We start from the raw sequence: 55,611 nt of genomic DNA, 5'->3' as shown, positions 1-55,611 counted from the left end.
ACCCGCACCTCCTCGACGCCGTCGGCGGCCGGCGCCGCGACGGCAGGGGCCGCGACGGGGGACGGCGCGGCGGCGGCCGGCGCCGCCCGCGCGCCGAGCAGCACCGCGTCGAGGTCCGCGTGCCGGATGCGGCCGTCGGGATCGGACGGCGCGACGACCGACAGGTCGAGGCCGAGCGCGGCGGCGCGGGCGCGCACGGCGGGCGCGGCCAGCACCTTGTCCGGCCGCGTCGCCGTCCCCCCCGGCCCGGGCGCTCTCGGATCGGCCGGCGCCGCCCGGCCGGGGCGGACCGGCGTCGTCGGCGGGTCCGGCGCCGCGGGCGGCGGGGCCTTCGCGCCGCCCTCCGACGCCGCCGCCTCGCCGGCCTCCGTCTCGATCACCACCAGCTCCGTGCCGATCGCCGCCTTCGCCCCGGTCTCGCCCCGGCGCGACAGGATGCGGCCGGCCACCGGCGCGCCGATCTCGACGGTCGCCTTGTCGGTCATGACGTCGACCAGCGGCTGGTCCTCGCCGACCATGTCGCCGACCTCGGCGTGCCAGGCGACGATCTCGGCCTCGGCGACACCCTCGCCCACGTCCGGCAGCCTGAAGACGTAACGGCCCATCGCAGCCTCCCGCTCCGCCCCGTTCACCCCGCCATCACCTGGCGGATCCCGTCGGCGACCCGCGCCGGGCCGGGGAAATAATGCCACTCGAAGGTGTGTGGATAGGGCGTGTCCCAGCCGGTGACGCGCAGGATCGGCGCCTCCAGGTGATGGAAGCAGCGCTCCTGCACCAGGGCCGAGAGCTCGGCGCCGTAGCCGCCGGTCCGCGTCGCCTCGTGGACGATCAGGCAGCGGCCGGTGCGCCTGACCGAGGCCTCGATCGCCGCGATGTCGACCGGCAGCAGCGTCCTGAGGTCGATGATGTCGGCGTCGACGCCGGTCTCGGCCGCCGCGGTCACCGCCACATGCACCATGGTGCCGTAGGCGAGGATGGTCAGGTCCTCGCCGGCGCGCACCGTCGCGGCCTTGCCGAGCGGCACGGTGTAGTGGCCGATCGGCACCTCGGCGGCCGGGTGGCCGGCCCAGGCCTGCACCGGCCGGTCGTGATGGCCGTCGAACGGGCCGGAATAGAGGCGCTTGGGCTCGAAGAACAGCACGGGGTCGTCGTCCTCGATGGCGGCGATCAGCAGGCCCTTGGCGTCGTAGGGGGTGGAGGGGATGACGGTCTTGACGCCGCAGACATGGGTGAACAGCCCCTCCGGGCTCTGGCTGTGGGTCTGGCCGCCGAAGATGCCGCCGCCATAGGGGGCGCGGATGGTGATCGGCGCGGAGAACTCGCCGGCCGAGCGGTAGCGCAGCCGCGCCGCCTCCGAGACGATCTGGTCGAAGCCGGGATAGATGTAGTCGGCGAACTGGCACTCGACCACCGGGCGCAGGCCATAGGCGCCCATGCCGATCGCCACGCCCATCAGGCCGCCCTCGGCGATCGGCGCGTCGAACACCCGCGTGTCGCCGTAGCGCTGCTGCAGTCCCTCGGTGGCGCGGAAGACGCCGCCGAAGAAGCCGACATCCTCGCCGAAGACCAGCACGTCGGGGTCGCGGGCCAGCATCACGTCCATGGCCGAGTTGAGCGCCTGCACCATGCTCATGGTCGCCATCACGCCCCCTCCCCCCCGGACACCGGATTGAGCCGCGCCAGCTCGGCCTGCTGCTCGGCGAGATGCCAGGGCATCTCCTTGTAGATGTCCTCGAACATGCTGCTCGCCGGGTGGTGCGGCCCGTCGCCGAGGATGCCGTAGCTCTGCGCCTGCGCATTGGCGGCACGCACCATCTCGTCCAGCTCGGCGGCGAGCGCGGCATGGCGCTCCTCGCTCCATTCGCCGAGCGCGACGAGGTGGCGCTTCAGCCGCTCGATCGGGTCGCCCAGCGGCCAGTGGTCGCCCTCGTCGCCCGGCCGGTAGCGGCCGGGGTCGTCGCTGGTCGAGTGCGGCGCCACGCGGTAGGTGAAGAATTCGATCAGCGTCGGCCCGTGATTGGTGCGCGCCCGGTCCGCCGCCCAGCGGCTGACGGCCAGCACGGCCAGGAGGTCGTTGCCATCGACACGGATGCCGGGGATGCCGAAGCCGATCGCCCGCGAGGCGAAGGTCGCCTCCTCGCCGCCGGCCACCCCCTGGCTGGAGGAGATCGCCCACTGGTTGTTGACGACGTTGAGGATCACCGGCGCGTGGTAGACCGCCGCGAAGGTCAGGCCGTGGTGAAAGTCGCCCTCGGCCGAGGCGCCCTCGCCCACCCAGGCCGAGGCGATCCTGCGGTCGCGCTTGTAGGCCGAGGCCATGGCCCAGCCCACGGCCTGGGGCACCTGCGTGGCGAGGTTGCCGGAGAGGCTGAAGAAGCCGGCCTCGCGCACGGAATAGAGGATCGGCAGCTGGCGGCCCTTCAACCGGTCGCGGCTGTTGGAATAGATCTGGCACATCAGGTCGAACACCGGCCAGTCGCGCGCCACCAGCAGCCCCTGCTGGCGATAGGTGGCGAAGCACATGTCGGCCGGCTCGAGCGCGAAGGCCTGGCCGACGGCGACCGCCTCCTCGCCGGTGCACTTGACGTAGAACGAGGTCTTGCCCTGGCGCTGGGCCCGGAACATCCGCTCGTCGAAGGCCCGGGTCAGCATCATGGCGCGCAGCGCCTTGCGGACGGTCCCGGCATCGAGGCCCGGGTTCCAGGGCCCGATGGCCTTGCCCTCCTCGTCGAGCACGCGCACCAGGCCGAAGGCGAGGTCGCGCGTCGCCGCGGCCGGCGCGTCGACCGGCGGCCGCCCGGCCACGCCGGCCTTGGGCAGGCCGAGATAGCCGAAATCCGGCTTGTCGCCCGGCCGGAACCGGGCCTCGGGAATGTGCAGGGACAGCGGCCCCTCGGTCATGCCTGTCGCTCCTCTACGCCGTCTCCCGGAACAGCTCGCGGCCGATCAGCATGCGGCGGATCTCGGAGGTGCCGGCGCCGATCTCGTAGAGCTTGGCGTCGCGCAGCAGCCGGCCGGCCGGGCCGTCATTGACGTAGCCGCTGCCGCCGAGCGCCTGGATCGCCTGCAGCGCCAGCGCCGTGGCGGTCTCGGCGGCATGGAGGATGCAGCCGGCCGCGTCCTTGCGGGTGGCCTCGCCGCGGTCGCAGGCCGCCGCCACCGCGTAGACATAGGCGCGGGCGGCGTTGGCGGCGGTGTACATGTCGGCGAGCTTGCCCTGCATCAGCTGGAAGCTGCCGATCGGGCTGCCGAACTGCGAGCGCTGGTGCAGGTAGGGCACCACCACGTCGAGGCAGGCGGCCATGATGCCGAGCGGCCCGCCGGCCAGCACCACCCGCTCATAGTCGAGGCCCGACATCAGCACCTCGACGCCGGCGCCGACCGTGCCGAGCACGTTGGCGGCCGGCACCGGGCAGGCCTCGAACACCAGCTCCGACGTCGAGGAGCCGCGCATGCCGAGCTTGTCGAGCTTCTGCGAAGCGCGGAAGCCGGCGAAGCCGCGCTCGACGAGGAAGGCGGTGATGCCGCGGGCGCCGGCGGCCGGGTCGGTCTTGGCATAGACCACCAGCACGTCGGCGTCCGGCCCGTTGGTGATCCACATCTTGGCGCCGTCGAGGACGAAGCCGTCGCCCCGCGCCGTGGCGCGCAGCGCCATCGACACCACGTCCGAGCCGGCGCCGGCCTCCGACATGGCCAGCGCCCCGACATGCTCGCCCGAGATCAGCCTCGGCAGGTAGCGCTGCTTCTGCGCCGGCGTGCCGTGGCGGGTGATCTGGTTGACGCACAGGTTCGAATGCGCCCCGTAGGACAGGCCCACCGAGGCGGAGGCGCGGCTCAGTTCCTCCATCGCCACGCAATGGGCGAGATAACCCATGCCGGCGCCGCCATGGTCGGGCTCGGCGGTGATGCCGAGCAGGCCGAGCGCGCCCAGCTCGGGCCACAGGTCGCGCGGGAAGGCGTTGTCGCGGTCGATCGCCGCCGCGCGCGGCGCCACCCTGTCGCGCGCGAAGCGGCGGACGCTGTCGCGCAGGGCCTCGATCTCCTCGCCGAGGCCGAAGCTCAGCCCGGTGTCGAACATGGCGTGTCCTCCCTGATGCCGCGTTCCCGGCGCCCGGTCCCGGCCGGACGCTGGAAACACGGCACGAAGCCGTGAACCTGCCGGTGGTCCGGAGTGACCGCTCGATACGAACCGTCACCCCGGGCCACCGGCGATGCGCGCCGCCAGCGCCTGGGCGGCGCGCGAGCGCGGCGCGATGCCGAGCGCGGCGCAGGCCAGCCGTCCGGCCTCGGCGAGGCGATCGAGGTTGACACCCGTCGCCACGCCGAGGCCGTTCAGCATGGTGACGAGATCCTCGGTGGCGAGATTGCCGCTCGCCCCCGGCGCATAGGGGCAGCCGCCCAGGCCCGCCGCAGCGGCATCGACCGTGGCGACGCCGAGATCGAGGCAGGCCAGCACATTGGCCAGCGCCTGGCCCCAGGTGTCGTGGAAATGCAGCGCGACGCGGCCGAGGCCGATCTCGGCCGCGACGGCGGCGACCATGCGCACGGCCGCGTCCGGCGTGCCGACGCCGATGGTGTCGCCGAGCGAGACCTCGGCGCAGCCCATTTCGGCCAGGGCGGCGGCGACCGAGACCACGGCCGCCACCGGCACCGCGCCCTCATAGGGGCAGCCGAGCACGCAGCTGACATAGCCGCGCACCCTCAGGCCGGCGGCGAGGGCTTCGACGACGACGGCGCGGTATTCGGCCAGGCTCTCGGCGATGCCGCGATTGATGTTGCGCCGGCTGAAAGTCTCGGAGGCGGCGGCGAAGACGGCGATGTCGCGGGCGCCGGCCGCCCGCGCCGCGGCCAGGCCCCGGGCGTTCGGCACCAGCACCGGCAGGGCGATGTCGGGGGGCAGCGCGAGACCGGCGAGGACGGCGTCGGTGCCGGCCATTTGCGGCACATGGCGCGGCGAGACGAAGCTGCCGGCCTCGATCGCCGTCAGGCCCGCTCCGGCCAGTGCCTCGATGAAGGCGATGCGCGTCGCCGCCGGCAGGGCGCGGGCCTCGTTCTGCAGGCCGTCGCGCGGCCCGACCTCGACGATGCGGATGGCGGGAGCCCTCATGGCGCAGCCTCCAGCACCACCAGCTCGGCCCCGGCCGCGACCTGGTCGCCGACCGCGACATTGACCGAGAGCACCCGGCCGGCGCGCGGCGCCGCCACGGTGTGCTCCATCTTCATTGCCTCGATCACCACCAGCGGCGCGCCGCGCTCGACCACGGCCCCGGGCGTCGCCGTCACGGCGATGACCAGCCCCGGCATGGGCGAGGCGAGATGGCCGGCCTCGGCCACGGCATCGCGTGGCGGCCGGTGCGGGTCGAGGATGGTGACGTCGATCTCGCGGCCGTCGACGAACAGGGTCAGCGCCGCGCCGACCGCGACGGCCCGGCCCTGGACCAGCCGGTCGCCGATGCGCACGGCGATGCGGCCGTCTTCCGCCAGGGTGCCGCGGACCTCGTGTCGCGTGCCGTCGATCTCCAGCTCATAGCCGCCCTCGCGCCAGGTGGCGGCGACGGCGGTCCGGTCGGCGCCGTGGGCGAGCTCGAGTCGCAGCGAGGCCCGGCCGCCGAGGCGCCAGCCCGTGGCCTCAGCCCAGGGGGAAAGGCGCTGCGCCGGCTCGGCCGGGGCGGCCGCCCGTTCCGCCAGCCGCAGCGCTGCGAAGGCGGCAAGCGCCAGCGCGGTCTGGTCCGGCGCGTCCGGCAGCCCCGGCAGCGCGGCGCGGTGCTCGGCGATGAAGCCGGTGTCGACGGCGCCGCGCGCGAAGCCGGGATGGGCCAGGATCTGGGCGAGGAAGGTCCGGTTGGTGGCAAGGCCGACGACCTCGGTCGCGGCCAGGGCGGCGGCGAGGCGCGCCAGCGCCTCCGGCCGGTCGACGCCGTGGGCGATGATCTTGGCGATGAGGGAATCGTAATGCACCGGCACCTCGTCGCCGGCCCGCACGCCGCTGTCGACGCGGATGCCGGCACGCCCCTCCGGCAAGGCGAGATGGACGAGGCGCCCGCCCCGCGGCAGGAAATCGGCAGCCGGGTCCTCGGCGCACAGGCGCACCTCGACGGCATGGCCGCTGGCGCCGATCGCATGCTGGCCGAGGGGCAGGCCTTCGCCGCGCGCCACCCGGATCTGCCATTCGACGAGGTCGAGGCCGGTGATCGCCTCCGTCACCGGATGCTCGACCTGGAGCCTCGTGTTCATCTCCATGAAGTAGAAATGGTCGCCCGCCACCAGGAATTCCACGGTGCCGGCGCCGACATAGTTCAGGCTGCCGGCGCAGAGCAGCGCCGCCCGGCGCATGCCCTCGCGCAGCGCTTCGGACAGCCCCGGCGCCGGCGCCTCCTCGACCAGCTTCTGGTGCCGGCGCTGGATCGAGCAGTCGCGCTCGAACAGGTGCACGATGCGTCCGAACCGGTCGGCGAAGATCTGCACCTCGATGTGGCGGGACGCGCCGAGATAGCGCTCGACGATCACCCGGTCGTCGCCGAAGGCCGAGGCTGCCTCGCGCCGGGCGGAGGCCAGGGCGGCGTCGAAGCCGGCCGCTGCCTCGACCACGCGCATGCCCTTGCCGCCGCCGCCGGCCGAGGGCTTGATCAGCACGGGATAGCCGATCGCCGCGGCGGCCGCCGCCAGCGCCGCCGGCGACTGGTCCGCGCCCTCGGTGCCGGGCACGATCGGGATGCCGGCCTGCTGCATCAGCGCCCGGGCCCGGCCCTTGTCGCCCATCGCCAGGATCGCCTGCGCCGGCGGACCGACGAAGACCAGGCCGGCAGCCTCGCAGGCCTCGGCGAAGCCGGCATTCTCGGCCAGGAAGCCGTAGCCGGGATGGACGGCGTCAGCGCCGGCCGCCTGCGCCGCCGCCAGGATCGCGCCGATGTCGAGATAGCTGGCGCCGGCCGCGGCCGGCCCGATCCGCACCGCCGTGTCGGCCGCCGCGACATGCGGCGCGCCGGCGTCGGCGTCGGAGAACACGGCCACGGTGCGCAGGCCCATCCGCCGCGCCGTGGCGATGATCCTGACGGCGATCTCGCCGCGATTGGCGACGAGCAGGGTCCGGATCGGCCGCATGAAGCTCAGCTTCATGGCGCCCATCCCGGCTTGCGCTTCTCCAGGAAGGCTGCGAGGCCCTCGCGGCCCTCCGCGCCGGTGCGGATCGCGGCGATGCGGCGGGCGGTGTCCTCGATCAGCGGCCAGTCGATCGGCGCGGCGATGTCGGCGACGAGCCGCTTGGCCGCGGCGATCGCCTCCGGTCCGCCCTTCAGCACGGCCTGCACCTGGCGCTCGACCGCCTGGTCGAGGGCGTCGGCGGCAACAACCTCGTGCACCAGGCCGAGGCGCTGCGCCTCGGCGGCGGAGAAGCGCTCGGCGGTGAGGACGAGGCGGCGCACGGCGCGCGGCCCCATGGCCCGCACGAGATAGGGGCCGATCACCGCCGGGATCAGGCCGAGCCGCACCTCGCTCACCGAGAACAGCGCCTCCGGCGCGGCGAGGGCGATGTCGCAGCAGGCGATCAGGCCGACGGCGCCGGCGAAGGCCGAGCCCTGCACGCGGACGAGCGTCGCCTTCGACGAGGTGTCGACCAGGCGCATCAGCAGCGCCAGCCGCCAGGCGTCGGCGAGGTTCTCCTCCGGGCTCGCCTCGGCCATCACCCGCATCCAGGTCAGATCCGCGCCGGCCGAGAACACCGGCCCCTCGGCCATGAGCAGCACGGCCCGCACCGACGGGTCCCGGTCGAAGGCCGCATAAGCCTCGGTCAGGCGCTCGACCGTCGGGCCGTCGAAGGCGTTCATCACGGCCGGCCGGTCCAGCGTCAGGACGCCGAGCGCGCCGCGCCTGTCGACCCGGACGCTCACATCCGGAACACGCCGAAGCGTGTCTCCTCGACCGGCGCATTGCGGGTGGCGGCGAGCGCCAGGGCCAGCACCATCCGCGTCTGGCCGGGATCGATGATGCCGTCGTCCCACAGCCGCGCGGTCGAATAATAGGGGCTGCCCTGCTCCTCGTACCGGCCGCGGATCGCGGCCTTGAACGCCTCCTCCTCGGCTGCGTCGGCGGCGGCGCTCCGGGAGCCGGCGTCGCGGCGGATCTGCGCCAGCACGTTGGCCGCCTGCTCGCCGCCCATCACCGAGATGCGGGCGTTCGGCCACATCCACAGGAAGCGCGGGTCGTAGGCCCGCCCGCACATGGCATAGTTGCCGGCGCCGAAGCTGTTGCCGATGATCACCGTGAACTTCGGCACCGCCGCCGCGGCCACGGCCGCCACCAGCTTGGCGCCGTCCTTGGCGATGCCGCCCGCCTCGTAGTCGCGCCCGACCATGAAGCCGGTGATGTTCTGCAGGAAGATCAGCGGAATGCGGCGCTGACAGGCGAGCGCGATGAAATGCGCGCCCTTCAAGGCCGAGTCGGAGAACAGGATGCCGTTGTTGGCGAGGATCGCGACCTCCCGGCCCCAGAGCCGGGCGAAGCCGGTGACCAGGGTCGGCCCGTAGGCGGCCTTGAACTCGGAGAACTCGGAGCCGTCGACCAGCCGGGCGATAACCTGGCGCACGTCGTAGGGCTTGCGCGGATCGGCGGAGACGATGCCGTGGATCTCCTGCGGATCGTGCAGCGGCGGGCGCGGCGGCGCGAGGCCCTCGCCGCTCGGCCGCGGCAGGTTCAGCCCGGCGACGATGTCGCGGGCGATGCCCAGGGCATGGCCGTCGGTCTCGGCGGCGTAGTCGGCGACGCCGGAGACGCGGGTATGGGTGTCGGTGCCGCCGAGATCCTCGGCGCTGACGGTCTCGCCGGTCGCCGCCTTCACCAGGGGCGGGCCGCCGAGGAAGATCGTCGCCTGGCCTCGCACCATGATCGCCTGGTCGGCCATGGCCGGCACATAGGCCCCGCCGGCGGTGGAGCTGCCCATCACCACGGCGATCTGCGGGATGCCCTCGGACGACATCAGCGCCTGGTTGAAGAAGATGCGGCCGAAATGCTCGCGGTCGGGGAAGACCTCGTCCTGGTTCGGCAGGTTGGCGCCGCCGGAATCGACGAGGTAGAGGCAGGGCAGCCGGTTCTCCCGCGCGATCGCCTGGGCGCGCAGGTGCTTCTTCACCGTCATCGGGAAATAGGTGCCGCCCTTCACCGTGGCGTCGTTGGCGAGGATCACGCACTCGCGCCCCGAGACCAGGCCGATGCCGGCGATCAGCCCGGCCGCCGGCACCTCGCCGCCATAGAGGCCCCAGGCGGCGAGTTGCGAGAGCTCGAGAAAGGGCGAGCCGACGTCGAGCAGCAGCGCCAGGCGCTCGCGCGGCAACAGCTTGCCGCGGGCGCGATGCCGCCGGCGCGACGCCTCCGGGCCTCCCGCGGCCGCCTCCGCGATGCGTCCGTTCAGGGTCTCGACCAGGGAGCCCAGCACCTCCCGGTTGCGCCGGAAGGCGTCGGACCGCCGATCGACCGTGTCCTCTATGACCGGCATGCGCTTGGCCCTGCCCCGTCCCGAGCCGCGGCTTGTGGCGGCGGCGGTTTCGCGTCATATTCGAACGTACGTTCGTTTCTATAACCCACCCGCCCCCATTCCGCAAGGGACGGACGAAGGAGGCAGGCCATGGCCCGCACGCCCGGCTCCCGCGGGGCGAGAACCGCCCAGGCGATCCGCGAAGCCGGGCTGCGGCTGATCTTCGAGCACGGCTACGAGGGCATGAGCCTGCGCGACCTCGCCGAGGCGGTCGGCCTGCAGCCGGGCTCGCTCTACAACCACATCGCCACCAAGCAGGCGCTGCTGTTCGAGCTCGTCTCCGGCCACATGCAGGCGCTGACGGCGGCGCTGGACGCAGCTCTCGCCGGCATCGAGACGCCCCGCGCCCGCCTCGAGGCCTTCATCGCCTTCCACGTGCGCTACCACCTGACGCGCCAGGCCGAGGTGTTCGTCAACAATTCCGAGCTGCGCAGCCTGGAGCCGGAGAACCGCGCCGCGATCACGGCGCTGCGCCGCGCCTATGAGCAGCGGCTCGCCGCCGTCCTGGCCGACGGCGCCCGGGACGGCAGCTTCGCCGTGCCGGACGTGCCCGTCGCCACCTTCGGCATCCTCGCCCTGCTGACCGGCGTCGCCGCCTGGTACCGCCCCGGCGGCCGGCTCGGCGAGGAGGAGATCGTGGCCATCCACCGCCGGCTGATCCTGGACGGGCTGGGCAACCGGGGCGGCTGATCCGCGACAGGGACCGGTGGCCACGGCCGTCAACGCGCGGCGCTCTTACTCACGGCCCCGCCGGCCGGCGTGCGGTGCGGCAGGCAGCCGTTCAGGACGGGATAAGCCGCGAGCCCGATCAGCACGCCCCGCCGACGCCGAGTAGCTGATGTCCGCGGCGGAGGCCAGGAAGGTGATCAGCACCGCCTGGCGAGAGGCCGGATCGACCATCGCTCCCGCAAGGCTGACGCCGATCGTGCCGAGCAGCACTAAGCCGGCGAGCGTCGTGATGAAGGTCGCAGGGTTCGGTTGTTTCTGGATGGCTCGGCGCCGATCCGTGGCGTGATGACGCGGAACCTTCGGCTGTTCCGGCAGCCCAATATCCTGTGAAAACTGCGAACTGCCAGCCATACCACGGCGCCGGGCGTTGCGTGATGGCCGGGCAGGATGTAGACGGACGGCATGAAGTCGGCACCGAGTACCCCCTGCATCGTGCTCCCGCGCGTCTGACGCGAGGAGCCCCGGGCGCGAGACCGTGAAGGTCCTCGCGATGATGCCGTTCGTCCGAATGCGGGCGGCAATCGACCACATGCAGAGAACATCTCGATGGATAACTGTTTCGAAAGCCCCTTCAGGGGCATCACGCTGGACCGGCAGATCACGCATCCCAACATCGTCGTCGGCCGCTACAGCTATTATTCCGGCTATTATCACGGCCACGGGTTCGAGGATTGCGCACGCTATCTTCTTCCCGACGCGGGCGCGGACAGACTGATCATCGGCAGCTTCTGCTCGATCGGCTCGGGGGCGGCCTTCATCATGGCGGGCAACCAGGGCCACCGGCACGAATGGATCAGCACCTTTCCCTTCTACTGGATGCACGAGGTGCCCGCCTTTGCCGGGGCGCGGAACGGATATGAACCGGCGGGCGATACGGTCGTCGGCAACGATGTCTGGATCGGCTCCGAGGCGATCGTCATGCCGGGCGTCCGGATCGGCGACGGCGCGATCATCGGGACGCGCGCGCTCGTGACGCGGAACGTGGAGCCCTATGCCGTCGTCGGCGGAAACCCTGCCAAGGCGATCCGCAGGCGCTTCGACGACCGCGAGGCGGAGCTCCTCCTCGCCATGAAGTGGTGGGACTGGCCCGACGATCGGCTGAAAGCGGCGATGCCGATCCTGACCAGCGGCGACGTGGAGGCCCTGCACCGCCATTGGCTGGAGCGCGTGCGCGCGGACGGCTGACCGCGAAACCGGCGCCATGCCCGTCCGCCGACCCGGCGGACGGGCAACCTCGTTGCCCCTACGGAGACGCGGGCGCAACTCCGGCCGTCCCGACGAGATCACATGGGCCCCCGGCGAAATCGCGTGCGATCCCGACGAGATCGCACGCGATCTCGTCGGGGAATTCGGGCCGGCATTGCCATTCCGCATTCCCCACCCCATCTCAATTGCGTTGCACCGGTTCACAAGCCAGGGAGATCACGGTGTCCGGACTGAAAGCGTTCCGCAACCGCCCCTGAAGGCCCTGCGCGGCTCTTGTTCGACGCTCCGCGCCGGCCCCCAGGGTGCCGCAGGAGTGACGACGATGTACTCGAGCATGAAAGCAGGGCTGCGGCCCGTTCTGATCACGGTGGCGATGCTGGCGGCCATGCCCGCTGCATCGGCGCAGCAGGCCATCTGCGACCAGCATCAGAAACTTGTCGACTGGCTGGCCTCGCATTTCCAGGAGAAGCGCCAATCCATGGGCCTGTCGGCTTCCGGCACGCTGGTGGAGCTGTTTTCGTCGGATGCCGGCACCTGGACGATGCTGCGGTCGGCACCGGACGGCACCACCTGCATCGCCGATGCCGGCGAGGCTTTCGCCGGCGACAGTTCGACCATAGCGGCGAACAATGGCGGGCTCTAAAGCCGTGACGCTGAGGCAACACCAAGTCTCCAACGGAACAGCCCTGGCCACCCGGCCTTGACCCGGCGGCAGGGCCATGGCATCAGCGCGCCCTCCGCTCCCGACGGGAGCCTCGAAGGCAAGGAGAGGGTCATGTCCGCTCGCTTCGCCCGCAAGGGTTTTGCTGACTGAAGCCATCGGCGCTTGCGCCCGATGATCCCCTGATGCGCGCGCCTTCCGAGGCAGCGTGCCTTCGAGACATGTCTCATGCCCAATTCCATTGCGGCGGATGCGCGCCTGCGCGTGTTCGCCTCCCCGTCCTCGTGGATCGAGGGCGCGGCCATCCGCCAGCTCGAACAGGTGCTCGACCGGCGCGGCGTCATTGCCGTCGCCGGCATGCCGGACCTGCATCCCGGCCATAAGGGACCGGTCGGCTGCGCCGTGCTGACCGATGGCGTCGTCCACCCCGACATCGTCGGCACCGACATCGGCTGCGGCATGGCCGCCTGGCTGCTGGACGGCTCCGCCCGCCGCCTCAGGCAAGAGAAGGCAGTGCAGGCCCTGGCCCGGCTCGGCGACCGGGGCGGCCTCGAGCCGGAGGCGGCGGTCGCGGCCGGCCTGCCCGCCGACATCGCCGCCGCCCATGCGCAGGCGATCGGCACGGTCGGCGGCGGCAATCACTTCGTCGAGCTGCAGGCGGTCCACGCGGTGGTGGACGAGCCGGCCTGCGCCCGGGCGGGGCTGGAGGCCGGACGCCTCCTGCTGCTGGTGCATTCCGGCTCGCGCGGGCTCGGGCCGGAAGTGCTGGCGCGCCATCCCTTCGTCCACGGTGAGGGCTTGGCGCTGGACGGGCCGGGCCGGGCCTACGTCGCCGACCACGACGTCGCCCTGGTCTTCGCCCGCCTCAACCGGGCGGGGCTGGCCGAACGCGCCGCCGGCCTCCTCGGGCTCGGCGGCCGGCCCTGGCTTGATGTGCCGCACAACCACGTTACCGTGGCGGGCGGCCAGGTCCTGCACCGCAAGGGCGCGGCGCAGGCCGATCTCGGCCTGGTGCCGGTGCCTGGCTCGCGCGGCGCCATGACCTACCTCGTCGCGCCCGATCCGGATGCGCCGGGGGCCTTGTGCTCCATCGCCCACGGCGCCGGCCGCAAGCGCGACCGCGCCTCCATGCACGGGCGGCGGCGCGACGCCGAGCGGCCCAACCCGGTCGGCAACCGCGTCATCTGCGCCGACCGCAAGCTGGCGCTGGAGGAGGCGCCCGAGGCCTACAAGGACATCGCCCGGGTCGTCGCCGACCTGGCGATGCACGGGCTCGCGCGCACCGTCGCCGTGCTGCGCCCGATCGTCACCTTCAAGACCGGGAGAGCCTGAGCATGGCCGACCTCGTTCTGATGGTGACGGCCGGCCGCGGCCCGGCGGAATGCCGCATCGTCGCCGTGCGCGTCGCCCGGCGACTGGCGGAAGAAGCGACAGCCGCCGGCCTCGGCGTAGCGCTCGGCCTGGAGCCGGGCCGCGAGGCCGCGGCCTCGGTCCTGGTCTGTCTCGGCGGCGATGGCGTCGAGGCCTTCGCCGCGGCCTGGACCGGCAGCGTGCTCTGGGTCGACGGCCGGCTGCGCGGCGGCGGGGCGCGACGCAACTGGTACGTGGCGGTGCACCGGCTTCCTCCCCCGGCAGCCCGCCCGGCGCTGTCGGACGGCGACGTCCGCTACGAGGCGATGCGGGCGGGCGGCCCGGGCGGCCAGCACCAGAACGTCACCGAGAGTGCGGTGCGCGCCGTGCATGGACCGACCGGCCTCAGCGCCATCGCCCGTGACGGCCGCTCGCAGCACCAGAACCGCAAGCTCGCCCGCGAGCGCCTCGGCGCCCTCGTCGCCGCCCTGGCCGAGCAGGCCAAGGCGGGGGCACAGCGCGCCGAGTGGCTCGACCGCATCGCGGTCGAGCGCGGCAATCCGCGGCGGACGTTCCGCGGACCGTGAGGGCAAGCCGGCGCGCCCTGCCCGCGCCGGAAGCCGCTTTGCCCACGCAGCCTGTCCGGCTTGGAGGATATCCCATCGAAGATGACATGAAACGGTGGTAGGCCGCGTCGAACGCGATCCGTCGAGTGCCCAGGGGAACCGGTTGCATGAGCGTTACTCTCGCCCAGATGAAGGCCGTCGAGGCGCTGTCGCGAACAGGCAAATTCGCCGCCGCTTTGCAACGAAGAGCACGGGACCATGAAGGACAGTTTTGATCTCGTCGTCGTCGGCGCAGGCATCGTCGGCCTCGGCACGGCGCTGGCGGCGGCGCGCAAGGGCAGGAAGGTCGCGGTCGTCGAACGCAATGCCCGGGCGGTCGGCGCCTCGATCCGCAATTTCGGCTTCGTCACCGTCTCCGGCCAGAAGGCCGGCGACCATTGGGGCCGCGCCCGCCGCTCCCGCGACGTCTGGACCGAGATCGCGCACGAGGCGGGCATCGAAATCCTGCATCGCGGCCTCGTCATGCCGGCCTATCGCCCGGAGGCGGAAGACGTTCTCGAGGCCTTCCTCGCCACGCCCATGGGCGCGGACTGCCGCCGCCTGACGGCTGCGGAAGCACGCGAGCATGTTCCGAGCATCCGCGCCGAGGGCATGCGCGGCGCGCTCTACAGCCCGCACGAACTGCGCGTGGAATCGCGGGAAGCCATCCCCAAGCTCGCCGCCTGGCTGGAGAAGAAGCACGGCGTCGCCTTCTACTGGAACACGGCCGTCGCCGGCATCGACGGCGACCGCATCGAGACGAGCCGCGGCACGCTGGCCGCCGACGCCGCTGTCGTCTGCCCCGGCGACGATTTTTCCACGCTCTTTCCCGAGCGCATCGCGCCCTACGGCCTGAAAATCTGCACGCTGCAGATGCTGCGCGTGGCGCCGGCGACGCCGGTCCGCTTCGGCGCCGCCGTGATGTCGGACCTGAGCTTCGGCCGCTACGAGGGCTTTGCCGACCTAGCCGAAGGGCGCGTGCTTTCGGCAAGGCTGGACGAGGAACGGGCCGAGATGCGCGCCGCCGGCATCCATGTCATTGCCGTGCAGTCTTCGGACGGATCGCTCGTCGTCGGCGACAGCCATGTCTATGGCGATGCGCCCCGGCCCTTCGCCGAGGAACGGGTCGACGATCTCATCCTCGCGGCCTTCGACGAGCTCTTCGACCTGCCGGGCCGGCGCGTCGCCGCGCGCTGGGTCGGCACCTATGCTTCGGCGAGCGACCGCGTCGTGCTGATCGACCGGCCGGCGGACAATGTCCGCCTCGTCATGGTCACCGGCGGCACCGGCGCCTCGACCGGCTTCGCCCTCGGCGAGCAGGTCGTTTCCGACATCTTTGCTTAGGAGAGCTCCATGAGCCGTCTCAAGGCCGTCGTCTTCGATTGGGCAGGCACGGTCATCGATTTCGGGTCCTTCGCGCCGATGGGCGTCTTCGTCGAGGCGTTCCGGCGTTTCGGCCTGAGCGTTTCCATCGCCGAAGCCCGCGAGCCGATGGGCCGCCCGAAATGGGATCACATCGAGGCCATGCTCGCCCAGCCGCGCATCAGCGCCGCCTGGGCCGAAACGCACGGCCGCGCGCCGTCGCGACAGGATATCCAGGCCGTCTACGACGTGTTCGTGCCGTTGAACGAGGAGGTCGTCGGCGACTATTGCGACCTCGTGCCCGGCACGCTCGAGACCGTCTCGGCGCTGCGCAGGCGCGGCCTGAAGATCGGCTCGACCACCGGCTATACGCGTTCGATCATGGCTCGCGTGCTGCCGGTCGCCGAAAGGCAGGGCTACGCGCCCGACAACCTCGTCTGCGCCGGCGACCTGACGCATGGCCGCCCGACGCCGATGAACATGTACAAGTGCTTCCTCGACCTCGATGTCTGGCCGGCCTCGGCCGTCGTGAAGGTGGACGACACGGGCGTCGGCATCGACGAGGGGCGCGAGGCCGGATGCTGGACCGTCGCCGTCGCGCTCTCCGGCAACGAGGCCGGCGTCACCCCAGGCGAACTCGCCGCCCTTCCGGACGCCGGGCGCACTGTGCTGCGCGAAAGGGCAAGCGTCGCACTGCGCCGCCATCGGCCGCACTATGTCATCGACACGGTCGCCGACCTCCTTCCGGTCATCGAGCAGATCGAATCGCGCATGCAAAGGGGTGAACACCCCTGAAGGCCCGCGGCCCCGGCGCCTTCGCCCCCGGCGTCAGGCGAGCAGGAAATCTGCCGCGCTCAGCTGCGCGGCGCTGGTCAGTCCCGTCAACGTGATGTCGATGTCGGTGCTGCCATCGCCGTTCGCGTCCACCAGTACATGCCTGCCGTCCACCCGCGCTCGGTGTTGCCCGTCGCCGTGAAGGCCGAGGCGCCCCGATACGCAAAGGTGCCGGCGAGCAGTCCCTGCAACACCGGCCGGTCCCCCTCGCCCGCCCCGCCGGCAAACGCCGTAAGGCCGCTGAAATCAGTGATGGTGTCCAGGCCGTTGGCCGTGCCGGCGAAGACGAACCGGTCCGCCCCGCTGCCGCCGGCCAGCGTGTCGCCGCCGCCGTTGCCGTTCAACACGACATGGGTGGTACCGCCGACGACGGTGACGGTGTCGGCGCCGTTGCCACCGTCGACGGTGTAATAGGCCCGGCCCTCATCGCTGGGCGTCAGCTTGTTGCCCGCGCCGGAGAGAGTGATCGTGCTCGTGAACACGTCGGCATTCGACAGGTCGATGGTCCCGGCCGTCGAGAGCGTGATGGCCCCGGTCTGGATGTATCCCGTGAATACATCGAATTGCACGGCGGTCAGGGTAACGCCCAGGGCTGTTCAACGCTAGGATCTTGGTGATCAGCGAGTGTGGGCTGGAGGCGAAGAAGGCTATTCCCTCGAAGCATTTTGTCCGAATCTATGGGGAGCAACCGTTTGTGAGGGTTGCTCCGATGCCGAGCGCGTTGTTGTCGTTGTTTTCCCAGATCCCCGATCCGCGTCGTGGCCAGGGTCAGATGTACCCGCAGGCGCCGATCCTGCTGTTCACGGTGCTGGCGATGCTGGCCGGCGCGCAGTCGTATCGTCAGGTCCATGCCTTCATCCGCGCCCATCTCAAGCGCCTGAACGCCGCGTTCGGGATTTCGGTCCGAAAGGCTCCGGCCTACTCGACGGTGCGCGTCATCATCCGCGGCCTGGACGCGGCCGAGGTTGAGACCGTGTTCCGCCAGCATGCAGCCGGATTGCTCACGCCCGCGGCCGAAGGCGGCGCCATCCCGGCCTGCGTGGCCATCGACGGCAAGACGCTGCGCGGCAGCTTCGACGCCTTCAACGACTGCAAGGCTGCCCATGTGCTGAACGCTTTCGCCAGCGATGGCCAGATCATCCTCGGCCACCTGGCGATCGACGACAAGAGCAACGAAATCCCCGCCGCCCAGGACTTGATCGTCACCCTCGGCCTGACCGGGCGCCTGTTCACCCTTGATGCCATGCACGCCCAAAAAAACCTTCGCGACGGCTCTGGCGACCGGTAACCATCTCCTGGTCCAGCTCAAGGAGAACCAGCCCAATCTGGACGCCGACGTCCGCGCCTTCGCCGACACCCGCCATCCCAGCGACACCGTCTCTTCGCGCGACATCGCACGATCCCGCCAGGAGCATCGCACCGTGCACGTCGTTCCCGTCGGCGACGCCCTCGCCGACAGCGAATGGCCCCCCTTCGTCAAGACCATCATCCGCGTCACCCGCCAGACCTGGCTTCGCCAAGCCGCCACCGGCCTGTGGACGCAACGCGGCGAAGTCGCGTTCTATATCTCCTCCGCCCAAGGCCTCGCCGCAGCCGTCTGGGCCGAAATCGTCCGAGGCCACTGGGGCATCGAGAACCGCAACCACTATGTCCGCGACGTCTCCTGCAACGCGGATCGCAGCCGCATCCGCCACAATCCCGGCATCATGGCTCGCGCCAGAAGCTTCGCTCTCAACATCCTGCGACACAACCGCATCGCCAACGTCGCTCAAGCCCTCTGGAACGGCACCCTCAGCCTCGATCTCATCCTCGCATACGACGCTCTGTAATCAGCGTTGAACGGCCCTGCACCACTCCCAGAGACACGATCGAAAACCATAATCAGTGGTGGCTCACTTCTCGCTGAAAAACCCGGTTCACTTCTCACCGGAAATCAACATACAAGGTTATTCTCGGCCCCAAATCAGTTGCTTGACGGCGTGGTAACGGGGAACTCGACCATGGTTTCTTCTGACCTTTATCCAATGAACTGGTGCCGTCCTCCAATCTTCATTTAGAGGGGTACAGCGTAGACGTAGCTATCATCATCACCCGGTATGGCGCGCCATTTCACCATTGGAGATTCGAACTCCGCGTGTGAAATGGAGCGAGCGACGATGTCACGGCGCCTCGACGTGGGAGAGCGTTGCCGACAGAAAGACGCCGCTATCAAACCGGCGAGTGAAGCTCTTAAGCGCCGATCGATTCCAGCAGTCAATCCACCCGTTTCACCGCTGGCAGCCGATAGCTCCCATCTAGGATCGGTGTCTGCGATCCGTACAGGCGCATGGTCAGATTGAAGCTCCCGGTCGGGGCCGGTAGCCAGTTTGAGGTGTCTTCCGGTCGTTCGTTCTGGATGAGTATCGTGATCGAGCCGTCTGGATCGGTCTTCAGGCCGCCAGTCGTGCTGCCGATGCTGTAGCGCTTGAAGTCGTTCTCGACGAAGAACTCGTGCTCGTCATACATGCTCATATTCCAGAAGACCGACACCGGCGGCGTCTGGCCCTTCTCGAAACGAAGGACATATTTATGGGCACCGGACAGGGGCTCGCTTTTGTCGTCCACACGTGTGTTTGGGTAGAGTATTTCTTCGGGGACGTTGGCTCCGGTCAGGTTCGCCGAGAAGGCGGCGCGCATGGCATAGTCAAAACCGGCCCGACCGCCGCCCATCGTATAACGCCAACCATTTACGATCTGAGCGGAGTTGGCAAAAGTGTCTTCGATGATCGCGTTTACCGCCACCGCCGCTCGCGCCAGCCCCCGCCTTGTCGGTTCGTCGAGTTCTTTCCAATCGAACCCTTTCGCAACACTCAGGCCGATCCGCTGCGCCGCCCCCACATCGGGATCGGAAAAATCGTCGCTACGCGACAGGAAGGTCTTCATCCCGAAGCCGATCTTCTCGAACAGCTGCAAGGGCTCCGGCGCGGTCGGCACGAACACGAATCGCTCGTAGTCGTATTTCGTTGGAGCGTCGAACCGCAGCCCCTGCTTCTGAAAGACCGAGAGCGGCAGCAATTGGAAGCCCTGCTGCACGGCCCTGGCGGCCGGTAGATCGGACTCGCCGTTGACGAAGATACGGTTGGCGACCACCGCCAGTCGGGTGCGGACCTTGATCTCGCGCATACCGGCCGGGATTGCGCCGTGATAGTCCGGCCCCGTCAGCAGAAACAGGCCAGGCTCGGGGCCTTTGCCCCCGCCGATGTTGTAGACGACCTGGTCGTAGTAGTCACCGATTTGCACGATCGTCCAGCGCGGCTCCGTCAGAACGGGAACGTTGACAACAAACGGCTCCCCGCTCAAGTCGGCGGCGGCATAGGCGTCAATTGAGACGTTGTTGGGAGTGTTCACAAACTTGTCCGCCGCCGTCTTCAGATCGGAAAACTTGCGGAAGTAGTTAAGGCCAACGGCTCCTGCCTTCAGTCCAGCGGACAACGTATTGACGTTGTCAACGAATGGGCGACCCCAGAGCGCGACCTGGACGCCAGCAGCATAAGCATGCTCCTCTCGCGCTTGTTCCGCCGTCAGCGGCGGGCTCTCCTGCGTCGATGCCGACTGATCAGATTGTGGCGCAGCGGGACCACAGGCGATCAACACCGAAACCACAGCGGCAGTGGCTGTACGAAGCACGGCTGTTCCTCCGGTTGGTGCCGATCGTCAAACCCAGCTAAGCTAGGAAGCCTAAAGGAACCAACAGAAGGACGTTACAGTAAAATCAATTCCCGTCTATCGGTCGATGAAAAAGACGCTGGCCGCTGCCCCTAACACTGTCACTTGGCGGGATTGCCAGTTCGCTTCCGCACATGCCGACCCCGTTGTGGAAATTACATCGCACCTACAATGACATAGCGGTGCCCCAGGTAAGAGGGGCAAAACCCCGGGCAGGTGTCGGCGAAACGGGTATTGAGAAGGCAATACGGCCAAAAAAACTCTGTGCTTTCAACGGCACGATTCTCGTTGTGACCCGATGCCTTGAGTGTGTGCCCGGGGTTTTGCCCCTCTTACTGCCCCAGTTTGGTCCCGTTCAGGGATATCACGACACGATCGAAGTCCAAATGAAACGGTCTTGGCACAAACTGCATAACGCTTTTCGAGAAAATCCCTCTACAAATCGCCTGGGCGCGCAGACTCATGCGTGCCGCAGGAGGAAGAGCCATGAAACAAGCCGGATTTGCGAAGGCTGCACTGGTGGCGTCGCCTGCCTTGGTCGCCGCCCCTTTGCCGGCGCTTCCGGCCCAGGCCCGGGCCGATGCGTCCAGCCCGCCGAACGCGCCGAGCGCACGATCCGGCGCCGCGCGGTCGAAGCTGCCATCTGAGGCATGCCCATTGTCGCCGCGGATGCCATTCGGCAGGGCCTCCTGCGCGACCTGCATGCCAACGACAATGACATCGCCTTCCATTCGAAGCCGGCCGACTGGAAATTCCAGACGACGGCGCCGAACGCCTCCACCTATTGCCGGTCGCGGCAAGCCAGCCCTCCAACCGGCTGATGCGCCTCTACTTGCCCGATCTCGACAGCGGCTGGACGCCGCCGCCGGTGAAGCGAGCCCAATAACGCCTGGGTACAACGACCGCCTTGAAACGGCTTCGGCCTTGGGAAAATCCTGATGTCCGGTCTCGATATCTTCGCCTGGATCGTCCTCCTGATCCTCGTCGCCAGCACGGTCTTCGTCATCGTCTTCATGGCGATGTGGCCGGGCATCGTCGCCAAGCGCCGCAATCATCCCTGGGCCGAGGCCGTGACCATCGGCGGCTGGGTGACACTGTTCCTCGGCTTCGTCCTGTGGCCGATCGTGCTGATCTGGGCCTATGTCGACGTGCCGCCGAGAACGCGCAACGCGGTGGCCGAAGAGGAGGCGGCCCGATGATCGTCGCCTTGCTCAACAGCTATCTCCTCCTGCTCTTCATCCTGGTGAAGCTCAAGATCGTTCGCTTCAACCTGTTCTGGAAGGCCTCGCCGGTCCTCGTCTTCCTGCTCCTGCTCATCGGCCTGTTCATCCCGATGGGATGGGGGGCGCCGCAAGGGCCGGCGCTCGTGGTGCGCCATTCGGTGGCGATCGTTCCGGATGTCGCGGGCGAGGTGATCGACGTGCCCGTCCAGCCGAACCAGCCGCTCAAGGCGGGCGATGTCCTGTTCCGGATCGATCCGGCCCCCTTCCAGGCGCAAGTCGATGCGCTCATGGCACAGCTCAAGCTTCAGGAGACGCGGCTGGCCCAGATGACCGAGTTGCAGACACATGGCACCGGCCGCAGCTTCGATGTCGAGCAGCGTCAGGCCGAGGTCGATCAGCTCCGGGCCCAGCTTGCCGGAGCGCAGTGGAATCTCGACAAGACGACGGTGCGGGCGCCCTCCGACGGCTACGTGACCAATGTCGCGCTACGCAAGGGGGCGCGTGTCGCGAGCCTGCCTCTGTCGCCGGTCATGGCTTTCATCGAAACCGCCGACACGATCGTCGGCGTCGAGATCAACCAGATCGATACGCGTTACCTGGCTCCCGGCCAACCCGTCGAACTGACCTTCAAGCGGACGCCGGGAACCGTGCAGACGGGCACGGTCACGAGCATCCTCCAGGCGGTCTCCACCGGGCAGGTCGCGACCTCGGGACAGGCGGTGACGCCGCGAGCCGTGCAGGCGGCGCCGTTCGTGGTGCAGGTCCGGCTCGACGACGAGGCCTTTGCCAGGTCACTGCCCGCCGGCAGCGCCGGGGAGGCTGCGATCTTCACGGATCACGTCACGTCGACCCACGTCATCCGAAAGGTCCTCCTGCGACAGATCGCGATTACGAATTACGTGAACCCGTTCTAGAGCAAAGCGCGTTTTGGTGGAAACGCGCTTTGCTCTAACTCCTTGTTTCGACGCGTCTTTGCGACTTGACGCGATTCCGTCAAAACGCAAAACGCTTTAGCGAAATCACTACAGCCGACTTGTGCCGGGAGAATCCGCGGCCCGAGGCCGGTTGCCACAGCGCAAGCGAGCCGCCCGGGGAGCGTCGTCCCGGCGCGGCGTCGGCCCCGTCCCTACAGGATGAAATCGCCGGCCTGGAGCGACGCCAGGGCCCCATGGAGAGCGGAAACGCGGATGGAGAAGTCGACCAGGCCGTCGCCGTTGGTGTCGCCATGGATGAACACATCGCCGGCCTGCACGGTGTAGCGCAGTTCGCCGGCATGGCCGGTGAAGCGCGCCGCGCCGATGAAGTCGAAGGCCTGGTTCCCGGCGCTGGTGACGTCCGCGTCGACCGCGGCGAGGTCGATCCTGTCGCCCTGGCTCGCGTCGAAATCCAGGATCAAGTCGCGGCCGGCGGCGGAATAGACGCTGTCGGCGTTGTCGGCGAAGACGAAGGTGTCGGCCCCGGCCCCGCCTGTCAGCCGGTCCGCGCCGGCTCCGCCGATCAGGATGTCGTCGCCGGCGCCGCCGAACAGCGTGTCATTGCCCGCGCCGCCCGAAAGGGTGTCGGCGCCGGCGCGGCCGTCGAGCCGGTCGGCACCCGCCAGGCCGGCCAGCGTGTTGGCGCCGCTATTGCCGGTCAGGCTGTTGGCGAGCCCATTGCCGGTGCCGGCGCTATCGGCGGTACCGGTCAGCACCAGGGCCTCGACGTCCCCGGTGACGTGCAGCGTATCCGACAGGTCGAAACTGACGGTCGAGTAGACCTTATCGGTGCCGGACGTCTCGACGATGCGGTCGGCAGCGTCGTCGACGTAGTAGGTGTCGTTGCCGCCGTTGCCGATCATCTGGTCGGCGCCGGTGTTACCCGCCAGCGTGTCGGCCCCGGCTCCTCCGGTCAGGACATCGTCGCCTTCGCCGCCCCGCAGGACGTCGCTGCTGGCGAGAAGACCGGCCGCGTCGTTGGCATAGAGGTGATCATTGCCGGCTCCGCCGTAGATCTGGTCGCTGCCGAGATCGCCATAGATGACATCGTCCCCGGCGTCCCCGAACAGGACGTCGCCGCCGTCGCCACCGTGAATGAGATCGGTTCCGGTACCGCCGGAGATGAAATTGCTCAAGGCGTTGCCGGTGATGATGTCGTTGCCGGCGTCGCCGAGGGCGTCCTGACCGATGTTTATGTCTATCGTGTCGTTGCCGTAGCCGCCAGTCGACAGCTCGCCAGGGTTAAGGCTGACTATCGTGTTGTCGGCGGCCAAATAAAAGCTAATCGCCGGCACTGTCCGAACGACTGCAAGAGTGTAGGATCCGATGCCGCCTGAAGAATCGGCGATCTGTATGAAATATGTCCCCGTAGTATCCGGGGTGAAATTGTTAATATAACTATCACCTCCAGCCGCAGAGACATCGCTTGATAGCAACTGATGCCCGTCTTTGTCCAAAAGCACCATTTCCGCCGATCCGCCGCTCGGTCCGGTCGTATCCATGCTGCCGAAGAAAGTGTAAGCAGTGCCTGCGGTAAGGGTCACCTTGACCCAGTCGACATCGCCCGCACTCTCGATGTCGCCGCCATATGTGGCACCGCTGGACGGGCTTCCATCGAACGCCGCGGTCGTGGTGGTGTCTGCAGGAATGTCGGCCATCGTCGCGCTCCTCGCTCTGCCGGTGGTGGCCGCTGGTCTCACCCGAGCCGTCTCGGAGCGCCCTCCGTTACCCATCATGACCGAACGGCAGGCGCGCGCAAGGCGTCTGCATTTCATTCCGCCTTCGTCGTGCCCGCGACACCTCGGCGCGCGCCGTGCCGAGCGTTACCCTGCTACGGCGTTCCTCTCCGCAGCCATCGGCAGGGTCGGCTTCCCGGCCCATGACAGACCGAGTGCGCCGCTGCCGGGATCGACGGCGCGGATGCCGGCGGACTTCTCCTGCAGCCCGCTCAGGAAAAGCCCGTCACCGCATGCGGCACATAGGGCTGCTCGAGGGCGGCGATCTCCTCGGCGGTGAGCGTCAGCGACAGCGCCGCCACCGCGTCGTCGAGGTGCTCAGGCCGGGTGGCGCCGACGATCGGCGCGGTGATGCCAGGCTTCTGCAGCACCCAGGCCAGCGCCACCCGGGCCATCGGCACGCCGCGCGCGGCGGCGACCCGCGCCACCGCCTCGACCACCCGGCGGTCGGCCTCGGCGCTGGCGGCATAGAGGCCCCTGCCGAAGACGTCCGTCTCCGAGCGGGCGCTGGCCTCGTCCCAGCCGCGCGTCAGCCGGCCACGCGCCAGCGGGCTCCAGGGGATGACCCCGATGCCCTCGGCCCGGCACAGCGGCAGCATCTCGCGCTCCTCCTCGCGGTAGAGCAGGTTGACGTAGTCCTGCATGGTGGAGAAGCGCGTCCAACCGTGGCGGTCGGCGGTGTAGAGCGCCTTGGCGAACTGCCAGGCATGCATCGAGGAGGCGCCGATGTAGCGAGCCTTGCCGGCCTTCACCACGTCGTGCAGCGCCTCCAGCGTCTCCTCGATCGGCACGTGATCGTCCCAGCGGTGGATCTGGTAGAGGTCGACATAGTCGGTGGAGAGGCGTCGCAGGCTGTGGTCGATCTCGGCCAGGATCGCCTTACGCGACAGCCCCGCCCCGTTCGGTCCCGGCCGCATCCGGCCATGCACCTTGGTGGCGATCACCACCTCGTCGCGCCGGGCGAAGTCGCGCAGCACCCGCCCGACGATCTCCTCGCTGGTGCCGTCGGAATAGACATTGGCCGTGTCGAAGAAGGTGATGCCGAGTTCGAGAGCCTTGCGGATGAAGGGGCGGCTCTCCGCTTCCCCGAGCGTCCAGGGGTGGTTGCCCCGCTCCGGCACGCCGTAGCTCATGCAGCCCAGGCACAGCCGCGACACTTCCAGGCCCGTGCGGCCCAACCTGACGGTTTCCATGATGCTCCCTCCGCAAGTCCCGGCCGGGCGAGCCGAGGCCCGCCCGGCGGCGTCGTCAGTTCAGCCGGTCGGGGTCCGGCCCGATCCGGCCGCGCGGGTCGTCGAGCCTGCCGATCGCCGCCAGATCCTCGGGCGTCAGCTCGAAGTCGAAGACGTCGAAATTCTCGCGGATGCGCGCCGGCGTCACCGATTTGGGGATCGCCACCAGCCCGTTGTCGAGGTGCCAGCGGAGCACGATCTGCGCCGGCGACTTGCCGTGTTTCTTCGCCAGGGCCGCCAGCGCCGGCTCCTGCAGCACCGTCCCCTGGCCGAGCGGGCTCCAGGACTGGGTGACGATGCCCGCCTCCTGGTGGAAGCGCCGCAGCGCCGCCTGCTGGAAGCGCGGATGCAGTTCGACCTGGTTCACCGCCGGCACGATGCCGCTTTCCTCGCGCAGGCGCTCGAGCAGGGGAATGGTGAAGTTGGAGACGCCGATGGAGCGGATGCGGCCTTCGTCCCGCAGCCGGGCAAAGGCCCGCCAAGTGTCGAGATAGCCGCCGCGCTGGGCCACCGGCCAGTGGATGAGGTAGAGATCGAGCACCTCCAGCCGCAGCCGCGCCATGCTTTCGTCGAAGGCGCGCAGGGTCGAATCATAGCCCTGCCGGTCGTTCCACAGCTTGGTGGTGATGAAGAGCTCCTCGCGCGGCACCGACGCCTGGGCGATGGCGTCGCCCACCCCGTCCTCGTTGCCGTAGATCGCCGCCGTGTCGATCAGGCGATAGCCGGCCCGGACCGCCTCGTCGACCGCCCGAACGGCGTCGTCGTTGGGCACCTGCCAGACGCCGAAGCCGAGCTGGGGGATGGAGCGGCCGTCGTTGAGGGCAAGGGTTGTCGTCATCGCTTCGATCTCCTCCTTCAGGTTCGGCCCGCCGTCCGCCCGGCAGAGCCGGGCGCGCGCGACATCATGGGCTCCATGCCGGCATCCGCCTGTTTCCTGGAGCGCATGATCCGGGGGGCTGGATGCGGCGGGGCGTTGCCCGCAGACATAAGCCGTTTGCGGGCGATTGCCAGAGGCCTGCGGGTTTTCCCGGAGGCAGGCGGGTGCGGCAAGGCCTGTCGATCCGCCGCGGTTCGGCCCCGCCGACTGCGCCCATGCTTCGACATTGACGCCGATAGCCCGCAAGGCGCCCTCGGAGAAGGCGCGGTCGTCCCCAACAGGGACATCCGCCATGTCCTGTCCGGGAATCGTCGACCCGTCCGGGGGGATGATCAGGCCTGTTCCCCGTCCCGGCCCTGCGGTTTCCCCTCCCGTCACCCGATCATGCGCACATCCGGACGCCGCAGCCAGCCCGGCAGGACCGCCGCATCCGCCACATGGCGCGCCGGCCCGCCGCCCTCGTCCCCCGAATGGGGCACGGCGATCACCTTGCCGGCCATGCCGCTCGTGAGCCGCCCAGCCTCCGCAGGCTCGTCCGACCGGATGCCGGACCGGCGCAGGAGGCGCGGCCGGAGCAGGCCACCCATGTCGATGACGCCGCCAGGCCGCTCGGCGACGGCGAGGGGCGGCTCGACCATCGGAGCATTGCCCCCTGATCGGAGAGCATCGCCTCTCTTGGAGGCATCGTATACGTCGGCGGCAAATTCGCCGATATCATGTTCAATGCCGGGTCAAATGCAATTCCAGTCAATCCAGTGAATAAACATCATTTTTCGGCAAGCTGGATATCTTTCAACAGACCGTTTTCGATTGATTCCAGATGCGACTTCATCGCGACAGAGGCCGCGACAGCGTTGCATTCCTCGACTGCAGAAAAAATTTCTTCATGCTGCGCAATATACAAATTGCCATTTCCTCGAAAGGATCGAGCTTCCTGCTTGATTTTCTTCCATGTCCCCTGAGCCATGACATTGACTATTTTTTGAACAAGCATCACAAAAACTGCGTTATGTGTTGCCTTGGCAAGACTCAAATGGAACTGGCGATCGACAGCGGCCGTATCTTCTCCGGCCAGAAGCAGCTCTCTCTGCGTCTTTATATTATTGGAAAGATCGTCGATGTCCTGGCGACGCCTATTTTTGGCGGCATGTTCAGCAATGGCAGGCTCCAAAGCCAGGCGGGCAAGGATGATATCCAGGGGATTTTCGTCACCGACGATTGCGGCTTCGGCCCGTATTGCGGCGGCTCTGGACAAGGCATCCTCGGTGACATACGTGCCGCTCCCGTTCCGGACTTCCAGGATTCGCCCGTGCTCCAGAATTCGAATGGCCTCTCGCAGCGAATTCCTGCTGACTCCGAACCGTTGAGCCAATTCCCGCTCGGCAGGCAAAGCCTGCAGCGGCTTGAACACGCCCGTCCTCACGGCGTCAAAGATCTGATTGGAAATCGATGTGGATACGCGCGCTCGGTTGATCGGGCTCGTCTCGAAAGTGGGCTGGGTGTCTCGATCGGATGGCGCCATTCCAATTCTCACTCTATTAGGAATACCAGACGAACAAGCAGGAAATCAAAAGACGAATATGGGCTACCTTCCCAGCAGTCAATGCATCGGCCAAGCCTGTTCCCGGGGAAGACGGAGCTTTAATTTTCGCATTTGACTCTTCGCTGTTTGGAGTGAGTGAATCTTCCCGTAACGTTTGTTCCGGATTCTGTCATCGCGCGGATGGCTCAAGTCAGGAACGGCCACGCGACACCGACGTTCAGGCCACCAGGCGCAGGGGGCATGGGTCGAAACGCGGCCTCGCGGCGATCGCCGAACTCATCACCGGCGACGTCCTCGACGCCAGGCCCATGTGTCGCGTCCCTTCGATCGCCCTCGACGCAGGGTGTCGTCGAGGCGGCGATCCGCAGGGCACGCTCCGTCAGACCAGCACCACGCGTTGCTCGAGGCCGTGCAGCGGTGCCGACGCGCCGTCCGGCTCGATGAAGACGCTGTCGCAGAGCAGCATCGACATCCCGTCGATCGCATAGACCGGGTGCACGACGATCATCATGTCCCGCTCCAGCGTCATCGTCTCGTCGCTGCGGATCAGCGGCCGCTCGACCAGGTCGTAGCCCTGGCCGTGGGCGTGCAGGCGCCGCTCCGGCGGCCGGCCGTGCTCGGCCAGGAACTCATTGTAGGAGGCGAACAGCCGCGCCGGCGACGCGCCCGGCCGCAGGCCGCTCGCCGCGTGCCGCCAGGCGCGCAGCGTGAAGTCGTGCTCCTCGATCAGCCGGTCGTCGGCATCGCCGATCGCGACTGTCCGGCCGAGCTCGCCGTAGAAGCCGTCCTCGCCGCAGGCCTCGATGATCACCGTCATCCGGTCGCCCCGCCGGAGCACGCGGTTCTGATGCCACGCCGGGTTGAGGCCGGCCGGCTCGCCGACCGGCGCGGAGGCGATCATGTTCACGCCGCCGATGCTGCCATGGGCCTGGGCCGCCGCGTTCGCCGCCGCCACCACCTCCCACTCCCGGCGCCCCGGCTCGATCGTCGCGATCGCGGCCTCGAAGGCCGCCCGCTGCATCGCGATCGCCTTCATGATCGCGGCCCGCTCATAGGGCGACTTGACCGCCTTGATCGGGTCGACCAGCTCGGCGGCGTCGCCGAGCTCGGCCTCCGGCAGCTCCGACGTCAGGTGCTGCCACCAGCGGTACGGGAACTGCGCGGCGCCGACGATGCCGATCCGCCCGCGCGCGAACGGCCGGAGCGCCTCGACGATCCGCACGGGATCGTAGGTTGCCGTGTACGACGCGCTGGCGTAGCTCCACGTCGTCATGATCCGGCCGACGCCGGGAAAGCGGCCGTCCTCGCCCGGCGCGAGCTCGCGGGTCGCGCCGTGCGGGCCGGTCATGATCAGCGTCATCGGCCCCTCGCGGGGAAAGACGACCGTGACCGGGTAACCCCAGGCCGTCGGCAGGTCGCAGAACCACTTGACGTAACCGCCCAGGCAATCGACGTGGTTGTGGACCACGAGGGCGTGGACCCCGGCCGTCTCCATCGCCTGCCGGACGGCGGTCCACCGCCGCTCCAGCTCGGCCGGCGGTGTCGGGACGCGAACCCGCTCCGAGAACGGGATCGTGTCGTCGTTCGGCCGCCGGGGGCTCATCGCCGCTGCTCGATGTCGATGTGGTAGTCGCCGTACGGGTTGACCGTCAGGCGGTGCCCGCCGAAAAGCACGATCGTCGTCGTCGGCAGCTCGACGATCGCACGGCCCTCGATCACCATGCCCGGCCGGAACAGCCCCCCGTCGAACACCGGCGTGTCGACGAAGCCGCCATCCGCCGCGAAGTGCGCCGGACGTGAGCCCCGCAACGCCGGGCTCGGATCGGCCGAGGCCGCCTCGGCCGACGCCAGCTGCGACGCCGGCAGCTTGCCGGTGGCGTTGACGCGCCAGCCGTTGACGTCGACCGTCATGTCCTTGCGGTCATAGTTGTAGAGCTGCTTGTGCCGCGCGTGGAAGCCGTCGGTCAGTTGCGCGACCGCCGCCGCGTCGAACACGCCCGCCGGGGCCGGGATCGTGATCTCGTGCGCCTGGTGCGGATACTTGGCGTCGACCTCGCGCTCGAGCACGATCGCATCGTCCTCGAAGCCCTGGGCCTTCAGCTCGGCGACCGCCCGGCGCTCCATCTCCGCGAAGATCCGGACGACCTCGTCGGCGTCGATCGACGCGGTGTTCATCGGCCGGGTCGTGAGATAGCCGTGGCGGACGTCGGCGACCAGCATGCCGAAGGCGCACAGCGTGCCGGCCATCCGCGGGCAGATCGCCTTCGACATCCCGAGGTCCTCGGCGATCTTCGAAGCGTGCGTGCCGCCGGCGCCGCCGCCGACGACCGCCATGTACCGGCGCGGGTCGATGCCGCGCATCACCGAGACCGCGCGCATCGCGCCGACCATCTCGGTGTTGACCACCGCGTAGATCGCGGCGGCGGCCTCGTGCACGCTCATCCCGAGCGGCTCGGCGACCGTCCGGATCGCGGCCTCGGCCGCCTCGACGTCCAGGCGCATCCGGCCGCCGAGGAAGTTGTCGGGGTTGAGATAACCGAGCACGACATTGGCGTCGGTCACCGTCGGCCTGGTCCCGCCGCGGCCGTAGCAGGCCGGGCCGGGGGCGGCGCCCGCGCTCATCGGCCCGACGCGGAGCATGCCGCCGCCGTCGACCCAGGCGATGCTGCCGCCGCCGGCCCCGATCGAGTGCACGTCGACGGCCGCCACGCCGAGCGGCACCTCGCCGATCTTCAGGTCCGTGCTCATCGGCGTCACGCCGTCGCTGACGAGGCTGACGTCGAAGCTCGTGCCGCCCATCTCGACGAGCATGAGGTTGCGCTCGCCTTCCTCGTCGCCGATCGCGGCCGCCGCCGCCGGCCCCGCGGCCGGCCCCGAGACGACGCCCAGCACGGGGCGCTCCTCGATCTCGGCGACCAGAGCCGCGCCGCCGGTGACCTGCATCACCAGGAGGTCCCGGCGGTAGCCGCTCTGCTTGAGGTAGGTATCGAGGCGGCGCAGATACGGCCCGAGGATCGGCCCGACATACGCGCTCAGCACGGTCGCGGCCGTCCGCGGATACTCGCGGATCGCGGGCAGCACGTCGGAGCTCAGCGCCACATAGACGCCGGGCAGCTCCTCGCCGAGTATCTCGCGCACGCGGTGCTCATGCCCGGGGTTGAGCATCGACCAGAGGAACGAGACGGCGATCGACTCGACGCCCTCCCGCCGGAAGACCTCGGCCGCGGCGCGCACCGACCGCTCGTCGAGCGCGGTGACCACCTTGCCCTGGTAGTCGATGCGCTCCGTGATGCCCAGCCGCAGATAGCGCGGCACCAGCGGCTCCGGCGGAACGGTCAGCAGGTTGTAGCGGTTCGGCTTGTGGCCGTCCCGCAGGTACAGCACGTCGCGGAACCCCTCGGTGGCCAGCAGGCCGACCCGCGGACCGTCGCCCTTCACCACGGCGTTGAGGCCGATGGTGTTGCCGTGGACGATCAGGTCGATGCCGCCGAGGAACGCCTCGACACTCTGGCCGCGCTCATCGGCCATCGCCGACAGGCCGGTCTTGATCGCCTCCTCGGGAGCGTGCGGCGTGGTCGAGGTCTTGAACAGCTCGACGACGCCGTCCTCGCCCATCAGCGCGAAGTCGGTGAAGGTGCCGCCGATGTCGATGCCCAAACGCTTGCTCATAAGCCTCTTTTCCTTACAGCGTGAGCGACGCGTCCCCGGCGGGGACGGCATCCATCTCGAAGGTGTCCTGCGGCCCGACCAGCGTCCGGTAATACGCGCCGGCGTTCGGCGTGGTCGGATCGAGCGGGCCCGGCTTGCCGCGTGCCTCGCGGATTCGGGCGCGCAGCGCGGCGGTGCGCTGCTTGTCGACCTCGAGCGTCTGGCGGTCGAGCACGACGCCGTAATCCCGCTCGGCGGCCTCGAGGCTGACGAAGCCGTCGCGGACGTCGATCCGCACCCGCTCGGGCTCGCGGTCGCACGGATCGCCGTAGCCGCCTCCGCCGGTGCCCTCGGCGCACCACAGCTCGCCGACCTCGGTCCGGAAGTACGAGAGCGGTCCGAACACCGCCTTGCTGCCGTCTCCGTTGATGCGGTACAGCGCGCCGCCATCGCCCGGCTTGCCGCCGAGCACCCCGAACGGCGGGTTGCGCATGCCGTCGCCGTAGCCGTAATTGTCGACCCGCGTCCCGACCGTGCTGACGCGGAACGACACGCCGGCCCCGCCGCGGTAGCGGCCGGCGCCCATCGAGTCGGTGCGCACCTGCTGCTCCCGGACCAGCAGCGGGTAGTGCAGCTCGATGATCTCGACCGGCGCGAACTTGAGGCCGCCGATCGCTCCCGTGGAGACCATCATCGGCCAGCCGTCGCCGGCCGCCGAGGCGCCGCCGCCGCCCGAGCCGTTGAACAGGATCATCCCGAACGGCTCCTCCTTGCCCGCGACGCGACGGTCGATGCCCGAGGAGACGCAGTTCGGCGTCACATGCGCGCAGCCGGCCACGGCCTTGTCCGGGATCGCCTGCGCCAGGCACTTCCAGACCACGTCGCTGATCACGTCGCCGGGCACGGTGGTGGCGCAGGCCGTCGCGGCCGGCCACTCGGCGTTGACGATCGTCCCCTTGGGCGCGGTCACCTCGATGTGCTGCAGGCAGCCCTGGTTGTGCGGGATGTCCGGGTCGAGGCAGCAGAGCACCGGCGTCGCCGCCGCGTTCTGGCAGGTGCCCCAGCCGGCGTTGATGCCGGCCCGGACCTGGGGGTCGGTGCCGGTGAAGTCGATCTTGACCTGGCTGCCCGCGATCGTGACGGCGCAGCGGACCGCGATGTCGCGCGCCCCCTTGCCGTCGGAGTCGATCCAGCACTCCGCCGAATAGGTGCCGTCGGGCCAGGCGCTGATCGCGGCGTCGGCGCGGCGGCTGGCGTACTGGATGATCTGCGCGCTGAAGTCGTTGAGCCGCCGGGCGCCGAACTTGGCGATCGCCTCCTCCATGCGCCGGGCGCCGGTCTTGACCGCGCCGATCTGCGACATGAGATCGCCGTAGATGAAGTCGCGGTAGCGCAGGTTCCCCAGCAGCAGCTCGAGCACGTCGCGGCGGAGCTCGCCGCGGTCGTAGATCTTCAGCGGCGAGATCTGCAGGCCCTCTTCGTAGATGTCGGTCGCCTGCACCGGGATGCTGGTGTTGTAGCCCGATCCGACGTCCATGTGGTGGCCGGTCGCGGCCGCCCAGAACAGGTGCTTGCCCTCGTGGAACAGCGGCCTGGCGATGACGAAGTCGCCGACATGCGTGTTGCCGTAATACGAGCTGTTGACGATCATCACGTCGCCCTCGCGGATCTCCTCGGGCCCGAAGAACTCCGCGATCGCCTTGATCGTCAGCGGCTGCGCGTTGATGTGCACCGGCAGGCCCTCGAACACGCACAGCGCGTTCGGCTCCGGGCTGGCGTCGTAGATCGCACAGGAGAAGTCGCGGCACTCCGAGATGATCGACGACCACGCCGAATACTCGAACGTCAGCGACATCTCCTCGACGATCGCGTTCAGGGCATTGAACACGACGGCGAAGGTCGTCGGATCCAGCAGTTCCGCGTCCGACCTGGGGGCCGCGCCGGTGTCAGTCATCTCGTCTCGTCTCCAATGGGTGTCGTGCCAGGTCGCCGGCGCGGCGCTCGTCCGCCGCGCCGGCTGCGAGGCGGCGCCTGCCGCCGACGGGCGCCGGCCGGGGACGCCGCCTCGCGAGCCGGGTCAATCGGCCCACTCGCCCTTGAACTCGGGGTGCGCCTTCAGCGACTCCTGCGTCGCCATGTCGCCGACCGGAGACTGGCCGGTCAGGTTCACCATGTCGGGGATCTTCTCGCCCTTGATGGCCTTGGCGGCGTACTCGACGGCCAGGCGGCCGATCGTCGCCGGCAGGTGGATCTGGGTGGTCGCCCAGGCCCCGTCCCGCACGCGGGCGACGCCGATCTGCCCGCCGCCCTGGCCGACCAGCACGATCTTGCGCGTGACGCTGCGCCGCTTCAGCTCCCGCTCCGCGCCGACGATCTGCTGATCGCCCGACGGGCTGGCGATGATGTCGATGCCGTCGCCCTGGGCGGTCAGCACGTCGGACATCGCCGCCATCGACTTGTCCACCAGGTAGTGGCCGTCGACCGTCGCGAGCACCTTGATGTTCGGGTGCTTGGCGAAGACCTCGTTCACCGCGTTGGCCCGCGTCTGGTCGAAGAGCGTCGTCCGGTCGCCATACATCAGGACGACCCGGCAGGGGTCGAGCTTGGCGCAGCGATCGACCACGAACTCCGCGACCATCTTCGCATCGTCGGGGACGCTGTAGCCGATCGGCGTCAGGCCCTCGACCTGCGGCCTGAAGTCGGTCGGATCCGGACCGATCGTGTGCTCGAGCGAGAAGGTCTTGACCTTCTTCTGGTAGGCCTGCTTCACCAGCGGCGTCAGGCTGGCGCCGTCGACGGGCATGATCAGCAGCGCTTTGTACTGGCCCGACGCCAGGGCGTCCTGGACTTGTGAATACTGCGTCGGACCGCTGAACTGGCCGTCGAAGAAGCGGATCGACAGCCCTTCCTTCTTCGCCTGCTCCTGGGCGGCCTTCCAGGCCGCCTGGGTGTAGCCGTTGTTGGCGCCGAATCCGAAGAACGCCAGGCGTTCCGCGCCGGCGGCGAGCGACGTCGCCGCCATGAGCGCCGCCAGCGCCGTCGCGGCGGCGATGCCCCGTTCCCGCCAGCGGCGCATGCCGGTCCGTTCCGCGCCGCGACGTGTCGTCCGGCCGGGTCTTGCGTTGTCCATGATCAATTCCCCTCTGCTCGTGTGTGTCCACGATTCCGCCGGTGGCGACGCGTCGTCGCGCGGCGCCATGGTCGAAGTGCTGCTGACGGGCGGGGTCCCTACGCCGTCCGTCGCGTCCAGGAATCCAAGGCGACGGCGACCAGGATGATGCTGCCCTGCACGATCTGCTGGTAGATCGCATCGACGTCGAGGATGTTGAAGCCGTTGCCGATCATCGCGAGCAGGAGCACGCCGCAGATCGTCCGCCAGATCGCCCCTCGACCGCCGAGGATCGAGGTGCCGCCGACGACGATCGCGGCGATCACCGTCAGCTCCATGCCGATCCCGGTCGCCGCCTGCGCGGAGCCCGACCGCGAGGCCAGGATCACGCCGGCGATGCCCGAGGCGAGCCCCGAGAGCCCGAAGGTCACCGCCCGGATCAGTTGCACGCGGACGCCGGACAGCCGGGCCGCCTCGGCGTTGCCGCCGGCGGCGACGACGTAGCGGCCGAAGATCGAGCGCTGCAGCAAAAGTCCGCAGCAGGCGGCGAAGATCAGCCAGATCCAGGCCGAATAGCTGACGCCGAGCAGCGAGCCCAGGCCGAGGTCGGAAAAGGACGGCTCGGCGACCGTGACGAGGATCCCGCCGGTGACCACGGTCGTCAGCCCGCGCAGGATCATCGCCGTCGCGAGCGTTCCCATGAAGGTGTTGACCCGGCCGAGCGTGGTGATCAGCCCGTTGCCGATGCCGGCGACGAGGCCGACCAGCGCCCCGAGCAGCAGCGCCGCGCCGACCCCGACATCGGGGGCGAGCGAGGCCGCGACCACACCCGAGAGCGCGACCGCCGAGCCGGTCGACAGGTCGAACCCGCCGGCGATGATGACCAGCGTCCCGGCGCACGCGATGATACCCGCCGGCGCCCACTGGTCGAGCACGTTGAGCAGGTTGTCGGTGGTCAGGAACGCCGGGCTCGCCACGCTCAGGAAGGCGAAGACCAGGGCGCAGGCCAGGAGGATGCCGAGCTCCTGCGCCCGAGTCCGCAGGCGCGCGGCGCGGCCGCGGCCGGCCGGCGGCTCGGGGTCGGGGAGCGCGCGCTCGGCCCGGTCGACCATGGAAGCGTCGGACATCAGCTCATCGCCTCTTCGACATGGCCGAACCCGGCCGAGAGAATCTCCAGCTCCGTCGCCGTCGCGCCGTCGAGCGACGCCGCGATCGTTCCCGCTCGCATCACCAGCACGCGGTGCGCCAATCCCAGCACCTCGTCGATCTCCGACGAGATCAGCAGCAGCCCGATCCCCTGCGCGGCGAGCGCGTGCAGCAGGCCGTAGATCCCGCGCTTGGCGCCGACGTCGACCCCCCGGGTCGGCTCGTCGACGATCAGCAGGTCCGGCCTGACGAAGGCCCACCGCGCGAGCAGCGCCTTCTGCTGGTTGCCGCCGGAGAGCGCGCCGACCGCGACGTCGAGGCCGGCCGTCTTGATGCCGAACTCCTGCACGAGCCGGGCCGCCTCCGCGTTCTCGCGACGCCGGTTGACGAACCCTCCCGCGCTGACCCGGCCGAGCCCGGCCATGGTCATGTTCTCCTTGACCGAGCGGTCGAGGAACAGGCCCTGGTCCTTGCGGGACTCGGGCAGCATCGCCACCCCCCGCCGCACCGCCTCGTTCGGGTGCCGGAACCGCTCGACGCGGCCGTTGATCGCGATCTCGCCGGTATGGTGCTTGTCGGCGCCGAAGATCGCGCGCCCGACCTCGGAACGGCCTGAGCCGACGAGTCCGGTCAGCGCGACGATCTCGCCCGCGCGGACGTCGAACGACACGTCGTCGAGCAGGTCCGGGGTGGAGAGGCCGCGCACCGAGCAGACCACCGGCGCGTCGGGCGCGGGGAACTGCTTGGGCGGCATGGTCAGGTCGGTGGCCCGCCCCACCATGCCCGTCACCAGCGAACCGCGGGTCTCCGCGGCGGCCGTCCCGGACCGCACCACGCGTCCGTTGCGCAGGACGGTGATGTCGTCCGAGAGCCGCAGCACCTCGTCGAGGTAATGCGAGACATAGATCACGGTGGTGCCCGCCTCGCGCAGCGAGAGCACCGCGTCGAACAGCACGCGGGCCTCGTTCGGGGTCAGGGCGGCCGTCGGCTCGTCCATGATCAGGATGCGCGCGTCGCGGGCGACCGCGCGCATCAGCTCGACCTTCTGCTGATCCGCCACGCGCAGCGTGCCGACGGGCACGCCGGCGGGCAACGAGATGCGCAGCCGCTCCGCCAGCTCGCGGTAGCGCTCCTTCATCCGCTCGCCCGCGAGCATGCCGAGCCTGTGGCTCTCGCATCCGAGGAACACGTTCTCGAGCACCGACAGGTACGGGACCAGGCAGAGCTCCTGGGCCATCATCGTGACGCCGGCGGCCAGCGCCTCGTGCGGCGAGCGGTAGCTCATCTGCTCGCCGTTGATCGTCAGCGTGCCCGCGTCGGGGCGGATCACCCCGGCGATGACCTTGCCGAGCGTCGACTTGCCCGCGCCGTTCTCGCCGACGAAGGCGTGCACGGACGCCGGGGCGATGTCGACGTTCACCCCGTCGAGAGCCTGGGTAGCGCCGAAGCGCTTGGAGATCCCCCGCACCGCGATCGACGCGCCCTGCCGGGCGCCGAGCCGGCGGCCCGCGTCGGCCGACGCGGGAACCGCTGCATCTGTCACGCGCCTCCGCTCCATCGTCTCTTCTCCGTCGACCGCTGCGTCACCTGGTCTGAAGGGGCGGCTGCCTAGGTCGTGACGCCAGCATTGCGCTGACGCATCTCGTCTTCATTTCGCAACAGGAAGGAGATGGCCGTGTGATCCAGGTCACCTTCCCCGAGATCCATGAGTTTCTCGAATTGGCTGCGGACGACGTCGGCTATCGGCAGATTTATGCCGTGGCGATGGGCTGCGCTCAGCGCAATATCGAGATCTTTCTTGTGCAAGCGAACGCGAAATCCAGGCGTGAAATCCTGCATTATGAAATTTCTTCGCCGCACCTCTCCTACTTTTGTTCCCGCGAGCCCGGCTCCAAGCACATCGAGCACGGTCGCCATCGGAACGCCGTGGCGCTCCGCGAGCAAGAGTCCCTCGCTCAACGCTGAAATGACCCCGGCCACCACGACCTGATTGCAGGCCTTGACCACTTGGCCGGAACCGCTGCCGCCGATATGCATGACTTTCGACGCAAGCACGGACAGAAGTGGCCTGGCCCTTTCGAAGCCCCTGTCCGTCCCTCCCACCATGATCGACAATGTGGCTTCACGGGCCCCCTTGTCGCCGCCGCTGACCGGAGCATCGACAAAATCGACCCCCATTGCCTCGCATCGGGCCGAGATTTCGAGGGCCACGGCAGGGCTCACACTGCTCGTGTCGATCAGCAGCTGGCCCTCCCGTGCGTTTTTCAACACGCCATCCGGCCCAAGATAAACGTCCCGGACCTCGATATCCGAGGGCAGCATCGTGAAGACCGCATCCACCCGCGACAGCAGCTGCGCAATATTGCCAGCCTCCTCGGCGCCGGCCTTCTTTATATTCGCCGCTGCTTGCGTGGGACGGTTCAAGATCGTGAGGGGATAGCCAGCCTTCAGGAGATGGCCGGCCATCGGCTCTCCCATCACTCCCAATCCGACAAAACCAACCCGAAGTGTCATCGCGCTTATCCTCATTCAGGAGGAAGCGGTCCTACCGCTCTACAGGTTGGTAATCCTGCGTCCGACGGCCGTCCATACCCAGAAAGGGTAGGTGGTGGTGCGAGGGGAACCGCATTCGAGCGGAGAGGAGGGCCGCGTGGAGAGATACGACGGTTTCCGTCGTCGGGCGCCCTTTGGAGGAAGCAGCCGATGCAGGGCCTGGTTGTGATCGTCCAGGACGTTCACGATCCGCGCGGCATGCGCGGCATGATCTGCACCGGACCTTCGATGCGATTGTCCGAGGTCGACGGCGGAGAAAGCGTCCTGCGCCCCTTCCGGAATCGGGTGTCGGATCGACTTCCGGTCCGGTGCGGCATCCGACGCCGAGGCCCCTCCCGCCTCGGCCCGGCCTCAACCGCGGTCGCCCGGAGGAGCCGTTCTCCCCGTCCCCATCATGGCCCCCCAAACCCCGCCGGCTCGCGGGTGAAGCCGCGGCTCGCCGCCAGCATCTGCCTGGTATAATCGGCCGCCACCGCGCCCGACCGCAGCGCCGCGGCGGTGGTCTCCTCTTCCACCCGGCCGCCACGCATCACCACCAGGCGCTCGCACAGATGCGCCACCACCGCGAGATTGTGGCTGACCAATAGAAAGGTCAGGCTGCGCTCGCGCCGCAGCGTCTCCAGCAGGTTGAGGATCTCGGCCTGCACCGAGGCGTCGAGGGCCGAGGTCGGCTCGTCGAGCAGGAGCAGCTGCGGCTCCAGGATCAGGGCGCGGGCGATGGCGATACGCTGGCGCTGGCCGCCGGAGAGCTGGTGCGGGTAGCGGAAGCGGTAGGCCGGGCCGAGGCCGACCTCGCGCAGCACCGAGAGGATGCGCTCCTCCCGGCCCGGCAGGCGGTGGATCGCCAGCGGCTCGGACAGGATGCGGTCGACGGTGTGGCGCGGATGCAGCGAGGCATAGGGGTCCTGGAACACCATCTGCACCCGGCGCAGGAAGGCGAGGTCGCGCGGCGTCGACACCGCCGCACCCTCGAAACGGATGCGCCCGCCCGCCGCGGCGGCAAGCCCCGTGATCGCGCGCAGCACGCTGGTCTTGCCCGAGCCGGACTCGCCGACCAGGCCGAGCGCCTCGCCGCGGTCGAGGCGCAGCGACACGCCGTCCACCGCCGTCAGCATCATGCGGCCATGGCCGAAGCGCATGGTCAGATCCTCGACCTCCAGCATGGCGCCGCTCATCGCAGCCATGCCGGATCGCGGGCGAGCACGGGCAGCGGGTGGCGGTCGACCTCGAGCCGCGGCAGGCAGCGCATCAGCCCCTGGGTGTAGGGGTGGCGCGCCCTGGCGAGCTCGCTCGCCTTGAGCTCCTCCACCACCCGGCCGGCATACATCACCAGCACCCGGTCGCAGAAGGAGGAGACCAGCTCCAGGTCGTGGCTGATCAGGATCAGGCTCATGCCGCGCCGGTAGACGAGGTCGTCGAGGATGCGCAGCACCTCCAGCTGCACCGTGACGTCGAGCGCCGAGGTCGGCTCGTCGGCGACGAGCAGGTCGGGGTCTGTCACCAGCATCATCGCGATCATGCAGCGCTGGCCCATGCCGCCGGAGACCTCGTGCGGATAGAGCGAGAACACCCGCTCGGGATCGCGCAAGCGCACCGCCGCCAGCATGCCGAGCGACTTCTCGCGGGCCTCGGCCCGGCTCACCCGGCCATGGGCGCGGCAGGCCTCCAGCATCTGCGCGCCGATGGTCATCACCGGGTTGAGCGAGAATTTCGGGTCCTGCATCACCATGGTCATGCGGTCGCCGCGCAGCCGGCGGATGGTGCGCGGATCGGCGCCGATGAGGTCGACGCCGTCGAACACCAGCCGCTTCGCGGTGACCTCGGCCGGCGGCCGCGTCAGGCCGAGCAGGGCCCGGCCGGTCTGGGACTTGCCGGAACCGGACTCGCCGACGATGCCGAGCCGCTCGCGCCCGAGCCGGAAGGAGACCCCGCGCACCGCCTCGACCACGCCGTGAGGCAGGCGGAAGCGCACCTCGAGATCCTCGACCGCGAGAAGAGGCTCCTCCGTGCTCATGTCGGCGCCTTCGGATCGAGCACGTCGCGCAGCCCGTCGCCCAGGAGGTTGAAGCCGAGGCTGACCACCAGGATGGCGATGCCGGGCATGGCCGCCACCCACCACTGGTCGATCAGGAAGCGCCGGCCGGTGGCGATCATCGCGCCCCATTCGGGCAGAGGCGGCTGGGCGCCGAGGCCGAGGAAGCCGAGCCCGGCCGCGGTGAGGATGATGCCGGCCATGTCGAGCGTGACGCGCACGATCACCGACGACATGCACAGCGGCACGACGTAGCGGGCGAGGATGCGCAGGGTCGAGGCGCCCTGCAATTGCGCCGCCTGGATGAATTCGCTGTGGCGCACCGTCAGCGTCTCCGCCCGCGCCAGCCGCGCATAGGCCGGCCAGGAGGTGATGGCGATGGCGATGATGGCGTTCTCGATGCCCGGCCCGAGCGCCGCGACGAAGGCCAGCGCCAGCACCAGCTTGGGAAAGGCGAGGAAGATGTCGGTGAGGCGCATCAGCACCGCGTCGACCCAGCCGCCGACATAGCCCGACACCGTGCCGACGGCGAGGCCGATCGGCATGGCGATCACCGAGACCAGCGCCACCACCGCCAGCGTGACGCGGGAGCCGTAGACCAGCCGCGAATAGATGTCGCGCGCCTGGTCGTCGGTGCCGAGCCAGAACTCGGGCCCGGGCGGCAGCAGGCGCTGCGTCCTCAGATCCCCGCCGGAGACCGGCGAGTGGGTGGCGAGGAGGTCGGCGAAGCCGGCCGTGAGCAGGAGCGCCAGCACCAGCACGAGGCCGGTCACGGCCAGGGGATGGGTGAGGAAGCGCCGCCAGCCGACATAGGCGCGGCCAAGCCAGGCCTGCCGGCGCGATTGCGGCTCGCTCGTGGTCAGCCAGGCCCGCATGTCCGCCGTCATCGCCGCGTCCTCGGATCGAGCAGGCGGTAGAGCACGTCCGACAGCATGTTGAGCAGGACGAAGGCGGCGCCGATGCACAGCGTCGCGCCCAGCACCGCGTTCATGTCGGCGTTCTGCAGCGAATTGGTGAGGTAGGAGCCGATGCCCGGCCACGCGAAGATCGTCTCGGTCAGCACCGAGCCTTCCAGCAGCGTGGCATAGGAGAGAACGATCACCGTCACCAGCGGCACCGCGGCGTTGCGCAGGGCGTGGCGCCAGATCACCCGCGCCTCGCTGAGGCCCTTCACCCGCGCGGTCAGCACATATTCCTGCTGCAGCTCGGTCAGCATGAACGAGCGCGTCATGCGGCTGATATAGGCGAGCGAGAAGTAGCCGAGCAGGCAGGCCGGCAGGATGACGTGCGACACGGCGTTGGCGAAGACCTCGAACTGCCCCTGCATCAGGCTGTCGATCAGCAGCGACCCGGTGACCGGCGTCACCATGTAGTCGTAGGAAATGTCGAGCCGCCCGGGCCCGGCCACCCAGTCGAGCTTGGCGTAGAACAATAGGAGCGCCATCAGGCCGAGCCAGAAGATCGGCACGGAATAGCCGACGAGCCCGACCACCCGCGTCGCCTGGTCGACGAGGCTGCCGGCGCGCACGGCCGCGAGCACGCCAAGCGGCACCCCGATCAGGGCGCCGATCAGGGTGCCGAGCGTCGCCAGCTCCAGCGTCGCCGGGAAGAAGCGGCCGATGTCGTCGAGCACCGGATTGGTGGTGAGCACGGAGTTGCCGAAATCGCCGTGCAGCACCTTGCTGAGGTAGAGCCAGAATTGCTGCAGCAGCGGCAGGTCGAGGCCGAGCTCCTGGCGGGCGCGGGCATAGACCTGGGGCGAGGCCTTGTCGCCGACCACTGCCAGCACAGGGTCGACCGGCACCACGCGGCCGATGAGGAAGGTGACCGCGACCAGCCCGAGCAGGGTGATCGCGGCCGTCAGGACGAAGCGGGCGAGAGCCTTCGCCGCCTGCCCGGCGTGGGCGCCGATGAGGCCGTCCCGGCCCTGCGCCATCGCCACGGCGAAGCTAGTCCTTGGAGGTGGTGGTCACGTAGTTGTTGTCATAGGACGGCCCCATGACGAAATTCCTGACGTTGGCGCGCAGCACCGCCGTCTCCTTCTGCTGGTACATGACGACGAAGGGGCTGGTCTCCATGATCTCCTTCTGCATCGCCTCGTACATCGCCGCGCGCTTGGCCGCATCCCGTTCGAGGATGGCCGCCTCCGTCTGCTTGTTCAGCTCCGGCGTCGGCCAGGCGTTGCGCCAGGCCAGGGTCTTGATCTTGGCGTCGTCCGAATTGTCGGGGTTCGAGGCGAAGGTCTGGGCGTTCGAATGCGGGTCCTGGTAGTCCGAGCCCCAGATGCCGATATAGATGTCGTGCTGGCGGGCGCGGTACTTGGTCAGCGTCTGCTTGCCGTCGCCGGGGATGAGCTCGATCTGCACGCCGGCCTTGGCCGCCGATGCCTGGATCGCCTCGGCGAGGCCCGTGGTCGGCTGGTTGTTGCGCACGTCCATCGTCACCTTGAACCCGTCGGGCAGGCCGGCCTCGGCCAGCAGCGCCTTGGCCTTGGCGAGGTCGAGGCTGAAGGGCGTGTCCTTGAGGGCGCCGAGGAAGCCGGCGGGCAGGAAGGCCTGGTGCACCGAGCCCTCGGTCTTCATGATCGTGTCGCCGATCGCGGCATAGTCGACGAGGTACTTGAAGGCCTGGCGCACCTGCGGCTTGGCCAGGATCGGGTTCTTCTGGTTCAGGCTGAAGTAATAGAGCGTGCCCTTGGGCGCCGACTGCACCTTGAAGTCGGGCTTGGCGGAGAGCGCGCCGATCTCCTCGGGGCCGAGGTTGCGGGCGATGTCGATGTCGCCCTTCTCCAGGAGCAGGCGCTGCGTCGCCCGTTCGGCGATGTGGCGGTAGATGACGCGGGCGAGCGGGGCGGGCGTGCCGGAATAGTTCGGGTTGCGCTCGAGCACCACCGCCTCGTTGGCGCGCCAGTCGCGGATGGTGAACGGCCCTGAGCCGGCATAGTGGGTCTTCAGCCAGCCATAGCCGAGGTCGCCCCCCGCCTCGTGCTCCAGCACCAGCTTCTTGTCGACCACCGAGGCGACGGACGAGGTGAGGCAGTAGAGGACGAAGCTCGGCGCATAGGGCTTGTCCATCTCGAAGGTCAGGGCATAGTCGCCCGTCTGCTTGACCTTGTCCTTGACGTTCTCCTTGGTCAGGCCGAACTGGTTGACGATAAAGGCCGGCTGCTTGTCGAGGATGACGGCCCGCTGCAGCGAGAACACCACGTCCGCGGCGGTGATCGGGTTGCCGGAGGCGAACTTGCGTCCCTCGCGGATCTTGAAGGTGATGGTCTTGCCGTCCTCGGAGACGCTCCAGGACTCGGCCACGACCCCGAAGATCTTCGACACGTCGGTGAGATCGTAGCCGATCAGCCGCTCATAGGTGTTGCCGGAGATCTCCGACGTGGAAATCTCGAAGATCTCGGCGGGATCGAGGGAGATGATGTCGTCGATGAACCAGCCCTGGACCAGCGTGTCCTTGGGCGTGGCGGCGCACGCGCCCGTCGCCAATCCTACCCCGAGCATGCAGGCCATCGCGAACCGGGCGAGCGATCGGATCAACATCGAGGATGTCTCCTGTGGGACTGGCCGACTGTGGCACCGCAGGCCTCCGGCTGTCCATCGGTGAAATGCGGCTGCCACAACGCCCTCTCAGCCGTTGTGACCAGACTTGATCCGATAAGCGCTTAGATAGGTGATCGTCGGAGAAATGGGCTCGCCCGTTCAACCGCGTCATGGCCGGACTTGATCCGGCCATCTCGACGGGATCGCTTGCGGTCTCGTGAGCGAACACCGCGATTGGGGGCCGTCGTCACCAGCTTCTGCGTCGTTGCGTGCGCGTGGATGGCCGGATCAAGTCCGGCCATGACGACTGAGGAGGCGTCGCCTTTTCCAGCAGCGACACACCGGATGCACCGCTCCACGGCGCGTCGACTGGAGGCCGACGCGCCGCCTCTTTCGGACCGCCATCCTGGGGAAGAAGGTTATCCTTCGGCGCCTCAGCTCCAGGCGTGCAGAGGCGGGTTGACGCCGTTGAGGAAGTAGTTGCCGAGGATGGCGTATTTCCATCGCACCGGGTCGTGCAGCGTGTGGGTGCGGGCATTGCGCCAATGCCGGTCGAGGTTGTGCTCGGCCAGGGTCGAGCGGGTGCCGGCGAGCTCGAACAGCTTGTTGGCCGCGGCGAGAGCCGTCTCCGTCGAGAACACCTTGGCCTCGGCCACGGCGATCTGCGCCTCGGCGACGCTCGTCTCGCCCGGCTCGGCCACGGCCCTGTCGACGGCGAGGCCGGCCTTGTCCAGCAGCGCCTCGGTCGCGTGCAGGCGCAGGGTCAGGTCGCCGATCGCCTGGATGGTGTAGGGATCCTGCCAGGCATGCTCCAGGCCGCTGTCGACCCAGGCGCGCGCCTTGCCGCGCACGAAGGCGACGGTGTCGTCGATGGCGGCACGGGCAATGCCGGTGTCGACCGCGGCCTGGATGATCTGGAAGATGGCGCCGTCCGCCGTCGGCCGCTCATACCCCTTGTAGCCGGGCACGAGATGGCTCTTCGGCACCTTGACCTGGTCGAGCAGCACCGTGCCGCTCAGCGTGGTGCGCTGGCCGAAGCTCGACCAGTCGTCGATCACGGTCAGCCCGGGCGCGTCGCGCTCGGCGATGGCGTACCAGGCCCGCCCTTCGCCGTCGAGCGCGACGATCGGCACGAGATGGGCGAGCAGGGCGCCGCTGGCGTAGAACTTGCGGCCGCTCACCAGCACGTGGTCGCCGGCGTCGACGAAGCGGGTCTCGAAGTCGACCGCCCGCCTCGAGCCGAACTCGGAGAAGGCATTGCCGAAGCGGATGCCCCGCAGCGCCTCGGCGAAGAGCAGCGCCTGCTGGGCCTCGTCGGACACGGTGCGGATGGCGGCGACCACGCCGAGATGGTTCTGGGGAATCTGGCCGAGCGAGGGATCGGCGGCGGAGATGATCGCGATCACCTTCGAGAGCGTGACATAGGAGACTTCCGGCCCGCCGAACCGACGGGGCACGTTGATCGACCATAGGCCGCTGCTGGAAAAGGCGTCGAGCTCCTCGACCGGCCATTTGCGGGTGAGGTCGCGCTCGGAGGCGCCCTTGGCGAACGCCGCCGCGAGCCGCTCGGCCACCGCGATCGCCTCGGCATCGTCCTTGATCACATGGGCCGGCTGGGCCGGCCGCGGCACGCCGGGCACGCCGGGCACGCCGGCCGCGGGCGTCGATGTCTCGGCCTGGCCTGCCGGAAAGGCGATGGTCATCGGGAAATCCTCCTGGAACGGGATGAAATGGGAAGGCGGTCACGCCATCGTGTGAAGCGCGGGACGGCGCGCCCGGACGAGCGGCCCCTCGCCGAGGTAGAAGGCCTTGACGTCGTCGCGGCTGCGCAGCTCCGCCGCCGGCCCTTCGAGCACGGCGGTGCCGTTCTCCAGCACGCAGGCGCGGTCGGCGTGGCGCAGCGCCAGGGTCGAGTTCTGCTCGGCGACCAGGATCGACAGGCCCTCGTCGCGGTTGAGCTGCCGGAGGCGGCGGAAGATGTCCTCCGCCACCATCGGCGCCAGGCCCATGGACGGCTCGTCCAGCACCAGCAGCCGCGGCCGGGACATCAGCGCCCGCCCGATGGCCGTCATCTGCTGCTCGCCGCCGGACGTGAGGCCGGCAGGCGTCCGGCGCCTGGCCTGGAGGCCCGGGAAGCAGACATAGACCCGCTCCAGATCCTGCCGGATCTCGGCACGGCCGGAACCGCGGCCGAGGCCGCCGGTGACGAGATTCTCCTCCACGGTCAGGGACCGGAAGCAGTGGCGCCCCTCCAGGACCTGGGCGAGGCCCCGACGCACCAGTCCCGCCGGCGTGGCGCGGCTGACGTCGAGGTCGTCATAGACGATGCGCCCGGCGGTGACGCGGCCGCGCTCGGCCGGCAGCAGGTTGGACACCGCCTTGAGCGTGGTGGTCTTGCCGGCGCCGTTGGCCCCGAGCAGCGCCAGGACCTCGCCGCGCGCCAGGGTTAGGCTGACGCCGTGCAGCGCCACGATCGAGCCGCCATAGGCCGCCTCGACGGCCTCGACGGTGAGCTGGATGTCGTGCCGCGCCATGCCTCGTTTCCCCCGCGCCGCCGATCGCCGGTTCAGTTGGTCACGCCGTCCGCATCCGCGGCGGTGCGGGGCTTGATCTGCTTGCTGGCGGCATAGGCCGCGGCCGACTTCTCGATGATCGGGCGCAGCAGCGCCCAGTCCGGCGCGATCCAGTCGGACACCACGTTCCACGCCTTGCCGTCCCATTGCTGGAAGGTGACGAGGCCGTTGCCCTCGTGATTGTCCCAGGTGACGTCGATGGAATGGAACAGATCCTTGGCGCCGAGAGCCGCGACCCGGGCCGGGTCGAGCCTGAGGTGCTCGAAGCCCCAGCGCACCTCGTCGCCGGTGAGGGTGCGGTGCCCGAACTTCTCCTGGGCGATGCGCACGGCCTCGACGTTCAGGATGCCGTTCACGATGCCGAGGTTGTGGTAGACGCTGCCGATGCGCGACTTGTCCTCCAGGTTGCCCTTGCCGGCGTCGTAGACCGTCCGGACGATCTCCTGCAGCACCGGATATTGCGCGCCGGAGGCCTGGGTGGTGATGGCGATGTAGCCCTTGGCGGCGTCGCCGGCCGGAATGACGTCCTCTTCCGAGTTCGACCAGACATTGCCGATGATGTGGTCGGCGGGGAAGCCGACCTTCTGGGCGGTCTTGAGCGCCACCGGGTTCATCACGCCCCAGCCGCGCAGCACGACATAGTCCGGCTTGGCGCGGCGGATGGTGAGCCATTGCGCCTGCTGCTCGTTGCCGGGATGCGGCACCTCGATCTGCTGCAGCTCGAAGCCGTACTTGTCCTTGAGCAGCTCGTAGATCGGGATGGTCTCCTTGCCGTAGGGCGAACCGTGGTAGAGCACCACCAGCTTCTTGCCCCTGAGCTTGTCCAGCCCGCCCTCCTTCGCGGCGATGTAGTTGATGATGCCGGAGGTCTCGCTGTAGGGGTTCAGCAGCAGCGGGAAGACATAGGGAAACACCCGGCCGTCGGTGGAATCGGTGCGGCCGTGATTGATGGTGATCAGCGGCACCCTGTCCTTGGTGATGCGGTCGATCATCGCATAGGCGATGCCGACGGAGAGCGGGTTCCAGGCGGCGATGCCGGGCCGGCTGCGGAAGCGCTCATAGACCTCGACGCCGCGCTCGACCTCATACTGGGTCTCGCCCTCGTCCCAGGTGATCTTGACGCCGTTGATGCCGCCGTCGCGGATGTTGATCAGGTTGAAATAGTCGATCGTGCCGCCGAAGAAGCCGGTGCCGCCGGCGGCGTAGGGGCCGACCCGGTAGCTCTGCAGCGGGAAGAACTGCTCGTCGGCGAGGGCGGGCGCGGCGGCGAGCGGCAGGCTCGCCGCGAGGGCGAGGGCGGCCGAAACCGCGGCGCCGTGCAGGCGGGACAGGATGGACATGACAGGCTCCTGGCGTGCTTCGGGATGAGGATTGACGGGCTGACGGTTGGAGATCAGGGAGCGCCTCGCAGCCGGCGCGCCAGCCGCTCGGAGAGGGCGGCGAGCCCGTCCGGCTCGGCGATGAGGAAGAGGATGATCAGGCCGCCCAGGACGATGCGCTGGCTCATGTCGAGGACGCCGGAGTCGAACACGTCGCCGAGCAGCAGGCCGCCGAGGCGCGACAGCAGCAGCGGGAACACCACGATCAGCGCCGCGCCGAGGAAGGCGCCGCGGATGGTGGCGAGACCGCCGATGATGACGATGAACAGGATCTGGAAGGACCGGTCGAGGTTGAAGCCCGCGGGCTCGACCGTCCGCAGATAGGCGAAGGCCCAGAGCGCGCCGGCGATGCCGACGATGAAGGAGGAGACGGCGAAGGCCAGCAGCTTGGTGCGCAGCACCGGCACGCCGATCACCCGGGCGGCGAGCTCGTTGTCGCGCACCGCGATGAAGTTGCGGCCGGTCTGCGTGGCCACCAGCCGGGCGGCAAGGGCCGTCAGCGCCACGACCACGGTCAGGGCGAAGAGGTAGCGCCCGATGGCGCCCTCGAAGACGAGGCCGAACGCCGTCAGCGGCGGCGCGTCGATGACACCGGACGGATTGTCGTTGGAGAACCACGAGAACTTGGTCAGCGCCCATTGCACGAAGAACTGGGCGGCGAGCGTCGAGACCGCGAGGTAGAAGCCGCGCAGGCGCAGGCTCGGCAGGCCGAACACCAGGCCGAGCGCCGCGGCGGCGAGGCCGCCGAGCCCGATGCTGGCGAGCAGCGGCAGGCCTGCGACCCGCAGGTCGACATTGTAGGCGGCGAAGGCCCCGACCGCCATGAAGGCGGCGCTGCCGAGCGAAAGCAGCCCGGCATAGCCGGTGAGCAGATTGAGCCCGACGCCGGCGAGAGAGAGCGCCAGGAACGGCAGCAGGATGGCCTCGACCAGATAGCCGCCGCCGACGGCCGGAACGAGGCCGTAGGCAAGCGCCAGCACGGCGAGCGGCGTCGCCCAGGCCGGCAGGCGGCGGAGAACGGCGGGGGCGGCGACCGGCATGTCAGGCCCTTTCCACGAGCTTCTGGCCGAACAGGCCGGCAGGCCGCACCAGCAGGAAGGCGAGCGCCGCCGCATAGGCGAACCAGCCTTCGATGCCGCCGCCGACGAAGGGACCGAGATAGACCTCGGCCAGCTTCTCGAAGGCCCCGATCATGAGGCCGCCGACGATGGCGCCGAGGATCGAGTCGAAGCCGCCGAGCACCAGCACCGGCAGCGCCTTGAGCACGACCAGCGACAGGGAGAACTGCACGCCGAGCCGCGCGCCCCAGAGCAGGCCGGCCACGAGGGCGACGACCCCGGCCGCCGTCCACACCGTCGCCCAGATGCGCGGCAGCCTGAGGCCGACGGCGACGGCGGCGAGGGTATCGTCCGCCACCGCCCGGAAGGCGAGGCCGCTGCGCGTCCAGCGGAAGAAGGCGGTGAGGGCGCCGACCATGGCCGCCGCGACGGCGGCGGCGAAGAGGTCGAAGCGGGAGATGAAGACGCCGGCGATCTCCAGCGGCGTGTCCTCGATGCCGAGGTCGAGCGCATGGACCTGGGTGCCCCAGACGAGCTGCGCCGCCCCCTCGATGACGTAGGAGAGCCCGAGCGTCGCCATGAACAGGGTGATCGGCGGCCGGTTGACCAGCGGCCTGAGCACCGCCCGCTCGATCCCCAGGCCCAGCAGCGCCATCGCCGCGACGGTCGCCGCCAGGGCCAGGGCGAACGGCACGCCGCGCTCGACCAGGCTGACGAAGGTCAGTGCCGCGAACAGCAGCATGGCGCCCTGGGCGAAGTTGAGCACGCCGGAGGTCTTGTAGATCAGCACGAAACCGATCGCGACCAGCGAATACATCACGCCGGAGAGCAGGCCGCCGACCAGAACTTCCGTGAAGAACAGGAGATCGATGTCGGCCATCACGCGCCTCCCCCGGCTTCGTCTCCGGAGGCGCCGCCGAGATAGGCGGCGATCACGGCGGGATCGGCCCGCACCTCGGCCGGCGTCGCGTCGGCGATCTTGCGGCCGTAGTCGAGCACGGCAATCCGGTCGGAGAGGTCCATGATCACGCCGATATCGTGCTCGATCAGCACGACGGTGGTGCCGTAGACGTCGCGGGCAGCCCGGACGAAACCGCTCATGTCCCGCTTCTCCGCCGCGGTCATGCCGGCCATCGGCTCGTCGAGCAGCAGCAGCCGCGGCCGGGCCACCAGGGCGCGGGCGAGCTCGACCCGCTTCTGCAGGCCGTAGGGCAGCGCGTGGGCCCGGCGCTCGCGCACCGCGGCAAGGTCGAGGAAGCCGATCGCCTCCTCGGCATGAGCCCGGGCTTCCTCTTCCTCGCGCCGCGCCCGCCCGGCCCCGAGCATCTGCTCGACGACGCCGGCCCGCCGGGTCGCGACGCGGCCCATGACCACGTTGTCGAGGACGCTCAGACCCTTGAACAGGGCGAGGTTCTGGAACGTGCGCGCCACGCCGAGGCGGGCGAGGCCCTGCGTCGGCACCTCGGCGAAGCGCCGGCCGCCGAGCGTGATCCGGCCGCGATCCGGCCGGTAGACGCCGCTGATCACGTTGAGCAGCGAGCTCTTGCCGGCGCCGTTCGGCCCGATGATCGCCCGGATCTCGCCGGGCCGGACGACGAGATCGACGTCTTCCAGCGCCGTGACGCCGCCGAAGCCAAGCCCGATTCCCTCCAGGCGCAGGACCGGCGCCGGCGCGGCGTCCGGCGCCGCCGCCTGATCCGTCGGGGGTGCGAATGCCCCCATGCCCACCCCCGGCACCGCCAGCGGCACGGCGAAGGCCCCGCCGGGCTGAAACCCAGCCATCATCGTCTCCAGGAACCAGCTTTCGCTTGCGGCAGGATCGCCGCGGGGGCAGGCCGCGGTCACTCCGCCGCCGCGGGCAGGCGCTGCGCCGCCTCCAGCTCGCGCACCAGCGGTATGACGCGCCGGCCGAAATACTCGACCTCCTCCTGGAAATGCAGGAACCCGAGCAGGATCAGGCTGGCGCCGGCTGCCTTGAGGGCAAGGATGCGCTCGGCGATCTGCTCGGGCGTGCCGATCAGGTTGGAGCGGAAGCCGTCATTGTACTGGACCAGATCCTCGAAGCTGGACCTGGCCCAGTTGCCCTGGCCTTCCGGCGAGGCCTTGCCGGCGTTCTTCACCTCGTGGGCGAAGGCGTGCACCGCCTCGGGGTTCGCCTTGGCGATGATCTCGTCCAGCACCTGCCGCGCCTCGGCCTCGCTGTCGCGGGCGATGGCGAAGGCATTGACGCCGATGCGGACCCTGTGGCCGGTCTCGGCCGCCTTGGCCTGGATGTCGTCGGCCTGCTTCCCGATCTCCTCCGGCGTGTTGCCGTTGGTGAAGTACCAGTCGGAGACGCGTGCCGCCATGTCGCGGGCGGCGCGCGAGGAGCCGCCCTGAAAGATCTCCGGCAGCGGCTCCTTCGGCTTTGGCTTCAGCGAATAGGTGTTGAAGCGGTAGAAGTCGCCGCGGAAGGTGAAGGCGTCCTCGGTCCAGATGCCGCGCAGGGCGCGGATGAACTCCTCCGAGCGGCGATAGCGCTCGTCATGGTCGAGCCAGGGTTCGCCGATCGCCGCGAACTCGCCGCGGAACCAGCCGCTGACGATGTTGACGGCGACGCGGCCGTTGGTGAGGTGGTTGATCGTGGCGATCTGCTTGGCGGCAAGCGCCGGCGTCCAGGGGCCGGGCAGGATGGCGGCGATCACCTTCAGCCGCTCGGTCGCCGCCAGCAGGGCATGGCTGAAGGCGACGGACTCGTGCTGGAACTCGGCGCCGTAGCCGGCCGTGAAGCGGATCTGGCTCAGTGCATAGTCGAAGCCGCTCGCCTCGGCGATCTGGGCGAGCCTGCGGTTGTAGTCGATGTCCCAGCCGGTGCGCTGCTCGATGTCGCTGATGACGAGGCCGCCCGAGACGTTCGGCACCCAGTAGGCGAATTGGACGGGGTCGGTCACGGCGGTCATCGCGGATCTCTCCTGGCGGGGGCTGGTGAAACGAAGCGGTCAGGCGCCGACCGCGAGCCTGAGCGGCAGCTCCGCCCGGCGGCGGGCGATCTCGGCGAGCTGGCGCGCCGCCTCGTCGGCGGCGCGTCCGGCCCGCTCCTCGATCCGGAGGCTGGCGAGGCAGTGGTCCTGGAAATCGCCCTCGACGGCGTAGACCGTGGTCGGCAGGGTCAGGGCGCCGAGGAAGCCGAACAGCGGGCGCAGCTGGTGCTCGGTGACCAGGCCGTGCAGATGGCTGCCGCCGGTGGCGGTCAGCACCACCGGCTTGCCGGCGAAGGCCTGGTGATGGACGAGGTCGAACAGGTGCTTGAAGGCGCCGGTGTAGGAGGCGCGGTAGACCGGCGACCCTACCACCAGGAGGTCGGCCCGCTCGACCGCGTCGACCACCTCGCGGGCCCGGCCGCGCAGCTCCGCCGGCGCCAGCGCGCCGAACAGGTGGCGCGCCTCCTCCGCCAGCTCGATCACCGTGGCGGCGACGTCCGCCTGCGCGGCGATCCGCTCCACCACGTGGCGCACCAGCGCCGTGGTGCGCGAGGGCCGCGCGAGGCTGCCCGAGAGGCCCAGGACGAGAGGTCGGCTCATGGTTTGAACGACGGTCCCTGCAGAAATTACGTATATAATTTCTATAGTTTATATATTTATATACTCGTCAAGCCTTCGCGCCCGAAAAGAACGATCTTCGCCGGACCGGTGGGTGCGGGGAAAATCTCGCCCTGCCGCCCCGGCCGAGGCCACCTGTTTGACCTCCGGCACGGCGAGCCGGCCGCCCCGGGACATGCCGCCGGGCCCGGGATGCAGGATCCGGCCGATCCTGTGCGCTTGCGCACACGTCGGGGCTTCGCGGCTGTTGCATCGCCGGGGCCTCCGGCTCTATTGGCACGCTCCATCCCCGCGAGGGCCCAGACCGTGACCATCCGCTTCCATCGGGGCGACCTGCCCGATCTCTCCCGCTATCGCAGCATCGCCGCCGTCGACACCGAGACCCTCGGCCTCAACCCGCATCGCGACCGGCTCTGCGTGGTGCAGCTCTCGCCCGGCGACGGCACAGCCGACGTGGTGCAGATCCCCAGGGGCGGCAGCGAGGCGCCGAACCTGAAGCGGCTGCTCGCCGACCCGACGGTCACCAAGCTGTTTCACTATGCCCGCTTCGACGTGGCCGTGCTCTACCACGCCCTCGGCGTGATGACCGGGCCGGTCTATTGCACCAAGATCGCCTCGCGTCTGGTGCGCACCTACACCGACCGGCACGGGCTCAAGGATCTCGTCCGGGAACTTTTGGGGGTTGAGCTTTCCAAGCAACAGCAGTCCTCTGACTGGGGCGCCGACACGCTGACCGACGCACAGCTTGCCTATGCCGCTTCCGACGTGCTGCACCTGCACGATCTCAAGGCCAAGCTCGACGTCATGCTCGCGCGCGAGAGCCGGACGGACCTGGCCCAGGCCTGCTTCGACTTCCTGCCGGCGCGCGCCTTGCTCGACCTGCAGGGCTGGCCGGAGATCGACATCTTCGCCCATAGCTGACCCGACGCCGGATTCACCCTTCCTTGGCACGCGTTGACTTACAACGGTGGCATCGCAATATGAGACAGGCGGCACAGACGGGAGCCGCCACGAGGTTTTTGGTTTGGCCGATACGATCGACACGCGGGTCCGGATGAGGGCGCCCGCCCCCCTTCCGCGCGACCTCGCCTTCGACGCGGCCCGTCGGCACAGCCGTCGCGTGCGCACCCTCAAGGTCGCGGTGCCCGTCGTGGCGCTGCTGGCGGTCGCCGTCTTCGTCGGTTACGTGTTTTTCGACCCGTTCCGCCCCAAGGACGTCGAGCTCGACCTCGGCAAGCTCAACGTCTCGGACGGCAAGCTCACCATGGAGCTGCCGCACCTCACCGGCTTCAACAAGAAGCAGGAGGCCTACAACGTCACGGCCAAGACCGCCTCCCAGCGCATCGCCGCTCCGGGCCTGATCGACCTGACCGATCTGGACGCGGTGATCACCATGCAGGACGGCTCCACCGCGACGATGAAGTCGACCGCCGGCAAGTTCGACTCCAACGCCGAGGTGCTGACCTTGCGCGACAAGGTCGCGGTCACCTCGACAAGGGGCTATTCCGCCGACATGAAGAGTGCCACCATCGACTTCAAGGGGGGGACGGTGAAGAGCGACGAGCACGTCAAGGTCAACCTCACCAGCGGGGAGATCCAGGCGGACTCGCTCAGCATCGTCGACGGGGGCGCGCTGATCACCTTCAAGGGTCGCGTCAACTCCACCTTCCGCTCGAAGATCAGGCCGGACAAGACTCCAGGGAAGGGACCAACGCCATGAGCCAGACGAAGACCGAGAGCCCCTCCGCGGCCACCAGCACGGCAGGGTTCGGCCTGGCGGCGCTGGCCCTGGCCGCCGCCCTGGCGCTGGCCGGCCCGGCGCTGGCCGAGACCAAGAAGGCCGCCAATCCGTTCCAGGGCTTTTCCGGCGACAGCGGCAAGCCGGTGGACGTGAATTCGGAGACGCTCGAGGTCGACCAGAACGCCCAGAAGGCGGTCTTCACCGGCAATGTCGTCGCCGTCCAGGGCGACTCGACGCTGCGCGCGCCCAAGCTGGTGGTGTTCTACGACAATGCCGGCGCGAACCCGGCCGGTGGCGGCAACGCCCAGGAGCAGGACGCCGCGGCGCAGCCGGCCGGCGGTCCGTCCCAGGCCAGCAGCATCAAGCGGCTGGAAGCGTCCGGCGGCGTCGTCGTCACCTCCCAGGACCAGAAGGCCACCGGCGAGAACGGCGTGTTCGACATGCTCTCCAACACGGCGACGCTGACCGGCAATGTCGTGCTGACCCAGGGCCCCAACGTCATCCGCGGCAAGCAGCTGGTGGTCGACCTGAAGACCGGCATCGCCCGCGTCCAGGGCGGCACCACCGGCCTGTTCGTGCCCAGCAGCCAGAAAAAGGCCAACTGACGGTCCGCAGGCGAGCCCATCGCCCGGTGCGGCACGGACAGAGACAGCGCAAGGACTGAGAACGCCGTGGCGTGGTTGCCTTTCGGACGAAGCAGGAACGCGGTTGCGATCGACGAACCCGTGGACGTCGATCCGGACGCCTATCTGCCGAGCGAGGGGGTGCTCGCGGTGCGCTCGATCGCCAAGAGCTACCGCAAGCGCCAGGTGGTCGCCGACGTCAGCCTCGATCTCAAGCGCGGCGAGGCGGTCGGCCTGCTCGGGCCGAACGGCGCGGGCAAGACCACCGTCTTCTACATGATCATCGGCCTGATCCCGCCCGATCACGGTCGCATCGAGCTCGACGGCCACGACGTCACCCGCCTGCCGATGTACCGGCGGGCGCGGCTGGGCGTCGGCTACCTGCCGCAGGAGGCCTCGATCTTCCGCGGCCTCTCGGTCGAGCAGAACATCCGCGCCGTGCTGGAGATCGCCGAGCCCGACCGGCAGGCGCGCGAGCGCCAGTTGGAGGAACTGCTGGAGGAGTTCGGCCTGACCCGCCTGCGCGCCTCGCCCTCGATCGCCCTGTCCGGCGGCGAGCGCCGGCGCGTCGAGATCGCCCGGGCCCTCGCCAGCCACCCCTCCTTCATGCTGCTGGACGAGCCGTTCGCCGGCATCGACCCGATCGCCGTCGGCGACATCCAGGCGTTGGTGCGCCATCTCACCACCCGCGGCATCGGCGTCCTGATCACCGACCACAATGTCCGCGAGACCCTGTCGCTGATCGACCGCGCCTACATCATCCACTCCGGCCACGTGCTGACGGAGGGCACGCCTCAGGCGATCATCGAGGACCCGGACGCGCGGCGCCTCTACCTCGGCGAGGAGTTCCGGATGTAGCGGGCCGGGCGCCCGGTTGTTGTCAACGGGTAACGCCTTGTCACAATCGCGCGCTGCGACGAGACCGCCCTCCCCGTCCGGCCCATATTCATGATAGGGTCCGCCTACGTTCACCCTGTTTCGGGCTTGCTCCTTGTTGGTTCTTGCATGACGATTCTGATGCGCACCGCCGTTGCGGCGGTCTCTGCCTTTGTTCTGACGTCCA

Annotated in this window: 50 protein-coding genes and 1 pseudogene; 14 read left to right on the top strand and 37 right to left on the bottom strand. The window is 69.2% G+C overall.

Going from position 1 to position 55,611, the window contains the following annotated elements; all coding sequences use genetic code 11:
• The 8 genes from AC27L4_RS33110 to AC27L4_RS33075 all read right to left on the bottom strand — a co-directional run.
• Positions 1 to 605: biotin/lipoyl-containing protein (locus tag AC27L4_RS33110; protein ID WP_487146963.1), on the bottom strand; the 605-nt coding region annotated here is incomplete at its 3' end.
• A 23-nt stretch (positions 606 to 628) separates the two neighbouring features.
• Entirely contained in the window at positions 629 to 1,642 is a 1,014-nt protein-coding gene (locus AC27L4_RS33105; protein WP_487146962.1) for an alpha-ketoacid dehydrogenase subunit beta, read from the bottom strand.
• The gene (locus AC27L4_RS33100; protein ID WP_487146961.1) at positions 1,642 to 2,901 is read right to left on the bottom strand and encodes a thiamine pyrophosphate-dependent enzyme; all 1,260 of its coding nucleotides are present in this window, start codon (positions 2,899 to 2,901) and stop codon (positions 1,642 to 1,644) included. Before AC27L4_RS33100 ends, AC27L4_RS33105 begins: the two co-directional genes overlap by 1 nt.
• Positions 2,902 to 2,914: 13 nt before the next feature.
• A complete protein-coding gene (locus AC27L4_RS33095) occupies positions 2,915 to 4,078 on the bottom strand; it encodes an isovaleryl-CoA dehydrogenase (protein WP_487146960.1) in 1,164 nt (387 codons plus the stop codon).
• A gap of 114 nt (positions 4,079 to 4,192) precedes the next feature.
• Positions 4,193 to 5,107: a hydroxymethylglutaryl-CoA lyase gene (locus AC27L4_RS33090; RefSeq protein WP_487146959.1), complete on the bottom strand. Its 915-nt coding sequence runs from the start codon at positions 5,105 to 5,107 to the stop codon at positions 4,193 to 4,195.
• On the bottom strand, positions 5,104 to 7,116 hold the full coding sequence (locus AC27L4_RS33085) for an acetyl/propionyl/methylcrotonyl-CoA carboxylase subunit alpha (RefSeq protein WP_487146958.1): 2,013 nt from the start codon (positions 7,114 to 7,116) through the stop codon (positions 5,104 to 5,106). Before AC27L4_RS33085 ends, AC27L4_RS33090 begins: the two co-directional genes overlap by 4 nt.
• Positions 7,113 to 7,886, bottom strand: a complete 774-nt coding sequence (locus AC27L4_RS33080) for an enoyl-CoA hydratase-related protein (protein ID WP_487146957.1) — start codon at positions 7,884 to 7,886, stop codon at positions 7,113 to 7,115. The genes AC27L4_RS33085 and AC27L4_RS33080 overlap by 4 nt, the downstream gene beginning before the upstream one ends.
• Positions 7,883 to 9,487 (bottom strand): carboxyl transferase domain-containing protein, encoded by a 1,605-nt coding sequence (locus tag AC27L4_RS33075; protein WP_487146956.1) that lies wholly within the window; start codon positions 9,485 to 9,487, stop codon positions 7,883 to 7,885. The genes AC27L4_RS33080 and AC27L4_RS33075 overlap by 4 nt, the downstream gene beginning before the upstream one ends.
• Positions 9,488 to 9,616: 129 nt before the next feature.
• Here AC27L4_RS33075 and AC27L4_RS33070 point away from each other — a divergent pair, with 129 nt between their 5' ends.
• Positions 9,617 to 10,216, top strand: a complete 600-nt coding sequence (locus tag AC27L4_RS33070; protein ID WP_487146955.1) for a TetR/AcrR family transcriptional regulator — start codon at positions 9,617 to 9,619, stop codon at positions 10,214 to 10,216.
• A 45-nt stretch (positions 10,217 to 10,261) separates the two neighbouring features.
• On the opposite strand, the gene AC27L4_RS33065 is transcribed toward AC27L4_RS33070, so the two are convergent.
• A complete protein-coding gene (locus AC27L4_RS33065) occupies positions 10,262 to 10,606 on the bottom strand; it encodes a benzoate/H(+) symporter BenE family transporter (protein WP_487146953.1) in 345 nt (114 codons plus the stop codon).
• Between the two features lie 195 nt (positions 10,607 to 10,801).
• Between AC27L4_RS33065 and catB the strand changes: the two genes are divergently transcribed.
• The 6 genes from catB (at position 10,802) to phnX (ending at position 16,234) form a co-directional block, all read left to right on the top strand.
• Positions 10,802 to 11,440, top strand: a complete 639-nt coding sequence (catB, locus tag AC27L4_RS33060) for a type B chloramphenicol O-acetyltransferase (RefSeq protein ID WP_487146952.1) — start codon at positions 10,802 to 10,804, stop codon at positions 11,438 to 11,440.
• Between the two features lie 355 nt (positions 11,441 to 11,795).
• Positions 11,796 to 12,104, top strand: coding sequence for a hypothetical protein (locus AC27L4_RS33055; RefSeq protein ID WP_487146951.1), 309 nt, complete (start codon positions 11,796 to 11,798; stop codon positions 12,102 to 12,104).
• 246 nt (positions 12,105 to 12,350) lie between these two features.
• Positions 12,351 to 13,454: an RNA ligase RtcB family protein gene (locus AC27L4_RS33050; RefSeq protein WP_487146950.1), complete on the top strand. Its 1,104-nt coding sequence runs from the start codon at positions 12,351 to 12,353 to the stop codon at positions 13,452 to 13,454.
• 2 nt (positions 13,455 to 13,456) lie between these two features.
• Positions 13,457 to 14,059: a peptide chain release factor H gene (gene prfH, locus AC27L4_RS33045; protein WP_487146071.1), complete on the top strand. Its 603-nt coding sequence runs from the start codon at positions 13,457 to 13,459 to the stop codon at positions 14,057 to 14,059.
• A 237-nt stretch (positions 14,060 to 14,296) separates the two neighbouring features.
• Positions 14,297 to 15,421: a TIGR03364 family FAD-dependent oxidoreductase gene (locus AC27L4_RS33040; protein ID WP_487146949.1), complete on the top strand. Its 1,125-nt coding sequence runs from the start codon at positions 14,297 to 14,299 to the stop codon at positions 15,419 to 15,421.
• Positions 15,422 to 15,430: 9 nt separating this feature from the next.
• Positions 15,431 to 16,234: a phosphonoacetaldehyde hydrolase gene (phnX, locus tag AC27L4_RS33035; RefSeq protein WP_487146948.1), complete on the top strand. Its 804-nt coding sequence runs from the start codon at positions 15,431 to 15,433 to the stop codon at positions 16,232 to 16,234.
• 86 nt (positions 16,235 to 16,320) lie between these two features.
• Here the strand turns inward: phnX and AC27L4_RS33030 are convergent, their stop codons facing one another.
• Positions 16,321 to 16,842, bottom strand: a complete 522-nt coding sequence (locus AC27L4_RS33030) for a hypothetical protein (RefSeq protein ID WP_487146947.1) — start codon at positions 16,840 to 16,842, stop codon at positions 16,321 to 16,323.
• Positions 16,843 to 16,982: 140 nt separating this feature from the next.
• Here AC27L4_RS33030 and AC27L4_RS33025 point away from each other — a divergent pair.
• Positions 16,983 to 18,102, top strand: a pseudogene (locus AC27L4_RS33025) (ISAs1 family transposase).
• 424 nt (positions 18,103 to 18,526) lie between these two features.
• Here the strand turns inward: AC27L4_RS33025 and AC27L4_RS33020 are convergent.
• Both AC27L4_RS33020 and AC27L4_RS33015 read right to left on the bottom strand, forming a co-directional pair.
• Positions 18,527 to 19,939 (bottom strand): DUF1254 domain-containing protein, encoded by a 1,413-nt coding sequence (locus AC27L4_RS33020; protein ID WP_487146946.1) that lies wholly within the window; start codon positions 19,937 to 19,939, stop codon positions 18,527 to 18,529.
• 371 nt (positions 19,940 to 20,310) lie between these two features.
• Entirely contained in the window at positions 20,311 to 20,709 is a 399-nt protein-coding gene (locus AC27L4_RS33015; protein ID WP_487146945.1) for a hypothetical protein, read from the bottom strand.
• A gap of 207 nt (positions 20,710 to 20,916) precedes the next feature.
• Here AC27L4_RS33015 and AC27L4_RS33010 point away from each other — a divergent pair, with 207 nt between their 5' ends.
• Both AC27L4_RS33010 and AC27L4_RS33005 read left to right on the top strand, forming a co-directional pair.
• Positions 20,917 to 21,177 carry a DUF3302 domain-containing protein gene (locus AC27L4_RS33010; protein ID WP_487146944.1) on the top strand — a complete coding sequence of 87 codons (261 nt, stop codon included), beginning with the start codon at positions 20,917 to 20,919 and terminating at the stop codon, positions 21,175 to 21,177.
• Complete coding sequence (locus tag AC27L4_RS33005) at positions 21,174 to 22,115, top strand: HlyD family secretion protein (RefSeq protein ID WP_487146943.1); 942 nt, start codon at positions 21,174 to 21,176, stop codon at positions 22,113 to 22,115. The genes AC27L4_RS33010 and AC27L4_RS33005 overlap by 4 nt, the downstream gene beginning before the upstream one ends.
• Before the next feature lie 212 nt (positions 22,116 to 22,327).
• On the opposite strand, the gene AC27L4_RS33000 is transcribed toward AC27L4_RS33005, so the two are convergent.
• From AC27L4_RS33000 to msuE, 25 genes are all read right to left on the bottom strand, one after another.
• Complete coding sequence (locus AC27L4_RS33000; RefSeq protein WP_487146941.1) at positions 22,328 to 23,833, bottom strand: calcium-binding protein; 1,506 nt, start codon at positions 23,831 to 23,833, stop codon at positions 22,328 to 22,330.
• A 290-nt stretch (positions 23,834 to 24,123) separates the two neighbouring features.
• Positions 24,124 to 25,104, bottom strand: a complete 981-nt coding sequence (locus AC27L4_RS32995) for an aldo/keto reductase (protein ID WP_487146940.1) — start codon at positions 25,102 to 25,104, stop codon at positions 24,124 to 24,126.
• Positions 25,105 to 25,159: 55 nt separating this feature from the next.
• Complete coding sequence (locus AC27L4_RS32990; RefSeq protein ID WP_487146939.1) at positions 25,160 to 25,981, bottom strand: aldo/keto reductase; 822 nt, start codon at positions 25,979 to 25,981, stop codon at positions 25,160 to 25,162.
• Between the two features lie 413 nt (positions 25,982 to 26,394).
• Entirely contained in the window at positions 26,395 to 26,658 is a 264-nt protein-coding gene (locus AC27L4_RS32985; protein ID WP_487146938.1) for a DUF6368 family protein, read from the bottom strand.
• A gap of 128 nt (positions 26,659 to 26,786) precedes the next feature.
• Entirely contained in the window at positions 26,787 to 27,542 is a 756-nt protein-coding gene (locus AC27L4_RS32980; RefSeq protein WP_487146937.1) for a FadR/GntR family transcriptional regulator, read from the bottom strand.
• A 400-nt stretch (positions 27,543 to 27,942) separates the two neighbouring features.
• Positions 27,943 to 29,166 (bottom strand): M24 family metallopeptidase, encoded by a 1,224-nt coding sequence (locus AC27L4_RS32975; protein WP_487146936.1) that lies wholly within the window; start codon positions 29,164 to 29,166, stop codon positions 27,943 to 27,945.
• A complete protein-coding gene (locus AC27L4_RS32970; protein WP_487146935.1) occupies positions 29,163 to 31,232 on the bottom strand; it encodes a hydantoinase/oxoprolinase family protein in 2,070 nt (689 codons plus the stop codon). Before AC27L4_RS32970 ends, AC27L4_RS32975 begins: the two co-directional genes overlap by 4 nt.
• Before the next feature lie 13 nt (positions 31,233 to 31,245).
• Complete coding sequence (locus AC27L4_RS32965) at positions 31,246 to 33,165, bottom strand: hydantoinase B/oxoprolinase family protein (protein WP_487146933.1); 1,920 nt, start codon at positions 33,163 to 33,165, stop codon at positions 31,246 to 31,248.
• A gap of 123 nt (positions 33,166 to 33,288) precedes the next feature.
• Positions 33,289 to 34,287, bottom strand: coding sequence for a sugar ABC transporter substrate-binding protein (locus AC27L4_RS32960; RefSeq protein ID WP_487146931.1), 999 nt, complete (start codon positions 34,285 to 34,287; stop codon positions 33,289 to 33,291).
• Between the two features lie 152 nt (positions 34,288 to 34,439).
• Positions 34,440 to 35,447 (bottom strand): ABC transporter permease, encoded by a 1,008-nt coding sequence (locus AC27L4_RS32955; protein WP_487146930.1) that lies wholly within the window; start codon positions 35,445 to 35,447, stop codon positions 34,440 to 34,442.
• On the bottom strand, positions 35,447 to 37,009 hold the full coding sequence (locus AC27L4_RS32950) for a sugar ABC transporter ATP-binding protein (RefSeq protein ID WP_487146929.1): 1,563 nt from the start codon (positions 37,007 to 37,009) through the stop codon (positions 35,447 to 35,449). The genes AC27L4_RS32955 and AC27L4_RS32950 overlap by 1 nt, the downstream gene beginning before the upstream one ends.
• 65 nt (positions 37,010 to 37,074) lie before the next feature.
• Positions 37,075 to 37,980 carry an NAD(P)-dependent oxidoreductase gene (locus AC27L4_RS32945; protein WP_487146928.1) on the bottom strand — a complete coding sequence of 302 codons (906 nt, stop codon included), beginning with the start codon at positions 37,978 to 37,980 and terminating at the stop codon, positions 37,075 to 37,077.
• Positions 37,981 to 38,411: 431 nt separating this feature from the next.
• The gene (locus AC27L4_RS32940) at positions 38,412 to 39,203 is read right to left on the bottom strand and encodes an ABC transporter ATP-binding protein (protein ID WP_487146927.1); all 792 of its coding nucleotides are present in this window, start codon (positions 39,201 to 39,203) and stop codon (positions 38,412 to 38,414) included.
• The gene (locus AC27L4_RS32935; protein ID WP_487146926.1) at positions 39,191 to 40,033 is read right to left on the bottom strand and encodes an ABC transporter ATP-binding protein; all 843 of its coding nucleotides are present in this window, start codon (positions 40,031 to 40,033) and stop codon (positions 39,191 to 39,193) included. The genes AC27L4_RS32940 and AC27L4_RS32935 overlap by 13 nt, the downstream gene beginning before the upstream one ends.
• Positions 40,030 to 40,938 (bottom strand): ABC transporter permease, encoded by a 909-nt coding sequence (locus AC27L4_RS32930; protein WP_487146924.1) that lies wholly within the window; start codon positions 40,936 to 40,938, stop codon positions 40,030 to 40,032. Before AC27L4_RS32930 ends, AC27L4_RS32935 begins: the two co-directional genes overlap by 4 nt.
• A complete protein-coding gene (locus AC27L4_RS32925) occupies positions 40,935 to 41,987 on the bottom strand; it encodes an ABC transporter permease (protein WP_487146966.1) in 1,053 nt (350 codons plus the stop codon). Before AC27L4_RS32925 ends, AC27L4_RS32930 begins: the two co-directional genes overlap by 4 nt.
• Positions 41,988 to 42,000: 13 nt before the next feature.
• On the bottom strand, positions 42,001 to 43,596 hold the full coding sequence (locus AC27L4_RS32920; RefSeq protein ID WP_487146923.1) for an ABC transporter substrate-binding protein: 1,596 nt from the start codon (positions 43,594 to 43,596) through the stop codon (positions 42,001 to 42,003).
• 434 nt (positions 43,597 to 44,030) lie between these two features.
• A complete protein-coding gene (locus tag AC27L4_RS32915) occupies positions 44,031 to 45,299 on the bottom strand; it encodes an SfnB family sulfur acquisition oxidoreductase (RefSeq protein WP_487146922.1) in 1,269 nt (422 codons plus the stop codon).
• Positions 45,300 to 45,338: 39 nt separating this feature from the next.
• Positions 45,339 to 46,130, bottom strand: a complete 792-nt coding sequence (locus AC27L4_RS32910) for an ABC transporter ATP-binding protein (RefSeq protein WP_487146921.1) — start codon at positions 46,128 to 46,130, stop codon at positions 45,339 to 45,341.
• A 32-nt stretch (positions 46,131 to 46,162) separates the two neighbouring features.
• Positions 46,163 to 47,509 carry an ABC transporter substrate-binding protein gene (locus AC27L4_RS32905; RefSeq protein WP_487146920.1) on the bottom strand — a complete coding sequence of 449 codons (1,347 nt, stop codon included), beginning with the start codon at positions 47,507 to 47,509 and terminating at the stop codon, positions 46,163 to 46,165.
• Positions 47,510 to 47,562: 53 nt separating this feature from the next.
• A complete protein-coding gene (locus AC27L4_RS32900) occupies positions 47,563 to 48,588 on the bottom strand; it encodes a branched-chain amino acid ABC transporter permease (protein ID WP_487146919.1) in 1,026 nt (341 codons plus the stop codon).
• 1 nt (position 48,589) lies between these two features.
• Positions 48,590 to 49,486 carry a branched-chain amino acid ABC transporter permease gene (locus AC27L4_RS32895; RefSeq protein ID WP_487146918.1) on the bottom strand — a complete coding sequence of 299 codons (897 nt, stop codon included), beginning with the start codon at positions 49,484 to 49,486 and terminating at the stop codon, positions 48,590 to 48,592.
• Entirely contained in the window at positions 49,486 to 50,328 is an 843-nt protein-coding gene (locus tag AC27L4_RS32890; protein WP_487146965.1) for an ABC transporter ATP-binding protein, read from the bottom strand. Before AC27L4_RS32890 ends, AC27L4_RS32895 begins: the two co-directional genes overlap by 1 nt.
• A gap of 119 nt (positions 50,329 to 50,447) precedes the next feature.
• Positions 50,448 to 51,545 carry a dimethylsulfone monooxygenase SfnG gene (gene sfnG, locus AC27L4_RS32885; protein ID WP_487146917.1) on the bottom strand — a complete coding sequence of 366 codons (1,098 nt, stop codon included), beginning with the start codon at positions 51,543 to 51,545 and terminating at the stop codon, positions 50,448 to 50,450.
• Between the two features lie 39 nt (positions 51,546 to 51,584).
• Positions 51,585 to 52,166 carry an FMN reductase gene (msuE, locus tag AC27L4_RS32880; protein WP_487146916.1) on the bottom strand — a complete coding sequence of 194 codons (582 nt, stop codon included), beginning with the start codon at positions 52,164 to 52,166 and terminating at the stop codon, positions 51,585 to 51,587.
• Positions 52,167 to 52,490: 324 nt separating this feature from the next.
• Here msuE and AC27L4_RS32875 point away from each other — a divergent pair, with 324 nt between their 5' ends.
• The 4 genes from AC27L4_RS32875 to lptB all read left to right on the top strand — a co-directional run bounded on the left by AC27L4_RS32875 (position 52,491) and on the right by lptB (position 55,406).
• Complete coding sequence (locus tag AC27L4_RS32875) at positions 52,491 to 53,105, top strand: ribonuclease D (protein ID WP_487146915.1); 615 nt, start codon at positions 52,491 to 52,493, stop codon at positions 53,103 to 53,105.
• A 133-nt stretch (positions 53,106 to 53,238) separates the two neighbouring features.
• The gene (lptC, locus tag AC27L4_RS32870; protein ID WP_487146913.1) at positions 53,239 to 53,904 is read left to right on the top strand and encodes an LPS export ABC transporter periplasmic protein LptC; all 666 of its coding nucleotides are present in this window, start codon (positions 53,239 to 53,241) and stop codon (positions 53,902 to 53,904) included.
• Positions 53,901 to 54,530, top strand: coding sequence for an LptA/OstA family protein (locus AC27L4_RS32865; protein ID WP_487146912.1), 630 nt, complete (start codon positions 53,901 to 53,903; stop codon positions 54,528 to 54,530). Before lptC ends, AC27L4_RS32865 begins: the two co-directional genes overlap by 4 nt.
• 108 nt (positions 54,531 to 54,638) lie before the next feature.
• A complete protein-coding gene (gene lptB, locus AC27L4_RS32860) occupies positions 54,639 to 55,406 on the top strand; it encodes an LPS export ABC transporter ATP-binding protein (RefSeq protein ID WP_487146964.1) in 768 nt (255 codons plus the stop codon).
• The last annotated feature ends 205 nt before the right edge of the window (positions 55,407 to 55,611 follow it).

This window comes from Labrys sp. Lb11 (genome assembly GCF_057554225.1).
This window is presented reverse-complemented; position numbering and strand designations above follow the sequence as displayed.

Excerpts from the sequence above, each read along its gene's own strand:
- AC27L4_RS33105 (WP_487146962.1), bottom strand. The coding sequence starts at position 1,642 with ATGGCGACCATGAGCATGGTGCAGGCGCTCAACTCGGCCATGGACGTG.
- AC27L4_RS33100 (WP_487146961.1), bottom strand. The coding sequence starts at position 2,901 with ATGACCGAGGGGCCGCTGTCCCTGCACATTCCCGAGGCCCGGTTCCGG.
- AC27L4_RS33095 (WP_487146960.1), bottom strand. The coding sequence starts at position 4,078 with ATGTTCGACACCGGGCTGAGCTTCGGCCTCGGCGAGGAGATCGAGGCC.
- AC27L4_RS33090 (WP_487146959.1), bottom strand. The coding sequence starts at position 5,107 with ATGAGGGCTCCCGCCATCCGCATCGTCGAGGTCGGGCCGCGCGACGGC.
- AC27L4_RS33085 (WP_487146958.1), bottom strand. The coding sequence starts at position 7,116 with ATGAAGCTGAGCTTCATGCGGCCGATCCGGACCCTGCTCGTCGCCAAT.
- AC27L4_RS33075 (WP_487146956.1), bottom strand. The coding sequence starts at position 9,487 with ATGCCGGTCATAGAGGACACGGTCGATCGGCGGTCCGACGCCTTCCGG.
- AC27L4_RS33070 (WP_487146955.1), top strand. The coding sequence starts at position 9,617 with ATGGCCCGCACGCCCGGCTCCCGCGGGGCGAGAACCGCCCAGGCGATC.
- AC27L4_RS33065 (WP_487146953.1), bottom strand. The coding sequence starts at position 10,606 with ATGGCTGGCAGTTCGCAGTTTTCACAGGATATTGGGCTGCCGGAACAG.
- catB (WP_487146952.1), top strand. The coding sequence starts at position 10,802 with ATGGATAACTGTTTCGAAAGCCCCTTCAGGGGCATCACGCTGGACCGG.
- AC27L4_RS33055 (WP_487146951.1), top strand. The coding sequence starts at position 11,796 with ATGAAAGCAGGGCTGCGGCCCGTTCTGATCACGGTGGCGATGCTGGCG.
- AC27L4_RS33050 (WP_487146950.1), top strand. The coding sequence starts at position 12,351 with ATGCCCAATTCCATTGCGGCGGATGCGCGCCTGCGCGTGTTCGCCTCC.
- prfH (WP_487146071.1), top strand. The coding sequence starts at position 13,457 with ATGGCCGACCTCGTTCTGATGGTGACGGCCGGCCGCGGCCCGGCGGAA.
- AC27L4_RS33040 (WP_487146949.1), top strand. The coding sequence starts at position 14,297 with ATGAAGGACAGTTTTGATCTCGTCGTCGTCGGCGCAGGCATCGTCGGC.
- phnX (WP_487146948.1), top strand. The coding sequence starts at position 15,431 with ATGAGCCGTCTCAAGGCCGTCGTCTTCGATTGGGCAGGCACGGTCATC.
- AC27L4_RS33015 (WP_487146945.1), bottom strand. The coding sequence starts at position 20,709 with ATGGAAGGCGATGTCATTGTCGTTGGCATGCAGGTCGCGCAGGAGGCC.
- AC27L4_RS33010 (WP_487146944.1), top strand. The coding sequence starts at position 20,917 with ATGTCCGGTCTCGATATCTTCGCCTGGATCGTCCTCCTGATCCTCGTC.
- AC27L4_RS33005 (WP_487146943.1), top strand. The coding sequence starts at position 21,174 with ATGATCGTCGCCTTGCTCAACAGCTATCTCCTCCTGCTCTTCATCCTG.
- AC27L4_RS33000 (WP_487146941.1), bottom strand. The coding sequence starts at position 23,833 with ATGGCCGACATTCCTGCAGACACCACCACGACCGCGGCGTTCGATGGA.
- AC27L4_RS32995 (WP_487146940.1), bottom strand. The coding sequence starts at position 25,104 with ATGGAAACCGTCAGGTTGGGCCGCACGGGCCTGGAAGTGTCGCGGCTG.
- AC27L4_RS32990 (WP_487146939.1), bottom strand. The coding sequence starts at position 25,981 with ATGACGACAACCCTTGCCCTCAACGACGGCCGCTCCATCCCCCAGCTC.
- AC27L4_RS32985 (WP_487146938.1), bottom strand. The coding sequence starts at position 26,658 with ATGGTCGAGCCGCCCCTCGCCGTCGCCGAGCGGCCTGGCGGCGTCATC.
- AC27L4_RS32980 (WP_487146937.1), bottom strand. The coding sequence starts at position 27,542 with ATGGCGCCATCCGATCGAGACACCCAGCCCACTTTCGAGACGAGCCCG.
- AC27L4_RS32975 (WP_487146936.1), bottom strand. The coding sequence starts at position 29,166 with ATGAGCCCCCGGCGGCCGAACGACGACACGATCCCGTTCTCGGAGCGG.
- AC27L4_RS32970 (WP_487146935.1), bottom strand. The coding sequence starts at position 31,232 with ATGAGCAAGCGTTTGGGCATCGACATCGGCGGCACCTTCACCGACTTC.
- AC27L4_RS32965 (WP_487146933.1), bottom strand. The coding sequence starts at position 33,165 with ATGACTGACACCGGCGCGGCCCCCAGGTCGGACGCGGAACTGCTGGAT.
- AC27L4_RS32960 (WP_487146931.1), bottom strand. The coding sequence starts at position 34,287 with ATGCGCCGCTGGCGGGAACGGGGCATCGCCGCCGCGACGGCGCTGGCG.
- AC27L4_RS32955 (WP_487146930.1), bottom strand. The coding sequence starts at position 35,447 with ATGTCCGACGCTTCCATGGTCGACCGGGCCGAGCGCGCGCTCCCCGAC.
- AC27L4_RS32945 (WP_487146928.1), bottom strand. The coding sequence starts at position 37,980 with ATGACACTTCGGGTTGGTTTTGTCGGATTGGGAGTGATGGGAGAGCCG.
- AC27L4_RS32940 (WP_487146927.1), bottom strand. The coding sequence starts at position 39,203 with ATGGCTGCGATGAGCGGCGCCATGCTGGAGGTCGAGGATCTGACCATG.
- AC27L4_RS32935 (WP_487146926.1), bottom strand. The coding sequence starts at position 40,033 with ATGAGCACGGAGGAGCCTCTTCTCGCGGTCGAGGATCTCGAGGTGCGC.
- AC27L4_RS32930 (WP_487146924.1), bottom strand. The coding sequence starts at position 40,938 with ATGACGGCGGACATGCGGGCCTGGCTGACCACGAGCGAGCCGCAATCG.
- AC27L4_RS32925 (WP_487146966.1), bottom strand. The coding sequence starts at position 41,987 with ATGGCGCAGGGCCGGGACGGCCTCATCGGCGCCCACGCCGGGCAGGCG.
- AC27L4_RS32920 (WP_487146923.1), bottom strand. The coding sequence starts at position 43,596 with ATGTTGATCCGATCGCTCGCCCGGTTCGCGATGGCCTGCATGCTCGGG.
- AC27L4_RS32915 (WP_487146922.1), bottom strand. The coding sequence starts at position 45,299 with ATGACCATCGCCTTTCCGGCAGGCCAGGCCGAGACATCGACGCCCGCG.
- AC27L4_RS32910 (WP_487146921.1), bottom strand. The coding sequence starts at position 46,130 with ATGGCGCGGCACGACATCCAGCTCACCGTCGAGGCCGTCGAGGCGGCC.
- AC27L4_RS32905 (WP_487146920.1), bottom strand. The coding sequence starts at position 47,509 with ATGTCCATCCTGTCCCGCCTGCACGGCGCCGCGGTTTCGGCCGCCCTC.
- AC27L4_RS32900 (WP_487146919.1), bottom strand. The coding sequence starts at position 48,588 with ATGCCGGTCGCCGCCCCCGCCGTTCTCCGCCGCCTGCCGGCCTGGGCG.
- AC27L4_RS32895 (WP_487146918.1), bottom strand. The coding sequence starts at position 49,486 with ATGGCCGACATCGATCTCCTGTTCTTCACGGAAGTTCTGGTCGGCGGC.
- AC27L4_RS32890 (WP_487146965.1), bottom strand. The coding sequence starts at position 50,328 with ATGGGGGCATTCGCACCCCCGACGGATCAGGCGGCGGCGCCGGACGCC.
- sfnG (WP_487146917.1), bottom strand. The coding sequence starts at position 51,545 with ATGACCGCCGTGACCGACCCCGTCCAATTCGCCTACTGGGTGCCGAAC.
- msuE (WP_487146916.1), bottom strand. The coding sequence starts at position 52,166 with ATGAGCCGACCTCTCGTCCTGGGCCTCTCGGGCAGCCTCGCGCGGCCC.
- lptC (WP_487146913.1), top strand. The coding sequence starts at position 53,239 with ATGAGGGCGCCCGCCCCCCTTCCGCGCGACCTCGCCTTCGACGCGGCC.
- AC27L4_RS32865 (WP_487146912.1), top strand. The coding sequence starts at position 53,901 with ATGAGCCAGACGAAGACCGAGAGCCCCTCCGCGGCCACCAGCACGGCA.